General features: G+C 38.8%; 45 protein-coding genes, 2 tRNA genes and 5 pseudogenes (1 of these 52 running past the window's edge). 32 read left to right on the plus strand and 20 right to left on the minus strand.

Annotated elements, in window-relative coordinates:
- Positions 1-232, plus strand: a pseudogene (locus FTV13_RS07340) (IS982 family transposase); the annotation flags it as partial.
- 195 nt (positions 233-427) lie between these two features.
- Here FTV13_RS07340 and FTV13_RS07345 read toward each other — a convergent pair.
- From FTV13_RS07345 to FTV13_RS07355, 3 genes are read right to left on the minus strand one after another with little or no spacing between them, the layout of a single operon-like run.
- Positions 428-2,617 carry a polysaccharide biosynthesis tyrosine autokinase gene (locus FTV13_RS07345; RefSeq protein WP_180011523.1) on the minus strand — a complete coding sequence of 730 codons (2,190 nt, stop codon included), beginning with the start codon at positions 2,615-2,617 and terminating at the stop codon, positions 428-430.
- A gap of 35 nt (positions 2,618-2,652) precedes the next feature.
- Entirely contained in the window at positions 2,653-3,081 is a 429-nt protein-coding gene (locus FTV13_RS07350) for a low molecular weight protein-tyrosine-phosphatase (RefSeq protein WP_034706709.1), read from the minus strand.
- Positions 3,081-4,181 (minus strand): polysaccharide biosynthesis/export family protein, encoded by a 1,101-nt coding sequence (locus FTV13_RS07355; RefSeq protein ID WP_180011525.1) that lies wholly within the window; start codon positions 4,179-4,181, stop codon positions 3,081-3,083. The genes FTV13_RS07350 and FTV13_RS07355 overlap by 1 nt, the downstream gene beginning before the upstream one ends.
- A 297-nt stretch (positions 4,182-4,478) precedes the next feature.
- Between FTV13_RS07355 and tviB the strand changes: the two genes are divergently transcribed.
- The 20 genes from tviB (at position 4,479) to FTV13_RS07455 (ending at position 28,993) form a co-directional block, all read left to right on the plus strand.
- Positions 4,479-5,756, plus strand: a complete 1,278-nt coding sequence (gene tviB, locus FTV13_RS07360) for a Vi polysaccharide biosynthesis UDP-N-acetylglucosamine C-6 dehydrogenase TviB (RefSeq protein WP_180011527.1) — start codon at positions 4,479-4,481, stop codon at positions 5,754-5,756.
- Positions 5,757-5,777: 21 nt separating this feature from the next.
- A complete protein-coding gene (locus tag FTV13_RS07365) occupies positions 5,778-6,803 on the plus strand; it encodes an NAD-dependent epimerase/dehydratase family protein (protein WP_180011529.1) in 1,026 nt (341 codons plus the stop codon).
- A gap of 56 nt (positions 6,804-6,859) precedes the next feature.
- Positions 6,860-8,356, plus strand: coding sequence for an oligosaccharide flippase family protein (locus FTV13_RS07370; protein ID WP_180011531.1), 1,497 nt, complete (start codon positions 6,860-6,862; stop codon positions 8,354-8,356).
- Positions 8,357-8,371: 15 nt separating this feature from the next.
- On the plus strand, positions 8,372-9,604 hold the full coding sequence (locus tag FTV13_RS07375) for an EpsG family protein (RefSeq protein WP_180011533.1): 1,233 nt from the start codon (positions 8,372-8,374) through the stop codon (positions 9,602-9,604).
- Between the two features lie 15 nt (positions 9,605-9,619).
- Positions 9,620-10,726 (plus strand): glycosyltransferase, encoded by a 1,107-nt coding sequence (locus FTV13_RS07380; protein ID WP_180011535.1) that lies wholly within the window; start codon positions 9,620-9,622, stop codon positions 10,724-10,726.
- 19 nt (positions 10,727-10,745) lie between these two features.
- Positions 10,746-11,924 carry a glycosyltransferase family 4 protein gene (locus FTV13_RS07385; protein ID WP_180011537.1) on the plus strand — a complete coding sequence of 393 codons (1,179 nt, stop codon included), beginning with the start codon at positions 10,746-10,748 and terminating at the stop codon, positions 11,922-11,924.
- Between the two features lie 18 nt (positions 11,925-11,942).
- Positions 11,943-13,148 (plus strand): UDP-N-acetyl-D-mannosamine dehydrogenase, encoded by a 1,206-nt coding sequence (gene wecC / locus FTV13_RS07390; RefSeq protein WP_180011539.1) that lies wholly within the window; start codon positions 11,943-11,945, stop codon positions 13,146-13,148.
- Positions 13,148-14,278: a non-hydrolyzing UDP-N-acetylglucosamine 2-epimerase gene (gene wecB / locus FTV13_RS07395; protein WP_180011541.1), complete on the plus strand. Its 1,131-nt coding sequence runs from the start codon at positions 13,148-13,150 to the stop codon at positions 14,276-14,278. Before wecC ends, wecB begins: the two co-directional genes overlap by 1 nt.
- A 417-nt stretch (positions 14,279-14,695) precedes the next feature.
- Positions 14,696-15,736: a hypothetical protein gene (locus tag FTV13_RS07400; protein WP_218946454.1), complete on the plus strand. Its 1,041-nt coding sequence runs from the start codon at positions 14,696-14,698 to the stop codon at positions 15,734-15,736.
- A 14-nt stretch (positions 15,737-15,750) separates the two neighbouring features.
- Positions 15,751-17,559 carry an alginate lyase family protein gene (locus FTV13_RS07405; protein WP_180011543.1) on the plus strand — a complete coding sequence of 603 codons (1,809 nt, stop codon included), beginning with the start codon at positions 15,751-15,753 and terminating at the stop codon, positions 17,557-17,559.
- Positions 17,556-18,767, plus strand: a complete 1,212-nt coding sequence (locus FTV13_RS07410) for a glycosyltransferase family 4 protein (protein ID WP_180011545.1) — start codon at positions 17,556-17,558, stop codon at positions 18,765-18,767. The genes FTV13_RS07405 and FTV13_RS07410 overlap by 4 nt, the downstream gene beginning before the upstream one ends.
- Positions 18,768-18,771: 4 nt before the next feature.
- Complete coding sequence (locus tag FTV13_RS07415; RefSeq protein WP_180011547.1) at positions 18,772-19,383, plus strand: sugar transferase; 612 nt, start codon at positions 18,772-18,774, stop codon at positions 19,381-19,383.
- The gene (locus tag FTV13_RS07420) at positions 19,376-20,032 is read left to right on the plus strand and encodes a NeuD/PglB/VioB family sugar acetyltransferase (protein ID WP_180011550.1); all 657 of its coding nucleotides are present in this window, start codon (positions 19,376-19,378) and stop codon (positions 20,030-20,032) included. The genes FTV13_RS07415 and FTV13_RS07420 overlap by 8 nt, the downstream gene beginning before the upstream one ends.
- Before the next feature lie 31 nt (positions 20,033-20,063).
- Positions 20,064-21,233, plus strand: coding sequence for a DegT/DnrJ/EryC1/StrS aminotransferase family protein (locus FTV13_RS07425; protein ID WP_180011552.1), 1,170 nt, complete (start codon positions 20,064-20,066; stop codon positions 21,231-21,233).
- Between the two features lie 135 nt (positions 21,234-21,368).
- Positions 21,369-23,243: a nucleoside-diphosphate sugar epimerase/dehydratase gene (locus tag FTV13_RS07430; RefSeq protein WP_180011554.1), complete on the plus strand. Its 1,875-nt coding sequence runs from the start codon at positions 21,369-21,371 to the stop codon at positions 23,241-23,243.
- 26 nt (positions 23,244-23,269) lie between these two features.
- On the plus strand, positions 23,270-24,145 hold the full coding sequence (gene galU, locus FTV13_RS07435) for a UTP--glucose-1-phosphate uridylyltransferase GalU (protein WP_180011556.1): 876 nt from the start codon (positions 23,270-23,272) through the stop codon (positions 24,143-24,145).
- 15 nt (positions 24,146-24,160) lie between these two features.
- Positions 24,161-25,417 carry a nucleotide sugar dehydrogenase gene (locus tag FTV13_RS07440; RefSeq protein WP_180011558.1) on the plus strand — a complete coding sequence of 419 codons (1,257 nt, stop codon included), beginning with the start codon at positions 24,161-24,163 and terminating at the stop codon, positions 25,415-25,417.
- Entirely contained in the window at positions 25,417-27,072 is a 1,656-nt protein-coding gene (gene pgi, locus FTV13_RS07445) for a glucose-6-phosphate isomerase (protein WP_180011560.1), read from the plus strand. The genes FTV13_RS07440 and pgi overlap by 1 nt, the downstream gene beginning before the upstream one ends.
- Positions 27,073-27,094: 22 nt before the next feature.
- On the plus strand, positions 27,095-28,111 hold the full coding sequence (galE, locus tag FTV13_RS07450; RefSeq protein ID WP_180011562.1) for a UDP-glucose 4-epimerase GalE: 1,017 nt from the start codon (positions 27,095-27,097) through the stop codon (positions 28,109-28,111).
- A gap of 6 nt (positions 28,112-28,117) precedes the next feature.
- On the plus strand, positions 28,118-28,993 hold the full coding sequence (locus FTV13_RS07455) for a beta-1,6-N-acetylglucosaminyltransferase (RefSeq protein ID WP_180011565.1): 876 nt from the start codon (positions 28,118-28,120) through the stop codon (positions 28,991-28,993).
- 77 nt (positions 28,994-29,070) lie between these two features.
- On the opposite strand, the gene FTV13_RS07460 is transcribed toward FTV13_RS07455, so the two are convergent.
- Positions 29,071-30,441, minus strand: a complete 1,371-nt coding sequence (locus FTV13_RS07460; protein ID WP_180011567.1) for a phosphomannomutase CpsG — start codon at positions 30,439-30,441, stop codon at positions 29,071-29,073.
- 143 nt (positions 30,442-30,584) lie between these two features.
- On the opposite strand from FTV13_RS07460, the gene FTV13_RS07465 reads away from it, so the two are divergent.
- A complete protein-coding gene (locus FTV13_RS07465) occupies positions 30,585-31,376 on the plus strand; it encodes an acyltransferase (protein WP_180011569.1) in 792 nt (263 codons plus the stop codon).
- A 328-nt stretch (positions 31,377-31,704) separates the two neighbouring features.
- On the opposite strand, the gene glmS is transcribed toward FTV13_RS07465, so the two are convergent.
- The 9 genes from glmS to FTV13_RS07510 form a co-directional block, all read right to left on the minus strand.
- Complete coding sequence (glmS, locus tag FTV13_RS07470; RefSeq protein ID WP_180011571.1) at positions 31,705-33,543, minus strand: glutamine--fructose-6-phosphate transaminase (isomerizing); 1,839 nt, start codon at positions 33,541-33,543, stop codon at positions 31,705-31,707.
- Positions 33,544-33,555: 12 nt separating this feature from the next.
- Entirely contained in the window at positions 33,556-34,920 is a 1,365-nt protein-coding gene (gene glmU, locus FTV13_RS07475) for a bifunctional UDP-N-acetylglucosamine diphosphorylase/glucosamine-1-phosphate N-acetyltransferase GlmU (protein WP_180011573.1), read from the minus strand.
- 20 nt (positions 34,921-34,940) lie between these two features.
- Positions 34,941-35,417 (minus strand): phosphatidylglycerophosphatase A, encoded by a 477-nt coding sequence (locus tag FTV13_RS07480; protein WP_180011637.1) that lies wholly within the window; start codon positions 35,415-35,417, stop codon positions 34,941-34,943.
- Positions 35,418-35,439: 22 nt separating this feature from the next.
- Positions 35,440-36,357 carry a thiamine-phosphate kinase gene (thiL, locus tag FTV13_RS07485; protein ID WP_180011575.1) on the minus strand — a complete coding sequence of 306 codons (918 nt, stop codon included), beginning with the start codon at positions 36,355-36,357 and terminating at the stop codon, positions 35,440-35,442.
- A 17-nt stretch (positions 36,358-36,374) separates the two neighbouring features.
- The gene (gene nusB, locus FTV13_RS07490) at positions 36,375-36,824 is read right to left on the minus strand and encodes a transcription antitermination factor NusB (RefSeq protein WP_005233270.1); all 450 of its coding nucleotides are present in this window, start codon (positions 36,822-36,824) and stop codon (positions 36,375-36,377) included.
- A 4-nt stretch (positions 36,825-36,828) separates the two neighbouring features.
- Positions 36,829-37,299, minus strand: coding sequence for a 6,7-dimethyl-8-ribityllumazine synthase (gene ribE / locus FTV13_RS07495; RefSeq protein WP_180011577.1), 471 nt, complete (start codon positions 37,297-37,299; stop codon positions 36,829-36,831).
- Between the two features lie 11 nt (positions 37,300-37,310).
- Complete coding sequence (ribBA, locus tag FTV13_RS07500; RefSeq protein WP_180011579.1) at positions 37,311-38,432, minus strand: bifunctional 3,4-dihydroxy-2-butanone-4-phosphate synthase/GTP cyclohydrolase II; 1,122 nt, start codon at positions 38,430-38,432, stop codon at positions 37,311-37,313.
- 412 nt (positions 38,433-38,844) lie between these two features.
- Positions 38,845-40,356 carry an aldehyde dehydrogenase family protein gene (locus FTV13_RS07505; RefSeq protein ID WP_180011581.1) on the minus strand — a complete coding sequence of 504 codons (1,512 nt, stop codon included), beginning with the start codon at positions 40,354-40,356 and terminating at the stop codon, positions 38,845-38,847.
- Between the two features lie 336 nt (positions 40,357-40,692).
- Positions 40,693-41,661, minus strand: a complete 969-nt coding sequence (locus tag FTV13_RS07510; RefSeq protein WP_166135105.1) for an alpha/beta hydrolase — start codon at positions 41,659-41,661, stop codon at positions 40,693-40,695.
- A gap of 520 nt (positions 41,662-42,181) precedes the next feature.
- Here FTV13_RS07510 and FTV13_RS07515 point away from each other — a divergent pair.
- Together FTV13_RS07515 and FTV13_RS07520 are read left to right on the plus strand one after the other, a co-directional pair.
- Positions 42,182-42,772: a TIGR00730 family Rossman fold protein gene (locus FTV13_RS07515; protein WP_159123826.1), complete on the plus strand. Its 591-nt coding sequence runs from the start codon at positions 42,182-42,184 to the stop codon at positions 42,770-42,772.
- On the plus strand, positions 42,769-43,170 hold the full coding sequence (locus tag FTV13_RS07520) for an NUDIX domain-containing protein (RefSeq protein WP_034170792.1): 402 nt from the start codon (positions 42,769-42,771) through the stop codon (positions 43,168-43,170). The genes FTV13_RS07515 and FTV13_RS07520 overlap by 4 nt, the downstream gene beginning before the upstream one ends.
- A gap of 599 nt (positions 43,171-43,769) precedes the next feature.
- Here FTV13_RS07520 and FTV13_RS07525 read toward each other — a convergent pair.
- A pseudogene (locus FTV13_RS07525) lies at positions 43,770-44,862 on the minus strand (IS4 family transposase).
- A gap of 383 nt (positions 44,863-45,245) precedes the next feature.
- Between FTV13_RS07525 and FTV13_RS07530 the strand changes: the two are divergent.
- Complete coding sequence (locus FTV13_RS07530) at positions 45,246-46,865, plus strand: oleate hydratase (protein WP_004883953.1); 1,620 nt, start codon at positions 45,246-45,248, stop codon at positions 46,863-46,865.
- 420 nt (positions 46,866-47,285) lie between these two features.
- Here FTV13_RS07530 and FTV13_RS07535 read toward each other — a convergent pair.
- Positions 47,286-47,429, minus strand: a pseudogene (locus FTV13_RS07535) (IS4 family transposase); the annotation flags it as partial.
- A 12-nt stretch (positions 47,430-47,441) separates the two neighbouring features.
- Here FTV13_RS07535 and FTV13_RS07540 point away from each other — a divergent pair.
- Positions 47,442-48,791: pseudogene (locus tag FTV13_RS07540) on the plus strand (fructose-specific PTS transporter subunit EIIC); the annotation flags it as partial.
- 29 nt (positions 48,792-48,820) lie between these two features.
- Here the strand turns inward: FTV13_RS07540 and FTV13_RS07545 are convergent.
- Positions 48,821-49,057, minus strand: a pseudogene (locus FTV13_RS07545) (hypothetical protein); the annotation flags it as partial.
- Positions 49,058-49,304: 247 nt separating this feature from the next.
- Between FTV13_RS07545 and FTV13_RS07550 the strand changes: the two are divergent.
- Positions 49,305-52,652 (plus strand): DEAD/DEAH box helicase, encoded by a 3,348-nt coding sequence (locus FTV13_RS07550; protein ID WP_180011583.1) that lies wholly within the window; start codon positions 49,305-49,307, stop codon positions 52,650-52,652.
- Positions 52,653-52,670: 18 nt separating this feature from the next.
- Here the strand turns inward: FTV13_RS07550 and FTV13_RS07555 are convergent, their stop codons facing one another.
- From FTV13_RS07555 to FTV13_RS07570, 4 genes are all read right to left on the minus strand, one after another.
- Positions 52,671-53,960, minus strand: a complete 1,290-nt coding sequence (locus FTV13_RS07555) for a type II toxin-antitoxin system HipA family toxin (protein ID WP_180011585.1) — start codon at positions 53,958-53,960, stop codon at positions 52,671-52,673.
- Positions 53,957-54,274 (minus strand): helix-turn-helix domain-containing protein, encoded by a 318-nt coding sequence (locus FTV13_RS07560; protein ID WP_180002657.1) that lies wholly within the window; start codon positions 54,272-54,274, stop codon positions 53,957-53,959. The genes FTV13_RS07555 and FTV13_RS07560 overlap by 4 nt, the downstream gene beginning before the upstream one ends.
- Positions 54,275-54,623: 349 nt before the next feature.
- Positions 54,624-54,699: transfer RNA gene (locus FTV13_RS07565), tRNA-Gly, on the minus strand.
- Positions 54,700-54,744: 45 nt separating this feature from the next.
- Positions 54,745-54,820 (minus strand) — tRNA-Gly (locus FTV13_RS07570).
- A gap of 230 nt (positions 54,821-55,050) precedes the next feature.
- On the opposite strand from FTV13_RS07570, the gene FTV13_RS07575 reads away from it, so the two are divergent.
- The 5 genes from FTV13_RS07575 to FTV13_RS07595 all read left to right on the plus strand — a co-directional run.
- Positions 55,051-55,359: a BolA family transcriptional regulator gene (locus tag FTV13_RS07575; RefSeq protein WP_004780643.1), complete on the plus strand. Its 309-nt coding sequence runs from the start codon at positions 55,051-55,053 to the stop codon at positions 55,357-55,359.
- Positions 55,360-55,368: 9 nt separating this feature from the next.
- Positions 55,369-55,761, plus strand: coding sequence for a SirB2 family protein (locus tag FTV13_RS07580; RefSeq protein ID WP_180011587.1), 393 nt, complete (start codon positions 55,369-55,371; stop codon positions 55,759-55,761).
- 61 nt (positions 55,762-55,822) lie between these two features.
- A complete protein-coding gene (locus FTV13_RS07585; RefSeq protein ID WP_159124118.1) occupies positions 55,823-56,659 on the plus strand; it encodes a ParA family protein in 837 nt (278 codons plus the stop codon).
- Positions 56,660-56,672: 13 nt separating this feature from the next.
- On the plus strand, positions 56,673-57,065 hold the full coding sequence (locus FTV13_RS07590) for a hypothetical protein (protein WP_004780647.1): 393 nt from the start codon (positions 56,673-56,675) through the stop codon (positions 57,063-57,065).
- 194 nt (positions 57,066-57,259) lie between these two features.
- On the plus strand, positions 57,260-57,671 hold the 5' portion of the coding sequence (locus tag FTV13_RS07595; RefSeq protein WP_166134737.1) for a threonine transporter RhtB. It continues 182 nt past the right edge of the window; the window shows 412 of its 594 coding nt (coding positions 1-412); its start codon is at positions 57,260-57,262; its stop codon lies off the right edge, out of view.

Genomic DNA, 57,671 nt, shown 5'->3' on the forward strand with positions numbered 1-57,671 from the left:
TCATCGAAAAAATATGCAGGCTATACAACTTTCTGAGTCAGATAAATATCACTTAAAACAGCGCAATAAGATAGAGACTTTATTCAGTTTATTGAAAGGTCAGTACAATTTAGTGACAAGCAAAGCAGGTAGTGTTCATGGATTTCTAGGAGGGATTTACGCGTCCTTGTGTGCATATCAACTGATCCATAAAAATAAGCCAACAATTCAAATTATGAAGTCATCGGCTTAAGCAGGATTCGGGTTATATTAAATAATTATTTTTAATTTTATCAGTCATTATAAGACTATAACTAACTTCATAGTAGGATAAATATAAAAAGCTTCAAACTAATTTGATTACTCTACCTTAGTTTGAAGCTTTATGATAACAATGAGGTTATTTTTATATTTAAGACAAATTTAATTGCTATGAATTAAATTTATCTTAATCACCATCTTTTGAAGCCTTATAAGCATACGCATAGTTATATCCGTACCCATAACCATTACCTGGCCCTTTTTGTACGTCATTCAGAATAACACCATTAACTTTCACATTAGCCTGTTCAAAACGAGTGACAGTAATTTCAAGTTCTTTAATTTGTGTTTTACCATGACGTGCAATTAATAGATTTACACCAGCATATTGTGCAATGATGATACCATCGGTTACGGCTAATATTGGCGGAGTATCAATCAATACGTAATCAAAACTAGCAGAAGCTTGGTCAAGAAAAACTTTAAACTTATCTGTACTGAGTAATTCAGATGGATTTACTGGACTTTTACCTCGAGTAACAAAGAATAAATTATCAACCTGCGAGTTTTGAACAACATCTTCATAACTATTTTGATGATTTAATAGTTCAGATAAACCAGGTTGTACTTCTTTATCAAAATATTTATTTAAATAACCACGACGTAAATCACCATCAATCACTAATACCCGGCTTCCGCTTTGAGCCAAAATAGTTGCTAGGTTGGTAGTAATAAATGATTTACCAATTTCAGGGGCCGGACCCGAAAGTGCAATAATATTATTTTTGGCATTACTCAAAGCAAAATGGATTGCAGTACGCATACTGCGTAAGCTTTCAATTGCAATATCACTACTATCCTTAACCGCAAGAATAGGAATGCTCTTTTTCTTTTTCAGTAAATTGACGCGACTTTCTTGAATAGGAGACCGCGGAACTGTTGCATATACAGGCAGATCTAACTCTCTTTCAATTTGTGCTGAATCCTTGATTCCTGAACGCATCATATTACGTAACAATGCCAGCAATGTTCCTAAAAAACCGCCTAAGAAAATAGATAAAATTATAATTTGTAATTTCTTTGGTTTAATCGGTTCAATTGGTTCTACGGCAGTATCAACAATACGTACATTACCAATTTCACCTGCTTTAGCAATGCGAAGCTGCTGATACGTATTAAGCAATCCTGTATATAACTGTTGTTTAACTTCAACCTCACGATAGAGTTGTAAGTAACGACGCTGTAAATCAGGAAGCTGCTTTAAAGTATTACCCAATGCTGCAATTTTGCTATTAATTGCACCAAGTTGAGCATTCATTTGTTCCATTACTGGATGTTCTTCAGTATAACGTGCAGAAGCTTCAGCAACTTTAAGTTCAAGTTCAGCTTTTTGTGTTTCTAGAGCAATACTTTGAGTCAAATACAGTTCTGATTCTTTAGTTAAGTCCACAGTATTATATTGTTGACGGAACTGGTTAAATTCACGTTCTACCTGATCTAGCTGTTGGCTCAACTCAGGGAGTTGTTCATCTAGAAACTTCAATGTTTGGGCAGATTCAGCTGAACGACGTTCAATATTTTGCTGGCTATAGGCTGTTAAGATGGCATTCAATACTTGAGTAATATGCTGTTTGTCGTGGCCCTGATAATTTAATCCAAGTACACCCGTCATTTTACCTTTTTCAGCCACTGAATAATTATTAAGTATGCGTTGCACTGCTGCAGGTAAAGTCAGCTTTTTAATATTATAAGTAGAATCTAAGGGATCTTTGCTATAAATGGCGACTTTCCAAAGACCATATCTTGATTGAATTTGACTGGTTTGGTTTAAAGGAGCAGTAAATATAATGTCATTTGTTGCTGCATCAGTTAAATTATATTTATTATGATCGAAACTTAATAACAGATTTTTGTTTTTATAATAGTTTGGAATATTAAACTGTCTTACATCAAAACTTTGCTCATTATCTTTGAAGAGTACTGATTTTGTCGTATATTGGATATCATAATTATGATTTTTTAATAATCGATTCCAGATCGAATCTTCAGTACCAGAAATTACAAGGTCCAAGTTTAACTGGTTAATCACTGAGCCAAGCACAAGACGCGATTTTAAAATCTCAATTTCAGCTTGAGCAGGAGATTTCTGCTCAATCATATTAGAAAGGTCACCTAATAAAGCTGCTGATGCACCTTTATTATCTTCTACTTGTACCAGGGCATCTACGTTATAGGTATCTGGAGTGATCCTTAGATATAATAAAGCTGCAATTAAACTCAATAATATACAGATCGTGATCAGTTTCCATTGAGCAATTAAGGAAAAAAATAATTCCTTGAGATCAATAGTATCTTCGGTATTGGCAGTTTGGCTCATAATTTAAATATCAAAAAGTGAAAATATTAAAAAACTTAAATATATTTTTTCCAGTCAGTAATGCAGTCTTGAATCAATCTACAAGTTTCATCAAAGACTGTTTGATCATGCTGATAAGGATCGGCAATATTTTTACTTTGCCAATGTCCTAGTCTAAAGGTTTTACCTTTAGCAAAAGGCCAGGTTTGTTCTATATGTTTTTGCTGATTTTGGCTCATAACTAATATTAGGTCGGCTTTTTTAATGAGTTCTGCATTCAGTTTTTTTGCAACATGAGGACTCATATCAATTCCAAAGCGTTGCATACATAGACTCGCTTTTTCATCAGCTGCATGACCAATTAAACCAGAAATACCTGCAGATTCAATATTTAAATGAGGATATTCCTGTTTTAAAAAATATTCTGCCATTGGGCTGCGACAAATATTACCAATACAAACCACTAAAATATTGTTAATTTTCATTAGTTCCCCAAACGATCTAAATTATACAATGCATTTGAGAAAGGAATAACCTGGTTAACTACACGTTGCCAGCGTGCAAGACCTGAAGCATCTACATAAACAATATCATTGCTACGCATTTTAAACTGATTTGCTAGGCCAAAGTCCCCAATATTACTGAGATCCATATGATATATTTCTGTCATTGGAGAATTTATATTACTTCGTACTACATAGATTTTGCTGCGACTAGCAGAAAGTGGATTTAATCCCAAGCTTTCCCCAATTACATCGCTAAGACTCATGCCTTGGTCACGTATAGGTAGTGACTGGTTTTTACCTGACTCACCCATAACGTAAATTTTTTGATTTTCACGATTATTGACATATAAGGTGTCATTAGGCTGTATTAATAAATTATGTAGAGAGAATCCAGCTTTTTCTAATTCTAAGGTATTCAAACTATAGGAACGTCCCTGACGGACTAATGTAATAGATGTATTATCGCCTTGCTCAGGATTGATACCACCTGCCATTCCTAATGCTGTATAAACGCTCACAGGTTGGTCGTTGAGATAAAACTGGCCACCTTTTACAACATTGCCCTGAACCGAATATCTTTTACCTTGATATGATAATACCCGAACGATGACATCTGGAGTCTTTAAGTAACGTGATAACTGGCTACGTAATTCACGATTGACCTGAGCTACTGATTTTCCTGAAGCTTGATAGCGTCCAATAATTGGAAAATGAATATAGCCATCTGAATCGATCTGGAAGCCATTCGCTTGTGCAGACTGATCACTCGTAATATTACTTGCAGAGGTAAGTTCTGGATAAGCCCATAAATAGATAGATAAAATATCACCCGGACTCAACTGATAGCTGCGGTGTGATGTACTAAAAAGATGAGCATATTCTTGTTGAATATTATGTACAGCAGGCTGAGCAGCCATAATTGATTCTTGATCTAGCTTAATGACATTTACTGTAGTACCGAGATCAGTTTGATAAACACCCTCACTAGGTAAGTCATTTGTTTGTAGACCAGAGGTGATTGCACACCCTGTAGTGGTAATACCACATGCCAATAAAACAGCTAATCGAAAGTGTCGCACAGGCTTTCCTAAATATTAATTTTTAGATTCATTCAAATTGGAGTTATTCTACCGAAGTTACCAGTTATATACATAACAATTTGTAACTTATTACCAGTTTTTTTTAAAGGGAAAAATTAGGTTTATAACAGATAATAATTGTATTAAATAAAATACCAAATTTTCACAAAAAATATACATTACTTTATAATTTAAGTTATTTGAGCACAAATCATAATAGAAATTTTATTGTTTTCTGATACTATTCGTGCCGGAAGATTTTAATCTCCATAAGCACAGTATAAATAAGGCGTTGACATGCTATCTATTGCAGATTTAAAAATTGCGGTGATTGGTTTAGGTTATGTAGGTTTGCCACTTGCAGTAGAATTTGGGAAAAAAGTACCAGTAGTGGGTTTTGATATTTATCAAAAACGAATTGATGAACTTAGAAATGGCCAAGATCATACATTAGAAGTATCTCCAGAAGAACTCAAACAAGCTATTCATTTAAGCTATTCTGCTAATTTAGAAGATTTAAAAAATTGTAATTTTTTTATTGTCACTGTTCCCACACCAATTGATGAATTTAAACAGCCTGATTTAACACCATTAGTAAAAGCATCAACAAGTATTGGTAAAGTACTCAAAAAAGGTGATGTGGTTGTATATGAGTCCACAGTGTATCCTGGTGCAACTGAGGAAACTTGTATTCCTGTTTTAGAACAGGTATCTGATCTGAAATTTAATCAGGATTTTTTTGCAGGTTATAGTCCAGAGCGAATTAACCCAGGTGATAAGCTTCACCGTGTGACTAATATTCTAAAAATCACCTCAGGCTCAACTCCTGAAGTCGCTGAGTTCGTTGATCAAGTATATAATTTGATTATTGAAGCAGGTACGCATAAAGCAACCAGTATTAAAGTAGCTGAAGCTGCAAAAGTCATTGAAAATACCCAACGTGATGTCAATATTGCTTTAATTAATGAGTTGGCAGTAATTTTTAATAAGATGGGAATTGATACTGAAGCAGTATTACAAGCTGCAGGTACCAAGTGGAATTTCTTACCTTTCCGCCCAGGTTTAGTCGGTGGGCATTGTATTGGGGTGGATCCATACTATCTGACCCATAAAGCGCAAGCGATTGGCTATCATCCAGAAATCATTCTGGCAGGTCGTCGCCTGAATGACGGGATGGGGGCTTATGTAGTGACCCAATTGGTCAAAGCCATGATCAAGAAAAAAATCCAAGTTGAAGGCGCCAAGGTTTTAGTACTAGGTCTTAGCTTTAAAGAAAACTGTCCGGATATTCGTAATACCAAGATCATCGATATCGTGCATGAGTTACAGGAATACCATATTCAGGCAGATGTGTATGACCCTTGGGTCGATGCGGCTGAAGCAGAGCATGAATATGCGATTACTCCGGTCAAGAGTTTAGAGCAAGGTCAATATGATGCAGTGATTCTGGCAGTAGCACATGAGCAGTTTAAAGCCATGGGTGCCGCAGAGATTCGTGCCTTAGGCAAGCCAGAGCATATTTTATATGATTTAAAATATGTGCTGGATCAGTCTGAATCTGACCTGCGTCTATAATTTATTAAGGAAGCTATAAGAATGAGCCAATATCAAACTGTATGTGAGCAATTAAAGCAGCACCCAAAAACCTGGCTGGTAACGGGTGTAGCAGGCTTTATTGGCTCTAACCTTTTAGAAACCTTATTAAAGCTTGATCAGACGGTAGTTGGATTGGATAACTTTGCTACAGGGCATCAGCATAACTTGGATGAAGTGCAGAGTCTGGTGGCACCTGAACAATGGGCAAACTTTAAATTTTACGAAGGGGATATCCGTAATTTTGAAGATTGTCAAAAAGCCTGTGCGGGTGTGGACTATGTCTTGCATGAAGCAGCACTAGGTTCAGTACCACGTTCAATTGCTGACCCGATTACGACTAATGCAGCCAATATTACCGGCTTTTTAAATATGCTGACAGCTGCACGTGATGCCGAAGTAAAAAGTTTTACTTATGCCGCCAGCAGTTCAACTTATGGCGACCATCCAGCACTACCTAAAGTCGAAGAGAATATCGGTAAGCCACTTTCGCCTTATGCTGTGACCAAATATGTCAATGAGCTGTATGCTGAAGTATTTGCACGGACTTATGGTTTTAAAACCATTGGCCTGCGTTACTTCAATGTTTTCGGCAAGCGTCAAGATCCGAATGGTGCATATGCAGCAGTCATTCCAAAATGGACTGCGGCTATGATTGCCGGTGATGATGTGTTTATTAATGGTGATGGTGAAACCAGTCGTGATTTCTGTTTTATTGAAAACACGGTTCAGGCCAATATTCTGGCAGCCACTACGCAAAATGATGAAGCTAAAAATCAGGTTTATAATGTGGCAGTCGGAGATCGTACTACACTCAATGATTTGTTTAATGCTATTAAAGCTGCGTTAAATGAAAATGGTGTGATTTATACGAAAGAGCCTGTATACCGGGAATTCCGTGTGGGTGACGTCAGACACTCTCAAGCTAGCATTGCTAAAATTCAGAACTTATTGAAGTATAAACCGCAATTTTCAATTCAGCAAGGGATTCAAAAAGCAATGCTTTGGTATACGAATTTTTTAACCTAATAGAATGAGTGGGTGGAAAATTAATCATTTGGTATGAATAGTTAGGTAGGCTGTGGGTGAATAATACAAGTAATACGCATCAAGCTTTCTGGGTAGCTCTAGCCAGTTTATTATCTTTTAGCTTTGGTATTATTAGCGCTGCGGTATTGAGTCGTTATTTTGAAAAATCTGACTATGGGACATATAAGCAAGTACTGTATATTTACAGTACTTTGCTAGTTATATTCACATTAGGTCTGCCGAAAGCCTATAGCTTTTTTTTACCAAGAACTGAAAATATTCATGCTAAACATGTAATTAATAAAATTACTAAAATATTTATATTACTCGGTGCACTATTTTCTGCTGTACTTTATTTTGGTGCAGCATTAATTGCAAATATTCTAAGAAATGAAGACTTAGAGTTAGCAATTAAGATCTTTTCTTTGGTGCCTCTATTTATGTTACCAACAATGGGAATAGAAAGTATATTCTCAGTATATAGGAAAACGCATTATGCTGCTATTTATACAGTTATAACGCGTGTATTTATGCTGCTATGTATTATATTGCCAGTAATTATCTTTGATAGGACATATATAGGTGCTTTGGTAGGTTTTACAATCTCATCTTTTTTATCATTTATATTAGCTCTGTATTTAAAGCATTTACCTGTGCGTGAATACCCTTCTGAAGCTAGTCAGTTAAAGTATAGTGAAATTTTTTCTTTTTCTTTACCAGTAATGATAGCAAGCATTTGGGGTATTTTAGAATTATCAAGTAATCAATTCTTTATAAGTCGGTATTTTGGTACAGAGGTTTTTGCGGAATTTTCTAATGGTGCGATTGAATTACCATTAATGGCGACTGTAATAGGTGCAACATCTACAGTCTTAGCGCCAATATTTTCTAAATTAGCATACGAGAAAGTAGACTTAAGAAAAGAAGTATACCCATTGTGGAAAAGAGTACTTGAAAAATCAGCATTGCTGACATATCCAGTCCTAATCTTTACAATTGTATTTGCTAAGGAAATAATGATTTTATTTTATGGGCAGGCATATGAAAACTCAGCAATTTATTTTCAAGTATTTAATTTGTATTTTTTCTTTAAAATAATTGTATATGGTCCATATTTAATGAATACAGGCAGACAAAAAATGTATGCCAATGCTCATATGTATAGTGTGCTAATTCTCATTCCACTTCAATTTGTAGTTTTATATACTACGAATAGTCCTATTGGTTTGATTTTAATAGCCTTATTGGTGAAGCTGGGGAGAACCTTCTATTTTCTAAAAGTTATTTCTAATGATTTTTATTTAAAAATATCAGATTTACTTCCATTAAAATTAATGCTTAAAATTTCTTTACCTTGTTTATTTTTTTCAATATTAATTAAGTTTTCATTATTGTTTTGGATCGAAAATATTAATTATTTACTACTGTTAATGATTGGTGGGATTTTATATATTTTACTTTATGTCTTTTATGCATATATTACTAAGTTGAAGTATTATGAAATAATAGGACCTTTAATTAATCGAAGATTGAAGATTCTTTATCGTAAATAATCTAGGTGATTTTGAATGGCGGGATGGCTGAAAGAAACAAAGAAAGATGTTGAAATTAAAATTATACTTTTTTTAATTTCGCCATTTATTTCATTTTTGTATTCACTTAGGAGATTGAATACTAAATCATCTTATATTGTAATATTCTTATCATCAATATTTTTTGGTATTGCATTTAATGCAGAGAAAGTGGTAAACGGTGAATTTGATTATGATAGTTCTTTTTATCGAATGAAATTTGAAAATTATGTGTTCATAAATTTTTATGAATATAAAGAAGGTTTTATAAGCTTTTTAGCATTTGATGATGGTAAAAAAGATTATTATTTTGATACAGTAGCCTTTTATATCAGTCGATTTACAGATAATTACCATTATCTATTTATGGTTTTTTCAATTGTTTTTTCTTATTTTTTTTTAAAAAGTTTAAAATTTTTCACACAAGAAGAGAAATTTAATTTTTCACTGATATGTTTTATATTATTATTTCTTTTTACTTTTAATCAAATATTTAATATTAATGGTGCTAGATTTTGGACAGCAGCATGGGTTGCTGTTTACTGTATATTTCAAGTGCATCGAAATAATAAAATTTATTATCTATTACTTGCTTTGATAACACCTTTTATACATGGAACGTATTGGATTTTTGTTTTCATTCTTTTTAGTTCGATTTTTCTAGTAAGATATAATCGATTTTGGACAATACTTTTTTTTATTAGCTTTTTAGCATCTAGTTTGGCTATTGAATTTATTAAATTAAGTCAATCCTATTTGCCAGAATTTTTATCCAAAATGGTTGATCAATACACAAGTGAAGAAAATATGCAAAAAGGTTGGTCAGGTTTCGGTTGGCTACCCGAAGTTTTTAAGTATTTAGTGATTTTTTATACAAATTTCCTAGTGTTTCTTTTTATAAGGCATTCGGCTGAAATAAAAAGCAATATTAAGACTGAAAGGTTATATTCATTTTTATTAATGTGGGTAACCATATTTAATTTTATGATGATTATACCTTCCTTAGGTAATCGCTATATCCAGCTAAGCTATCCAATTATTGCATATATTTGGTTGGTAGTTTTTTATAGAAATAAATATGATTATGTAATCCTGTTTTTACCACTTATTTTCGTTTGGGAAATCATGAGGTATTTTAGATATTATAAAGATACTTTAGACGTCTCATTCTATTTTTCTAGTCCAGTCTATATAGTTTATAAATATCTAATCTCTTTTAATGGTATGTAACAAGGTATATCAAAAATGAGTAAAAAAATTGTTATAGTTTCTTACGCCACATATCCTGGTACCTCTCCTCGTAATTTACGAACTCATGAGTTGGCTAAGGAATTTGTAAGAAAGGGGCATGAAGTTAAACTCTATGTTTTGACTGGAGATTATGATTATTCTTCATATGAACAAGAAACTGGGATTAAGGTAGTGTCTTTAGGTAAAACTTTTTTCTTTAATTACAATCCTGAGACTGGAGCAAAGCTTAATATTTTCTCAAGAATAATAAAAAAGTTTTTTGGTAAATTTTTTGAATACCCATTTATAGAGTTAATACGTAATGTTTATTTTTCACTAATGGTGGAAAAAGAAATTGATTTGCTAATCACAATTGCCGTTCCTTATCCAATACATTGGGGTGCGGCATTATTTAAAACTATAAATAAAGATCGGCTTAAGGATGTAACTTGGGTTGCAGATTGTGGTGATCCCTATATGGGTAATGACTTTTCTAAATATCCATTTTATTTTTCTTATATCGAAAAATGGTGTTTTAGAAAAGTAGATTTTATCTCTATACCTATTGAGGCTGCAAAAAGTGGATACTACCAAGAATTTCATAAAAAAATAAAAATAATCCCTCAGGGAATAGATTTTGACCAGATTAAAATTACGAAAAATTACGGCAAAAATAGTATACCTACATTTATATATGCAGGCATTTTTTATGAAAATAAAAGGGATCCAAGGCCCTTGCTAGATTATTTAATTGAGCTTAATATTGAATTTAAGTTTATTATTTACACAAGAAATCATAATTTTTTAAAAAATTATGAGGAGCGTTTAATTGGAAAATTGGAGGTTCGCCCTTATATTCCAAGAGTTGAAGTCATTTTTGAAATGAGTAAAGCAGATTTTTTAATTAATTTTGATAATCCCTCTGAGAAGCATTCTCCAAGTAAATTAATTGATTATGCTCTTTCGAAACGACCGATATTAAGTATTAATAGTAGTGAAACCTTAAATAAGGCTATTGTTAATGAGTTTTTAAATGGTGATTATAGTAATAAATTTATTATTGATGATATTGATAAATATAATATTAGTCGTGTGGTAGATCAATTTTTAGATATTCTATAATTTCAATAGAGGCATTAGCATGAAAATAGCTAAATTATTTATCGGTGATCCAAATAGTAGAAAAGGATATTTCAATAATGTTATTGAAAGATGTAAGAAAATTAAGGAAATTGAATCTGATGTTGATTTTTTTATAATACGCTTACGCTATGATTTTTTTGCTCGTTTATTAAGGGGGGGGGAGTTAAACTTTTCTTACTTCGATGATTCTATTATTATAGAAGATATTAAATTTAAAAATATATGGTTGGATGTGAGTGTCTTTGATTATTTTTTTTCTCAAAAAGCAAATAAAAGTGTCGTCTTGGCTCCTAATAAATTAAAAAAAATGGTCCATATTTTTGAAAATTATGATTTAATTTCATGCCATGGTCTTGAGGCTATTTTTTTAGCTAACCATGTGCATGATATTTTGAGAATACCTTATATTGCAACTTGGCATGGTTCCGATATTAATGTCATTCCCTTTAAAAGCTCATATAAGCTAAATGGTATTAAAAAACTTTTGGAATCTGCACATCATAATTTCTTCGTAAGTGAAAAGCTTATGTTGGTCGCTAAAAAAATATCCTCGAATGTAAGCATGAGTGTTTTGTATACAGGTCCGTCAGATATCTTTTTTAAATATAGTGCTGAGCAAAAAAAAAGAGCAAGAACGAAGTTAAATATTAGTGAAGATTACGTTGTAGGGTATATAGGAAATCTTGTACCTATAAAAAATGTACTAATTTTGCCTGAAATTTTTGCTGAAATTCGAAAATATGTAAATGCTAATTTGAGTTTTATAGTTATAGGTGATGGTCCGCTACAAGCTCAACTTAATGAAAAATTTGCTTTGTTAGGAATAGATAATATACATATGTTGGGTAAAAAACTTCCCCATGAAATTCCTGACATCATGAATTGCTTAAATGTACTGCTACTACCGAGTTTAAATGAAGGTTTACCTCGTGTAACACTTGAAGCACATACTTGCGGTGTACATGTTGTTGGTTCAGATAGGGGGGGGATTCCGGAAGCTATAGGAATTGAAAATTGTTTTGAATTAAATAGTTTTTTTATTAAAAATGCAGCAGAAAGAGTGGTCGAGTTGTTAATTGGGTCGCAAGAACAGGCAAAACTATCTGAGAAATTTTCTTGGAAGAAGGCTTTAGGTCAAGAAAAACTTGTCCACAATATGCTAAAGAATAATGCGTAATCTTAGGAGATTAAACTAGTGAATCGTAAAGTTGTAACATTGGGGTTAGGATATATCGGTCTTCCTACTTCTGCATTAATTGCTACTCATGAAATATCAGTACATGGGGTCGATATATCTCAAAAAGTTGTAGATACAATCAATGCTGGAAAAATCCATATTGTGGAGCCGGATTTGGATTTGGCCGTAGCAAGTGCGGTTAAATCCGGTTTTTTAAAAGCAGATACAAAACCTGTTAAGGCGGATACCTATTTAGTGGTTGTACCAACACCCTTTAAAGGTAATCATGAGCCGGATATATCTTATATTCAAGTGGCTACAGAAAATATTTTACCTCTGTTAAAAGAAGGTGATTTATACATTATTGAATCGACCTCTCCGGTTGGTACCACAGAGTGTATGCGGGATTTTATTTATACACGCCGTCCAGAGTTAACTGACAAACTTTATATAGCTTACTGCCCAGAGCGTGTTTTACCTGGTAATGTTATGTATGAATTGGTTCATAATGACCGTGTTATAGGTGGTATCAATTCTGCTTCTACCGAAAAAGCAGTCGCTTTTTATAAGCAATTTGTCAAAGGTGAGTTGCATACAACCAATGCACGCACTGCAGAAATGTGTAAATTGACAGAAAACTCTTCTCGAGATGTCCAAATCGCATTTGCAAATGAATTATCTTTAATTTGTGATAAAGCTGACATTAACGTTTGGGAACTGATCCACCTTGCCAATAAGCATCCTCGCGTTAATATTCTTCAGCCTGGTAGTGGTGTGGGCGGACATTGCATTGCTGTTGACCCGTATTTTATTACTGCAGAATTTCCACGTGAAGCTCAAATTATTAGTAAAGCGCGTGAAATTAATAATTATAAAGCTTTTTGGTGTGCAGAAAAAATTGCCAACACCATTCGTGATTTTGAAGTGAAGCATAATAAGACACCATCTGTAGCTTTAATGGGCTTGGCTTTTAAACCAAATATTGATGATTTGCGCGAATCACCAGCGGTTTACATCACACAAAAAGTATTACAACAGGCTAAAGGAGAGACATATTTCATAGTTGAACCAAATGTTGAAGAGCATCCTTATTATAAAATTACCAAGCTAGAGGAAGCTATTGAGAAAGCGGATATTGTAGCTTTACTTGTCGCACATAATGAATTTAAAGATATTGCTATTAATGGCAAAGTGATTTTAGATTTCTGTGGGGTGATTAAATAATGAAGGTTCTGTCTGTATTTGGTACACGCCCTGAAGCGATTAAAATGGCCCCTTTGGTCAAAGCATTAGAAGCAGATGAGTTTTTTACTGCAAAAGTTGCAGTAACAGCTCAACATCGTGAGATGCTTGATCAAGTGTTGGAGCTTTTTGAAATAAAACCAGATTATGACCTAAACTTAATGAAGCCTGGTCAAGATTTATATGACGTAACTTCGGGTGTATTACTGGGATTACGTGATATTTTAAAAGATTTCCAACCTGATATTGTTTTAGTTCATGGGGATACAGCTACAACATTTGGTGCCTCATTAGCAGCTTTCTATCAACAAATTCCTATTGGACATGTTGAAGCAGGTTTACGTACTAACAATATGTATTCACCATGGCCAGAAGAAGCAAATCGTGTTTTAACTGGTCGCTTAGCACAATGGCATTTTGCACCTACTATACGTAATCAAAATGCATTGTTGGCAGAAAATATACCAAAATCACAGATTTTAGTTACAGGAAATACGGTGATTGATGCACTTCAAATGGTGGTAAAAAAGATTAAATCATCATCGGAGTTAACAGACCTTATTCACAATACATTAACTCAAGCTGGCCTCAGTTTAGATGTACTTGGAAAACGTTATGTGTTGGTAACAGGTCATCGTCGAGAAAATTTTGGAGGCGGTTTTGAAAATATTTGTGCAGCCCTAGCACAATTAGCGAAGCAGAACCCAGAAACACATTTTGTCTACCCTGTTCATTTAAATCCAAACGTCCAAGAACCAGTGAAACGTTTATTAGGTGGTTTAAATAATATTCATTTGATTGAGCCATTAGGCTATGAGCCTTTTGTCTATTTGATGCAGCATGCTTATCTTGTACTGACTGATAGTGGAGGGGTACAAGAAGAGGCTCCTGGTTTAGGTAAACCTGTTTTAGTAATGCGTGATACCACAGAGCGCCCTGAAGCTATAGATGCAGGTACTGTTCGATTAGTTGGAACAGATGTAAATACTATAATTACTGAAGTTCAAAATTTGATCGATGATGAGGCTGCTTATAAAATAATGTCTAAAGCCCACAATCCTTATGGTGATGGAAAGGCATGTGAAAAAATTTTAGCCTTCTTAAAACAGTAACCCTTATATCATTAATAAAGCATTAGAATTAGTTTTAATGCTTTACATTTTGAAGACGTAAATTATTTTTTCAACCAAATACATTGTTAATTTCTTACTTAAGCAAGAAGAATTATTTTATAAATTTTAATTCTTTAATAACTTGTTTTTGCTATTAGATATTATTCTACTAGCTTTTTTTCAAGATTAAAAACTAAGTTTTGGAAGACTAATTCTGTATTAAAATGCTTAGGAATTGAATTGTAAGTGTAATGGATATTTATAGGTTTAGAAAACTAAAAACAAGTGCTATTTTATCTTTAGTTCTCAGATATTTTTTTCAAGGTATAGTGTTTATGATAGTTTTATTTGTTAATTATGATTATCTTTTTGAGATTTCCTTTTTAAATAACATAAGTCTTTATTAGTTGATAAATTATGATTAAATATATATTAACTACTTCTTTATTTTTTAAGGAAGGTCCTTGTGGGCGAGTTAGTCATGCCAAAGGATTCGTTGAAGGCTTGTCCGATAATAATCATGAAGTTACTATTGTTAGTTATGGTGGTGTAGAAAATTTTGTAAAAAAAAATAAGCTTATAAGTTTTTTAACAGTTAATTGTTTTTTGGCTTTTTTTAAAGAAATTTTACTTTCTATTTTTTCTAGAGAAAAAATCATAATTCGTTGGCGCCCTATATTACCTTACCTATTTTTACCTTTTTTAATTTTTTATAAAAATATTTATTTTGAAGTGAATTCAATTACTGGGTTAGATTCTTCGAATAAGATCATTCACTATTTTGTTAAATTATCTATATTTTTGACTGCAAAGTTATCAAAAATAATTGTAGTATCTGAAAATTCAAAAAAACAAATTCTGTCTATTTCTCACGCTAAATCTATTTATGTCATGCCTAATGGCTTTTCTAGTGAATATTTAGATTTTTTTGAAGTTGACTATAAAAATAGTGAAAATGTAAACTTTGTATATTTCGGTAAGAAACAGGATTACTATGAGTGGGATGCAGTTTATAAGTTTTTTAAACATCATCCAGATTTAAAGTTCCACATATTTGGATTTAATGAAGATGTAAGTCTAGAAAATGTATTCTTTTATGGTCCTTTTAATCATGAAAATCTAATTCATTCATTAAATAATATTGTTAATCCTATATTGATAATTCATCCGGATGATTCTGAGTTGGCTAAGTCAGGTAGCCCTATGAAGTTATTTGAGTACGCTTACTTAAATATTCCTATGGTAGTTGGAGACTCATTATCTCATATAGATTCTAATTTTAATGAGTTTATTTATTATAAATCTGGTAGTTATGAAGATCTTGAAGAAAGTCTTCTAAAAGTAGCAAAAAATTATGAGTTGTTTTTTGCTAAATCCCAGACTTTAAAGAATAAAGTTAAAGAAACCTATTCATGGAGAAGTATTATCAAAAAATGGATAGATAATGATTTTAAATAAGCTTTGAGTTTAGTATGAATAAATTAACATTTATATCCACAGCACTTAGCTTAGGAGTGCATAATTTATTAAGAGTTATGTACTACCGTATTGGGGTTAAAACTGGTTTAAACCCTGTGCAGAAAATTGCTGCACAGATGCCTTCAGGCTCTTTTTTTGCACACACTCAAAAGCAAGAAACAGTGTTTGAGCCTTCATATCAGCTTACAGCTTTTGGCTGGAAGTCTTATGCCATAGGTCAGTATCCCAACTGGTTTTATAGCCCTTTAACAGGGGCTAATTTTACCAATACTTCAAAATCCTGGTTTGAAATTCCTGACTTTGATGCCAATGTCGGTGATATTAAAGGCATTTGGGAGGCATCCCGTTTTGACTGGCTCCTTCACTTTGTTTTAAAACATCATGCAAGTCATAATCAAGCTGAATTGGCTCAGCTTGATCAATGGCTGAATAATTGGTGTGAGAATAATTCTGCATACCTCGGCCCCAATTGGAAATGCGGTCAGGAAGCATCTATCCGTGTAATGCATTTGATCAGCGCGTTAATTGGTTTGGAGCAATTGGAGTCACCATCGCAAAATGTGCTGGCGCTTATAGAAATTCATTTAAAGCGGATTGCTCCTACGATTGATTATGCGATTGCGCAAGATAACAATCATGGAACTTCAGAAGCGGCCGCCTTATTTATCGGTGGATCTTTACTGAATAGCCTAAATCCATCCAAGCGATATAAAAAATGGTCAAAGATGGGGCGTAAATGGCTAGAAAATCGTGCGTCTAAGTTGATTATGGCTGATGGAGGATTCAGTCAGTATTCAGTCAATTACCACCGTATAATGCTGGATTCTTACTGTTTAAGTGAAATTATCAGAAGAAAACTTAAACTGCCTGAGTTTTCCGCTTTTACGTACAGTCAATTGCATAAAGCTGCTGATTGGCTGTTTGTCTTGACACAGGAAAATGGCGATGTGCCAAATTTGGGCGCCAATGATGGCGCAAAATTGCTGCCTGTGTCGAATACAGACTATCGTGATTTCAGGCCGAGTGTGCAGCTGGCAAGTACTTTATTTGCTGGGCAGAGCTATTACACAGAAGCGGGCAGCTATGATCAGCCCTTAATATTCTTTGGTTTAGATAAAATACATCAGCCCGCTTTTGTTTCGCCGAATAAAAATAAATTCTTTAAGTCCAGCGGTTTAATTTCCGCTGAGAATAATAAATTTTTTATTGCTTTCAAACTGCCAGTATTCAAATTCAGGCCTAGCCAATGTGATGCTTTGCATTTGGATGTGTGGTGTAATGGCCAAAATATACTTAGAGACGGCGGTACATACAGTTATAACTCTACTGCTGAAGATCTAGATTATTTTAGCGGTCCTGCTAGCCACAATACTGTTCAGTTTGACGGGCATTTGCAAATGCCAAGATTAAGCCGGTTTTTATTTGGTGCATGGCTAAAGCCTGAAAATTTAAATTATCAGAAAGACCAGTTTTCTTGTGGCTATCAAGATAATTGGGGTTGTAAACATCAAAGAAATATTGTTTTAAAAAATAAAGATATTGTGGTTACAGATCAGGTTTCAGGTTTTAAAGATCAGGCAGTTTTACGTTGGCGCTTACAGCCTGGTAAATGGGAACTCAATGATAAAAAAATTTGTAATGGTGCGATTTCAATTGAAATTAAAACAGATAACGAGGTGGAGATAGTTCTTTCTTCGGGATTTGAGTCTCGTTATTACTATCAGAAAACCGTTTTACCTGTACTAGAGGTGAAGGTAAAACAGTCCTCAACCATAATCACAGTAATTAAAGATCTTTCATGAAAATTCTATATTTCCACCAACATTTTTCTACACCCAAAGGATCAGCAGGTATCCGCTCCTATGCTATGGCGCAGTCGCTGATTCGCAATGGCCATCAAGTAACGATGGTATGCGGTTCCTTTGGCGCTGGCCAGACTGGCTTAACACAGCCCTTTGATAAAGGCGTGCGTAAAGGAAATGTAGATGGCATTGATATTATTGAATTTGAATTGCCTTACTCAAATAGTTTAAGTTTTTTAAAGCGGATTTTGATTTTCCTTAGTTTCGCTTTTAAATCGATCAAAGTAGCTTTTACTGAACAATATGATGTGCTATTTGCGACGACCACACCTCTCACTGCGGGTATTCCTGGAATTTTTGCAAAATGGCTTAGACGCAAGCCCTTTATATTTGAAGTCCGCGATTTATGGCCCGAATTGCCTAAAGCGATGGGAGTCATTAAAAATCCGATCGTTTTATGGATGATGTCTGTTCTAGAGTGGTTGTCTTATCATTCAGCAGACCGCTTGATTGGTCTATCTCCAGGGATTGTGGAAGGTATTGTAAAACGCGGTATTGATCCACAAAAAGTGGCTTCTATTCCAAATGGCTGTGATTTAGATATTTTTGCCCAAGAGCATCAGCCATGGCGTCCAGAAAATGTGAAAGAAATGGATTTGATGGCAATCTTCACTGGTACCCATGGTTTGGCAAATGGTCTGGATGCTGTCATTGATGTGGCTGTTGAGTTGCGGAAAAGAAACCGGGATGACATAAAATTAGTTCTAGTGGGTGATGGTATGCAGAAGAAGCCCTTAATGGCTCGTGCCCAACAATTAGAATTAACAAATGTTGTTTTTCATGACCCAGTGAATAAAACTAAATTAGCTGGCTTAATGGCAAGTGCAGATATTGGGTTACAAATTTTAGCGAATGTTCCAGCATTTTATTATGGCACGTCCCCGAATAAGTTCTTCGATTATATTGCAGCAGGCTTACCTGTATTAAATAACTATCCTGGCTGGTTAGCGGAATTAATTCAACAAAAACATTGTGGTTTTGCTGTACCACCTGAAAATCCTCAAGCTTTTGCCGATGCGTTGGAATATGCGGCAGATCATCGTGATGAGCTTGTGGTTATGGGTGAAAATGCACAGAATTTAGCTCGCTCTCAGTTTAACCGTCAGGAACTTTCACAAAAGTTTGCTGAGTGGGTAGCGCAAGGATAATATAATGCTAAAACGCCTCCTCGATATTATTATTGCCTCTATTGCCCTGATTCTACTGTCACCGTTGTATTTTTATGTGGCACATAAAGTGAAAAAAAATCTAGGTTCGCCGGTGTTGTTTCGTCAGGTGCGTCCCGGTTTACATGGCAAACCTTTTGAGATGATCAAGTTCCGAACCATGAAAGATGCGGTAGATGAACAAGGCAATCCATTACCGGACAGTGAACGTCTAACGGCTTTTGGTCAGATGCTGCGCTCTACTAGTCTAGATGAAATGCCAGAATTGTGGAATGTAATTAAAGGCGATATGAGTATTGTTGGTCCACGTCCATTACTGATGGAATACCTGCCACTTTATAATGCCGAACAAGCTAAACGTCACAATGTGCGTCCAGGTATGACCGGTCACGCGCAGGTCAATGGCCGCAATGCGATTAGTTGGGAAGAAAAGTTTAAGCTAGATACCTGGTATGTTGAAAATCAATCAATTTGGCTTGATTTTAAAATTATGCTGAAGACAGTAAAAAAAGTTATTGCTAAAGATGATATTAATGAAGCTGGTGAAGTGACAATGACAAAATTTACTGGCACTAAGACGGATCATCATCATGACTGAAATCTATGCAATTTATGGTGCATCTGGGTGTGGCCGTAGTTTAATGCCAGTAGCACGTGAACAGCTAGAGCGTGATAATATTCAAGCTGAAATTTATTTTATTGATGATAGTTTAACTGAAAAAATTACAATTAATGGCCATGTGGCTTTGAATTATGAAGCTTTTAAAGAATTAAAAGCTGATAAAAAATTCGCTTTAATTGCGATTGCCAATAGTCAAATTCGTGAAAAAATTGCGATAAAACTTGAACAAGATGCAATTGAGCGATGGACTGTTCAGGCAGATAATGTGGTGCTTATGGATGAGGTCGAAATTTCTCCAGGCGCTGCATTAAGCCCATTTGTTACGATTACTTCTAATATCAAAATTGGGAAGTGTTTCCACGCTAATTTATATAGCTATGTAGAACATGATTGTGTAATTGGCGACTATGTTACTTTTGCTCCTGGAGTAAAATGCAACGGCAATATTCATATTCAAGATCATGCTTATATTGGTGCAGGTGCTGTTATTAAGCAAGGCATACCAGACAAACCTTTAGTGATTGGTAAGGGCGCAGTAGTGGGAATGGGCGCAGTAGTGACTAAAAGTGTGCCACCAGGCGTGACAGTAGTTGGCAATCCGGCACGTATTTTAGAGAAAAAATAAGTTTTTAAAGTTTTGAAAATTAGGAAGTATCATGTTAAACACTGCATTTGAACCATGGCCAAGTTTTACTCAGGAAGAAGCGGATGCGGTTTCCCAGGTTTTGTTGTCTAATAAAGTCAACTACTGGACCGGACAGGAATGCCGTGAATTTGAAAAAGAATTTGCTCAATTTGCTGGCACACAATATGCAGTAGCATTGGCGAATGGTACCGTAGCTTTGGATGTAGCCTTGAAAGCCTTGGGAATCGGTGCGGGTGATGATGTGATTGTGACTTCACGTACTTTCCTTGCATCTGCTAGTTCCATTGTGACTGCTGGGGCAAATCCGATTTTCGCCGATGTGGAAATGGACTCGCAAAATATCTCACGTCGTACGATTGAAGCAGTTTTAACGCCTAATACCAAAGCGATTATTTGTGTGCATCTCGCTGGCTGGATGTGTGATATGGACCCAATCATGCAATTGGCTGAAGAAAAAGGCCTGTATGTGATTGAGGACTGTGCCCAAGCCCATGGTGCCATGTATAAAGGAAAATCTGCAGGTTCAATCGGTCACATTGGTGCCTGGTCATTTTGTCAGGATAAAATCATGACCACTGGTGGTGAAGGAGGAATGGTCACTACCAATGATGAAAACTTATGGAAAAAAATGTGGTCTTATAAAGATCATGGTAAAAACTTTGACAGTATTTATAATAAACAGCATCCACCGGGATTCCGCTGGTTACATGACTCTTTTGGTACGAACTGGCGCATGATGGAAATGCAGGCTGTGATCGGGCGTATCCAACTGAAAAAGATGTCCGAATGGACAGTACAGCGTAATGCAAATATGGAAAAAATTTTTGCTGCATTTGCAGATAGCCCATATTTTACAGTTCATCGCCCATCAGATGATTATGTACATGCTGCCTATAAATGCTATGTACAAGTCAATACTGATGCTTTACCAGAAGGCTGGTCACGTGACCGAATCATGACTGAAATTAATGCCGAAGGTGTACCATGCTTTAGTGGGTCTTGTTCAGAAGTTTACTTAGAGCATGCTTTTGATGATACGCCATGGCGTCCAAAAGAGCGTTTAAGGAATGCTCAAAAACTGGGTGAAACCAGCCTAATGTTCCTCGTGCATCCAACGTTAACAGAAAATAATATTCAAACAACTAAAGATGTTATTCAGCAGGTGATTAGTCGCATATAATTCTCTAGGATTCAATCATGTAAAGTGTATCTTTATAGGTACACTTTAAACATTTATCCAAGTTTTTACCTCAATTCTCTCTAATATTTAATATGAGGTAAAAACTTATAAATAATTATTGAGAAGACACAGCAAGTGAAATCTATCATTCTACCTTTAGTTGAATCTCCACGTGCGGCTAAACAGACATTTCTCGTTATTTTAGACTTCTGCATATTTCCCGTCCTGATCTGGCTTTGCTATGCCATTCGTCAATTCGATCTGGGTGCAGAAGTCGTTCCCAATATTCCTTTTGGTACAGTTTGGGTCAGTGCCATTGCTGTATTGGCTTTATTTGTTTGTGGTGTTTATCGTTTTATTGTTCGTACTTTTAATGAATTTTTTATTGTCAAATTAGGGCTGGCCACTGTTCTGACAGTCATTGGTTTGTATTTGCTTGCGTATGCCACCCATGCATTCATTCCTACTTCTATTCCTTTAATGTTTGGCTTCATGATGTTTGCCTGGGTCTGGTTTAGTCGAGGATTGATCCGCTTTATTGTTCGTTCATATCTATATGCCGGAGTATCGAAAAAACGAATTGCGATTTATGGGGCAGGTTATGCAGGACAGCAGGTTGCAGCAACTTTAAATCGTTCTAATGAGCATTTACCAGTCATGTTTATTGATGATAATCCTTCATTGAGCGGTCAGAATATTGGAGGGATTCAAGTTTATTCACCAGAAACTGCATTAAAATCTTTTACTAAACTTCGTATTGATGAAATTCTGATTGCCCTTCCTTCAGTAGGTCGTATCCGTAAAAGTGAAATTGTAAAATTCTTAGAACCTGCACATTTAAAAATTACTGAAATTCCAGGGCTGACTAAACTGGTCAATGGTGAAATTCGAGTTTCTGATATTCAGGAAGTTGATATTATTGACCTATTAGGGCGTGATCCAGTTCCCCCTGTAGCGGAGTTACTAGAAAAAAATATTAAAGATAAAGTCGTGATGGTTACAGGGGCAGGGGGCTCCATTGGTTCAGAGCTATGCCGTCAAATTATTAAAAATCAACCGGTAAAACTTATTATCTATGAGCTGACAGAGTTTGCTTTATATAGTATTGATAAAGAGTTACGTCTTAGTGCCAGCTGTGAAATTATTCCGATTCTAGGTTCGGTAGTGGATGAAAGTAAACTGGAACGGGTCATTGAGCAATATGGCGTTCAAACCGTCTATCATGCTGCTGCTTATAAACATGTTCCTTTAGTAGAATGTAATCCATTGGCTGGCTTAAAAAATAATGCTATAGGGACGGCCTTTAGTGTTAATGCTGCAGTGAAAAAAGGGGTCGAGACCTTTGTACTGATTTCGACTGACAAAGCGGTACGTCCGACCAATGTCATGGGTGCGACCAAACGTATGGCAGAGCTTTATTGTCAGGCCATGGCGGAAGCACAGAATCAAACCCAAATTAGTATTGTACGTTTCGGGAATGTCTTAGGTTCATCGGGTTCAGTCGTTCCATTATTTAAACAGCAGATAGCTAAAGGTGGGCCTATCACCGTCACTGATCCTGAAGTGACACGTTTCTTTATGACGATTCCTGAAGCTTCGCAGTTAGTAATCCAGGCAGGAGCTTTAGGCACAGGTGGAGATGTATTCCTGCTCGATATGGGTGAACCGGTAAGAATCCAGGACCTTGCTCGTCAAATGATTTCACTGAGTGGCTTAAAGGTGAAAGACAGTCAAAATCCCGATGGTGACATTGAAATTCAATATACAGGACTGCGTCCAGGCGAAAAACTGTATGAAGAGCTGTTAATTGACCAGGAAAATACAGAGATTACTTCACATAAGCGAATTTTAAGATCAGTAGAAAAGCATTATCCTTTAGCTGAAATTCTGGAAGTATTTAATCGTATGCATGTGCTGACAGCGACTCAGAGTGATGTGGACTGGGCGTTAATGCAGCTTGAACATTATGTCGATGGTTATCAGCGTGGTCAGGAAATTAAAGTAAATTAAAGTTGGAAATAATTAGGTTGAATAACATGATTAAAAAGGCAATTCTCCCTGTCGCAGGACTTGGCACACGTTTTTTACCAGCCAGCAAATCCATTCCCAAAGAAATGGTGACGGTAGTTGACCGTCCAGCCATTGAATATGTGGTAAAAGAAGCAATTGCAGCTGGAATTGAACAAATTATTCTGGTGACGCATTCTTCCAAAGCATCGATTGAAAATTACTTTGACCGTAATTTTGAACTTGAAACTACACTTGAGCAAAAAAATAAAACCGATTTGCTTAAAGAAATTACTGAAATTTTACCTCCTCATGTTAGTGTGATTAGCGTACGTCAGCCACAGCCTTTAGGCCTTGGCCATGCCGTGCTTTGTGCTAAGGCTGTGATTGGTGACGAAGATTTTGCTGTCCTGTTACCAGATGTTCTGGTTAAGGATCAAGATACTCAAAATGACCTGTCTCGTATGATTCAACGTTATGAACAGTCTCGTGCATCACAAATCATGGTTGAAGCAGTTCCTGATCATCTGGTTGATCAATATGGGATTGTGGATGTTTCAGCTTCGCCTGCAGAAGGTGAAAGTACGGTGATGCAAGGTATTGTGGAAAAGCCAGCGATTGGTACGGCACCGTCAAATTTATCAGTAGTAGGCCGTTATATCCTTCCGGCAAAGATTATGCATTTACTGGAGCAGACACCGAAAGGTGCAGGCAATGAAATCCAGTTGACTGATGCGATTGCGCTATTGCAGCAAACAGAGATTGTCGAAGCTTATCGGATGAAGGGTCAGACCTTTGATTGTGGTAGCAAGCTTGGTTATCTTAAGGCTGTATTACATTATGGCGTAGATCATCCTAAACTCGGTGCAGAGTTTAAAGCATTGATTCAGGAACTGGCCTTATAATAAAAAAGGGATACTATGAAAGTCGCAGTATTAGGAAAAACCTTATTCTCGGGGGTTATTTCAGCCCTTTTAGCTGAATGTGGCCATCAGGTCGTATGGTGTAATAGTTTTAATACTGATGAGCCTGCACGGACATATTTCCAAGATGAATCTTTACAGTTATTGCTACAAAAACAGCAGGAGTTAGGATTCTTAAACTGTTGTGATTTTCAGCATCTGACCTTTAATCAGGATGTCTTTTTCTTCAGTTTTAATGCGACGGAAGAGCAACTGGCATTTCAGATGTTAAATACCATTCATCATGCCTGCTTTGCGCACCCTAAACTGATGATTAATGCATCCACCTTTGGTTTGCATGGTACAGCGCGATTCCAGCAGCTTTTACCAAATGATGACTGGGTCTATCTTCCAGATATTATTCAGGAAGGGAATGCTATTCGCAGTTTCGTTCAAGCCACTCAACTGATTGTGGGTTGCGATCAGCCAGATGTACAGCTCAAAGTTAGAGAGCTGTTACGTCCCTTGTTCCCTCGTGCCCAGCAATATCTGTTTATGCCTATTCTGGATGCAGAATTTACCAAGCTGAGTATTTCCGGCATGTTGGCTACCCGGATCAGTTATATGAATGATCTGGCAAGTGTCGCTGAAAAACTGGGAATTGATATTGAGCAAGTCCGTCAGGGTATGGCGGCAGATAATCGTATTGGTTCAGCTTATTTATTTCCAGGGGTGGGCTTTGGTGGAGAAAACTTTTCTCATGATATCCGGACGCTGACTCACGCCGTGGCGGACTCTGGGGTAAAAAACCAGTTACTGGAACAGGTTTGGGATATCAATGAGCAACAGAAAGAGTTGTTATTCCGTAAGCTATGGAATTATTTCCGTGGAGACCTACATGGGAAAACAGTCGCCATCTGGGGAGCTGCATTTAAAGAAAATACCCCAAGTATCCAGCAATCTCCGGTACATGCTATGTTGGCAGCATTGTGGGCGCAAGGTGCAACAGTGAAACTGCACGATCCACAGGCTTTGACCAATATTGAACAGATTTATGGTCAACGTAGCGATTTAATTTTATGTGAAGACCAGTATCAGGCTGTAGAAGATGCAGATGCGTTGTGTTTAATCACGGCCTGGAAACAGTATGGTAGCCCAGATTATGCTTATCTCAGCAAGTTGATGCAGCATCCTTTGATTCTGGATGGACGTAATCTCTATGACCCTGCTTATATCAAGTCACGCGGTTTTAACTATATTGGGGTGGGACGTTGATGTTAGACCAGCTTAAATCAGACCAGAATAGCAATAATGCTTATAAAAAGCTAAATTCTGTAAAAGAACAATTGAAATCGATCCATTTACGCCAACTCTTTGCAGCAGATCCTGAACGGTTTAACCAATACTCGGTACAATTTGAGGAGGTAGTTTTTGACTATAGCAAACATAGAGTCAATCATGATGCTGTGCAGCATCTGATTGAGTGGGCAGAGACACAAAATCTAAGATCCTGGATCGGGTCTTTATTTTCCACTCAGACGATTAACTATACTGAACAACGTGCAGCTATGCACTGGGCCTTACGTTTGCCGAAAGAGGACCAGCAGCATGAAGAACTGGCAGCTGAAGTTCATGCTCAGCTAGATCGTATGTATGCTTTGGTCGAGCAGATTCATGCCGGACAACGCCGTGGCGCTACCGGTGAAGTCATTCAAGATGTAGTGAATATCGGGGTGGGGGGATCTGACTTAGGACCATTAATGGTTAGTCATGCGCTCTCGGATTTCAAATATCAATCTGCCAAACCTTTGAATGTGCATTTTGTTTCGACGATGGATGGTAGCCAGCTATCTGAATTGCTGCATCAGTTACGTCCGGAAACCACGCTTTTTATTATTTCTTCCAAGTCATTTGGAACGATTGATACCTTATCCAATGCTCAAACAGTGCGTTTATGGCTGGAAAAATCTTTAGGCCAGCATCCTTCTATTGTGAAGCATCATTTTATTGGGGTATCCACTAAACCTGAAAAAATGACAGCCTGGGGAATTGCACCCGAAAATCAGCTGTTGTTATGGGATTGGGTCGGTGGGCGTTATTCTCTCTGGTCGTGTATTGGTTTGCCGATTGCACTCAGTATTGGAGTGGACGGTTTTAAACAACTGCTTGCTGGTGCTTATGCCGTGGATCAGCATTTCCAGTACAAGCCTCTGGAACAGAATATTCCAGTATTAATGGGCTTACTGGGTGCCTGGAATACGAATTTTCTGGATATTCAGACCCATGCCATCTTGCCTTATGATGGACGTCTGAAATATTTTGCATCTTATTTGCAGCAGCTGGAAATGGAGTCTAATGGTAAATCCATCCAGCGCAATGGTGAAAAAGTTCAGCTCGACACTTGTCCAATTATTTGGGGCGAAGTTGGACCAAACGCCCAACATGCCTTCTACCAGCTGTTACATCAAGGTACTCAAGCAGTCAGCTGCGATTTTATCGCCCCAGTGAAGCGTTATAACAGTCAACAATATACCTACGTCGATAATGCTGATGCTTTGATCGAACAGCATCATTTGGCTTTATCTAACTGTCTGGCACAATCACGATTATTGGCATTTGGTAATGATGCCTTGGATCAGACTGAATTGCAGGGCTTGCCAGCCTATAAACAATATGAGGGTAATCAACCGAGCAGCACTATTTTATTACAGGAATTAAATCCTTATAGTCTGGGAATGCTGATTGCCTTGTATGAGCATAAAGTTTTTGTGCAGTCGGTGCTTTGGAATATTAATCCATTTGACCAATGGGGCGTAGAAAAAGGTAAGGAAATTGCCAATCAGTTATTGCCTATACTGAATGGTGAGCAAACTGATATTAGCGGTTTAGATGGTTCAACCCAGGGTTTGATTAAAATCCTGACAGCTTGATTAAAATTATAACAGGAAAGACATGGCTAAAATTTTAGTGACGGGTGGAGCAGGGTATATTGGTTCACATACCTGCTTGGAACTATTAAATACGGGGCATGACGTCGTAGTATTGGATAATTTATCTAATAGCTCGGTTGAGTCTTTAAATCGTGTCCAGCGGTTGGCTCAAAAAAGCCTGAAATTTGTAGAAGGTGATATTCGGAACAGTCAGATCCTAGACCGAATATTCCAGGAAAATACCATTGATGCGGTGATTCATTTTGCTGGCTTAAAAGCAGTTGGTGAGAGCCAGCAAATCCCTCTTAAATATTTTGAAAATAATATTTCCGGTTCAATTAGCCTGGTACAGGCCATGGAGCGTGCTGGAGTCTTCTGTCTGGTCTTCAGTTCTTCAGCCACTGTCTATGGGGAGCTCAACCCTTCACCTTATCAGGAAGATATGCCTCTAGGCATGCCAACCAATAACTATGGCTACACCAAAATGGTGGTTGAACAGTTATTGGAGAAGACCGCTCAAGCCAATTCACAGTGGTCGATTGCCTTATTGCGCTATTTTAATCCGGTAGGTGCACATAAAAGTGGCCAGATCGGAGAAGATCCACAAGGTATCCCGAATAATCTGATGCCATTTGTCACACAGGTGGCGGTAGGGCGACGTGAAAAGTTGTCAATCTTTGGTCATGATTATCCGACTGAAGATGGGACATGTGAGCGGGATTTCATTCATGTTGTCGATCTGGCCAAAGCACATGTATTGGCGATTCAGAATCGTTTGCAACAAACGGGTTGTCGTGCCTGGAATATCGGTACAGGAAAGCCTATTTCAGTACTGGCAATCAAGAATACCTTTGAGCAAGTAAATGGAATAAATATTGCATTTGAATATGCACCAAGGCGAGCTGGTGATTTGGCCAGCTTCTATGCAGATAGCCGCCGTGCGACAGAGGAACTTGGATGGACGGCAGCTTATACTCTCGAGGATATGCTAGCTGATAGTTGGAACTGGCAAAAGCAGAATCCCCATGGATATGGATAATAAAATATGAATTTTATTTATGGGATTATGTGTCATCAATTGACTAATCCACTTGTTTATCTTGTAAATGAGCTGATTAAAAGTCCTCATAGTAAAATTTTAATTCATGTAGATAAAAAATCAGATCTTGATCATATAAAAAAATCGTTACCAAGCAGCTCACAAATAGAATTTTTGAAAGAAAGAGTGGATGTAGATTGGGGTGGCTATACTCAAATTGAGGCCACTCTAAAACTTTTAAATTATGCTAACCAATTTGATTACAGGTATTTTTCTTTATTGTCTGGTGATGATATTCCTTTAATGCCTATTGAAAGTATAGAAAAATATCTTTTAAGCAGTGATCAGGAATATATCGGTTATGAACTTCAAGCAAATCCGAGAAGCCGGATTAAATATTTATACCCAGATTTCTTTTTTATTAAAGAAAAATCAATTTCAGAGAAAATTAAATGCAAACTAATTATTCTTTTACATAGACTTGGTTTCTATACTCAAAATATAGAAGGATTGCCAAAACTATATAAAGGATCTTTATGGTTTATATTAAGCTATCAGGCGGTTCAATATATTTTAGACTTTATAAAAAATAATAAAGGCTATGATTTAGCCTTTAGAAAATCACTGTGTGCCGATGAAGTTTATTTCCATACCATTATTCAGAATTCATATTTACAGGAAAGAATTTACCATCCAGAAGATGAGGAACAAGTATCTGAAGGGGGATTAAGATATATCGACTGGATGTCAGGACCAGATTATCCCAAAATTTTAGATGAGTCTGATTTTGATAAGATGAAGCAATCAGGCATGTTATTTGCCAGAAAAGTGAAGGCAAATATCGATATAGATCTGCTCAAACAATATTTTCAATATTCATAATAAAAAGCCCTCTTCAAAATGGACAGTTCATCTAATCTGAAGGGGGACTTTTCTAAAGTTTTTTCTAATACGTAGAATTATCCCTGAATTAACTGAGTGAGTTCATCTACATAAGCCTGCATTGGACGAGGGTTCTGGTCACGACGGCTTTCAATATTTAAACGTAACAAAGGTTCAGTATTGGAAGCACGAACGTTAAAGCGCCACGCGCCAAAGTTCAGACTGACACCATCTGTCTGATCGATTTCAGGTTGCTGGTCGGCATAATGATCAAAGATTTTTTGGATCGTCGCCTGAGTATCTGCGACTTTAAAGTTGATTTCACCCGAACAAGGGAATTTGGCAATCATCTCTTCAACAAGGGAAGATAGTGATTTTCCGGTTTCAGATAAAACCGCGATGGCAAGCAACCATGGAATCATGCCACTATCACAATAAGCGAAGTCACGGAAATAGTGATGAGCACTCATTTCACCACCATAGGCCGCGTTGTGCTCACGCATGACATCCTTAATAAAAGCATGCCCTGATTTCGACTGAATAGCTGTTCCTTGATATTGTTCGACAATATCGAAAGTATTCCAGACCAGACGTGGATCATGCACAATTTTTTCGCCAGCTTGTTTTAGCAAGAAAGCCTGTGCCAGTAGACCGACAATATAATAGCCTTCAATAAACTGACCTTTTTCATCAAACAGAAAACAACGGTCAAAATCCCCATCCCAAGCAATGCCCATGTCAGCTGAATGTTTAATTACAGCATCACGTGTACTGGCACGATTTTCAATCAGAATCGGGTTAGGAATGCCATTCGGGAAATTACCATCTGCCTCATGATGAATCTTAATAAATTCGACTGGAATATTGAGTTCTTTAAATTTAATCTCAATTGCATCAATCACGTGACCTGCTGCACCATTACCCGCATTCACCACCAGCTTCATTGGTCGGATTTTTGCTGGATCAATATAACTCATCAGGTGATCAACAAATTCAGGCAGGATATTATATTTTTTTGTCGTCCCCTTACTTGTAACTTCAGCGAATTCATTATTTTCAGCCAGTGCCTGAATATCTTTAAGGCCGGTATCTGCGCTAATTGGACGGGAATTTTCACGGACCAGTTTCATTCCATTATAATCCATCGGGTTATGACTGGCAGTAATTTCAATGCCACCCTGAACATCCAGATGAAATGCACCAAAGTAAACTTCTTCAGTGCCGGTCATGCCCAAATCGAGGACATCAACACCTGCATCATTTAAACCACGAATAGTCGCCTGTTTTAAGTCTTCACTGCTAAGGCGTACATCACAGCCAACTACAACGGTTTTGGGTTGATAAATCTGTCCATAGGCACGACCAATGCGGTAGGCGATATCTTCATTTAATTCGGTACCTAACTTGCCGCGAATATCATAAGCTTTGAAACAAGAAAGTTTTTTCATAATTTATTATTTAAGAGTACAATTGAAGAATATATTCTAACCCAAATAAAGATTTTTACCATTCAGCTGGTTACATAATATTAAAATAATGTTTCATTTGAAAAATAAAGTATTGTATTAGAAAAATTATAAGGACGAAAAATATGTCTAATAATAAATTATATTCAATTAATATATTGAGATTTATTGCTGCAAGTTTTGTCTTGCTCAGTCATATAGAAAATAAAGTTCATCAGTATAATATCCTGTCTTTAGAGTGGTATCGATTTAGAGGGCCAGGTGTAGATATTTTCTTTGTGATGTCCGGGTTCATTATCTGTTTAACGACAGCTAAAAAAAATATAACCCCTGTAAAATTTTTAAAAGGGCGTATGCAAAGAATATTGCCTCTGTATTGGTTTTTTACCACTGTGGCTCTTTGTATTTTTTTATATAACCCCGACCTTATTAATATGAGTGGTGGATATACCAATATTATAGCTTCTTATTTATTAATTCCAGGGGAGCATAAGTTCCTTGTTCAAAATGGCTGGACCCTAAGCTATGATGTTTATTTCTATATCATTTTTGCTTTATCTCTCTATTTTTTTAGAAATAAGATAAATTATATTGCATTAATAGCAGTATTGACTTTTTTACCTGCTGTAGGAATATTGGTATTAAATTTAGATAAAGTATTCTTTTTTAATGTGATTCTTTTAGAGTATGCCTTGGGTATTTGTGCATATCTCATTTATATAGAATGCAATTTAAACTTTGTGCTGAATATTATTCTGATTCTATTGGGAACTGCATTTATTTTCTTTCAGAATATATTTAATGTGTTTGAAACTGGATTTGGTCGTGCTTTGGACAGAGGAGTGCCAGCCTTTTTATGTGTGGTTGGTGTGATTGGTTTGGAAAGCTTTTTTAAAACCATTATCATAAATTTGTAAATATTTTAGATAGATTAGGGAACACGTCTTATTCTATTTATCTGAGTCACCCATTCATACTGGTTATAGGAACAAAGTTATATATAAGCTATTACTTTTTTCAGAATCTTAATTTTGCTTTATTTTTATATGTGATCTGTATTTTTATTGGATACTATGTAAATAAATTTATTGAAGTCCCTTTAAATAGGACAGTTAAGAATTCATTTAAATCAAATTCTATATGGATATTAAAGATTAAACTATTTATTCAGAATTTAAGAAATATATAGTTAACCTGTTATATGAGAGTAGTCAATATCCTCATATAACAGGCTAATTTTATGAATTATTCAACTGTTACTGATTTTGCCAGATTACGTGGCTGGTCAACATCAGTACCACGCAGGACTGCCACATGGTAAGACAGTAGCTGTACTGGAATACAATAAACAATTGGCGCTAAAACAGCGTTTACTTCAGGAATATGCACGACATGCTGGCGCTCTTTGGCTTTAATGCCGCTATTTTCATCAGCGAAGACAAATAATTCACCACCACGTGCCTGAACTTCTTCCATATTGGATTTCAGTTTATCCAGCATGTCATCTTGCGGTGCTAGAATTACTACTGGCATGTCATTATCCACCAGTGCCAATGGACCGTGCTTCAGCTCACCCGCCGCATAACCTTCTGCATGAATATAAGAAATTTCTTTCAACTTTAGTGCACCTTCCAGTGCGATCGGGAAGTGTGTACCACGGCCTAGGAACAGACAATGCTGTTTCTCTACAAAGAGTTCAGAGAGACGCAGAATTTCATCATCATGACTTAAAGTATCTAGCAGTACCTTAGGCATATGCCATAGTCCAGTCGTGATCTCAGTCATCTGTTCAGCTGAAATGGCATTTTTCACTGTACCGATTTTCAGTACCAGTAACATCAAAGCTGCGAGCTGGGTGGTAAAGGCTTTGGTCGAAGCCACACCAATTTCAGGACCCGCTAAAGTCAGCAGGCTGTAATCTGTTTCACGTACCATTGAAGAAGTTGCAACATTACAAATCGTCATCGTCGTAATATTTACACCTTTTGATGTAGCACGTTTTTGGGTATCACGCAGAGCAGCTAAGGTATCGGCTGTTTCACCTGACTGAGAAATACACACATAGAGTGTATTATTGACAATCACTGGCGTACGGTAGCGGAATTCACTGGCAATCTCGACCTGACAAGGCAGATCAATCAGCTGTTCAAACCAGTATTTGGCAATCATGCCGGCATGGTAACTGGTACCACAGGCAATAATCTGGATTTGCTGGATTGTTGAAAAATCCTGTTCAGCATTTACCAGAAAATCTTCACGCAAGGTATTGTCATTCAAGGCTTGTGAAATAGTCTGTTTTAGGGCTTCAGGTTGCTCATAGATTTCTTTGAGCATGTAGTGCTTATATTCACCCTTAGAAGCATTGCTCACGGTGGCATCCAGTTCTTTGACTGGGCGATCTACCAGTTGACCATCCACAAATACTTCAATGGTAGTACGGGTCAGACGTGCAATATCACCTTCTTCAAGATAGATAAAGCGATTCGTGATTGGTAATAAAGCCAATTGGTCAGAACTGATAAAGTTCTCGCCAATACCGACACCGATGACCAGTGGTGAACCTTCACGTACGGTAATCAGTTCATCTGGATGATCTGTATGTACGATCCCGAGCGCATAAGCACCTTTCAGCTGTGGTACGACCTGACGTACTGCTTCAAGCAGGCTAGGGGTAGATTTCAGTGCATCGTTGACCAGATGGGCAACCACTTCAGTATCAGTTTGTGAAGTGAATACATAGCCTAAAGCTTCAAGATCATCTTTCAGCTCCTGGTAGTTTTCAATAATCCCGTTATGAACCACAGCAACATTACCCGAAATATGGGGATGAGCATTGTTTTCAGTCGGTTTACCATGAGTTGCCCAGCGTGTATGCGCAATGCCTAATGAACCATTAATCTGTGATTCATTCACAGCTTGCTCAAGATTCGCGACTTTACCCACACGGCGCTCACGTAGCACCTGGCTATTATTGATTAAGGCCAGACCCGCAGAGTCATAGCCACGGTATTCAAGACGTTTTAGGCCTTCAATTAAGATATTGCTGATATTACGTTCCGCGATGCCACCGACGATACCACACATACTAACTTCCTCTTATTTCTTGATTTTTTGCGGACGCTGATAGTTTTCTTTGGCAAATTGCTTGGAACGTTCTACCGCTAAACTGTTCTCTGCCACATCACGGGTAATCGTTGAACCCGCTCCCACTGTCGCGCCATTACCGATCTGGACCGGTGCAACCAGAGAGCTGTTAGAACCAATAAAAGCATGATCCCCAATGATGGTCTTAAATTTGTTGGCACCGTCATAGTTGCAGGTAATTGTTCCTGCACCAATATTGGAACCGCTTCCAACTTCAGCATCACCTAAGTAAGTGAAGTGATTCGCTTTGGAGCCTAGACCAATACTAGAATTTTTCACTTCAACAAAGTTGCCAATATGGACTTCAGCTGCCAGTTTTGCCCCTGGACGCAAGCGTGCAAATGGACCAATCTGTGCTTCTTCACCCACAATTGCCTGATCAAAGATGCTATATGGCTGAACTTTAGTACCTGCAGCAATCTTGGTATTTTTAATTACGCAGCCTGTACCAATTTCAACATTATCACCGAGTTCGCACTCACCTTCGATAATGACATTGATATCGATCCGCACATCTTTACCAACAGTGAGTTGACCACGTAAGTCAAAACGGCTTGGGTCAATGAGATGGACGCCTTGCTGCATCAGCTGTTTTGCCTGATAAGCCTGGAACTGACGTTCTAAAGCTGCCAGTTGTACACGGTCATTAACGCCTTCCACTTCAAAAGCCAGCTCAGGTTCTACAGATGCAACACTCATACCATCTGCTAAGGCCATTGCCACGATATCGGTCAGGTAATATTCACCTTGTGCATTGTCATTGCTTAAACGTGGAAGCCATTCATGTAATTTGGTATTACTGACCGCATAAATACCGGTATTAATTTCTTTAATTTGGCGCTGTTCTTCAGAAGCATCTTTATGTTCAACAATGGCTTGAATCTGCCCATCTTTACGCACAATACGACCATAACCACTGGCATCAGCAAGGGTTAATGTCACCAAGCCAATGCCTTGCTCTTGAGTAGCATCAAGCAGATTCTGAAGCGTCTGCTGGCTAATACAAGGGACATCACCCGACAGGATTAGTGAAATACCATCTTTAGGCAAAACAGGTAGTGTCATTTGTACGGCATGACCGGTACCAAGCTGTTCAGCCTGCTCTACCCACCGGATATCCTGGTCTGCAAATGCGGACTGAACCTGCTCACCGCCATGACCATAAATGGTAATAATATTGTCTGCATTGAGTTTTTTTGCTGTGTCGACCACATGGCCGAGTAAAGGTCGTCCTGCAAGCGGTTGTAATACTTTCGGTAAGTTGGAACGCATACGGGTTCCTTTACCTGCAGCAAGAATAATCACAGTCGTAGACATGTTCTAATCCTAGATATGGCTTAAGCCATCGTGAAGTAAAAATAAATCCAAATACAAAGTGCTGCCCAGAGGCCAGCGATAATGTCATCCAGCATGATGCCAAAACCACCCCCAACCTGACGGTCAATGACTCGAATCGGCCAAGGTTTCCAGACATCAAATAATCGGAACAGGGCAAAGCCAATGAGTAGCCATAACCAGTTCATCTGACCTAAATAGATCAGTGGCAAAAAGGTGATGGATTGTCCTGCAAACTCATCCCAGACAATGCGTCCATCATCATGTACACCCATGACCTTGGCAGTTTGGCCACAGATATATATGCCAATCAGGGACATGATGACAATGGCAAAAAGACTGTTTAGAAAACCTAAGTAGAGCCAGATGGGTACAAATAAGAGTGCAAAAGCTGAACCAAAAGTTCCGGGCGCTTTAGGTGTCAGACCAGAACCAAATCCTACCCCACTAAAGACAATGAGCCGGTTGGTCCATGACATGCTTTTAAAATTGATCGCAGGTTTATGCAAAATGTTGATATCCGTTAAATTGAAGTGAATGATCTACGCCATCTTTTTCAAAAGTTAAACCGTGTTGCTGCTGAATGGAGCCAATTATACTAATCGAAACATCCAGCTGTTTTTGCAATAATTTTTCATAATTTTGCGGGTTTATTGTAAAGCATAACTCGTAGTCATCACCACCCGCGAGGGCGTATTGCCAACGCTGTTCATCATTTAATGCCTGCAGGGCAGGACTGATGGGTAAGTTTTCAAGCGCTAGCTTTGCACCTATACCTGATGCCTTAAGAATATGTCCTAAATCTTGTGCCAGACCGTCTGAAACATCAATCATGCTATTAGCTAGGCCTTTTAAGGCAGTACCCAACTGACAGCGTGGGGTTGGATAATCCAAACGTTGCTGTAATGGGTGACCGAGATGATTTAAAGCAAAAGCAGCATCACCCACTGTACCGGATACACAAATCAGATCACCAGGCTTGGCACCTGAACGGGGTACAGCTTTACCAATCTCTACCCAACCCAGCGCAGTCACAGATAAGGTCAAATGAGGGCTTTGTGTGGTATCACCACCAATTAAACTCACACCAAATTGATCGCAGCAATCATAGAGACCCTGACTAAAAGCTTTTAGCCAGTCATGATCAATTTGGGGTAGGCTCAAGGCAAGTAAAATGCTATGCGGGGTCGCGCCCATGGCTGCAATATCAGAAAGATTAACAGCGACAGATTTCCAGCCAATCGCATGAGGATCGGTGTCTAAAGGAAAATGACGTCCAGCAACGAGGGTGTCGGCACAGATGACCAGTTGTTGCTGTGGAGGAGGGGTGAGCAAGGCTGAGTCATCGCCAATGCCTAAATCGACAGAATTTTTATTCTGACGATTGAAATAGGTATCGATAATCGAAAACTCAGCCATATAACAATTCGACTAGATTAGTTGGCTTGCTGTTTTTCTGCTGCACGTAAAGTTGTTGCTAAACGGTCCAATACACCATTGATGTATTTATGGCTGTCTGCACCGCCAAAGTGTTTAGCTAACTCAATTGCTTCATCCAGAACCACGCGGTATGGAATCTCAAGATGTTCTTTGAGTTCATAGGCGCCTAGGCGAAGTGTAGCGAGTTCTACACCATCAAGTGCAGAAAGTTCACGATCCAGCACAGGGATAAGCAAAGCATCCAATGCTTCATGATTGGCAACCACTTGAGTCAACAATTCATGATAATAGCTGAGATCCACTTTGTGCATGGCATTGTCCACACGAGTACGTGCTTCAATCTCATGCACCGGATTGTGGCTCATCTGCCATTCATAAATTCCTTGTACAGCAAAGCGACGTGCTTTACGTTTTGCTGCATAAGTTGCTTGAAGTGTTTGCGACATAGCGTTAAATAGCCTTTAACAAGTTAACCATTTCAATAGCAGTCAAGGCAGCTTCACTACCTTTATTACCTGCTTTTGTACCCGAGCGTTCAATCGCCTGTTCGATACTATCCGTAGTCAATACACCATTAATCACTGGTAAGCCAGTGTCTAGGCCAACCACGCCCAAACCTTTGGCACATACACCAGCTACAAAATCGAAGTGAGGCGTGCTGCCACGAATCACAGCGCCCAGCGCGATGATGGCATCGAAACGATCTGAAGCTGCCAGTTTTTTCGCAACTACAGGAAGTTCCCAAGCACCAGGTGCATGAACAACAGTGATATTATCCTCTGATACGCCATGGCGTTTCAATGTATCAATGGCACCTTCTAACAGATGTTCAACAACAAAGCTATTAAAACGACCAACTAAAATCGCATAACGGTCTTCGTTCGCGAGATGCAACATACCTTCAATACGGCGAACTGCCATAGGAACCTCGATTATTTCTCTGATGTTTGTTGTGCGGTGATGTATTCCACCACTTCTAAGTTAAAGCCGGACAGGGCATTGAAACGTAATGGAGAGCTGAGCAGCTTCATTTTTTCCACGCCGAGGTCACGTAAAATTTGTGCGCCGACCCCAATGGTCTGATACTGCTGAGACAGGGCAGCATTAGATTTTACATTTTTGGGTGCTGTAAGTGCATCTAAGGCAGGGCCTAAGTCCTGTAAATGGCGCTGGCCAATCCAGACCAGAACACCGCGTTCACTCTTGGAAATTTCTTTTAAGGCACGGTCCAGGTTCCAAGCTGGTTCGCCATCCTGCTTGTTCAGTTTGAGCAAGTCGCGGGTCGGGTTAAAACCATGTACACGCACTGTGGTCACGCCCTCTTTAGGCTCACCTTTGACCAAGGCCAGATGGATATCCGGATTACCCAGTTCACGATAGCGGTACAGGTCAAAGCTGCCGTATTCAGTATCAATACTTTGCTGATCGATACGCTCAACCGTTTGTTCATTGGTCATACGGTAATGAATCAGATCGGCAATCGTACCGATTTTCAGGCCATGCTTTTCAGCAAACACTTCAAGATCCGGACGGCGCGCCATGGTGCCATCTTCATTGATGATTTCACAAATGACTGATGCTGGTTCCAGTCCTGCTAAACGAGAAAGATCGCAACCTGCCTCAGTATGTCCGGCACGGTGCAATACACCGCCTGGCTGCGCCATCAGCGGGAAGATATGTCCCGGCTGTACAATATCTGCCGGTTTGGCATGAGCAGCCACAGCAGTTTGAATTGTATGGGCACGTTCAGCTGGAGAAATACCGGTAGAAATACCTTCAGCCGCTTCAATCGACAGGGTGAAGTTGGTTCCATGCTGGGCACCGTTGGCATCTACCATCAACGGCAGATTCAACTGCTGACAACGCTCTTTACTTAAAGTCAGGCAGACCAGACCACGTGCATGGGTGATCATGAAGTTGATATCTTCAGGACGTACGTGTGTGGCAGCAATCACCAAATCGCCTTCATTTTCACGGTCTTCATCATCCATCAGGATGACCATTTTTCCTGCACGGATATCTGCTACAAGCTCTTCAACAGTATTGAGCGGCATCAACCTTCACCTTCTTTTTTGATCTATACCAGACCGAATCATGACATTATTACTGCATAGTCTAACGCTTTTTAAGCAATTTTGCCTATGCTTATTGCTTTCCCTCAGGGGTTCATTGTTATACACAGTCTTGCGTAGCATGAAAAGTCGACTTTAAATGAAAGCACAGGCTTTATGCTGGATTTTTAAACGATCAGAAAGCATAAAAAATGACAAACTTATTTAAAATCAATATAACTATAAATAATCTCTTATTTTTTATGCAGTTTTATTTATTAGTTTAATACAGCTCCTAAAAATACGTATACCTCCTCATTCTTCCCTTTATAAATTTTTTACCAATCAGTTTAAAATTCTGTTTGAAATAATGAATGAATCAGGCGGACCGAAGTCCACCCGAATTTAGATCAGTTTAGAAGAAACCTGCTGGTTTGGTTGAATAACTCACTAACAGGTTTTTGGTTTGCTGATAATGATCCAGCATCATGCGATGGTTTTCACGGCCAATCCCGGATTTTTTATATCCACCAAAGGCTGCATGAGCCGGGTAGATATGATAGCAGTTGGTCCAGACCCGACCGGCCTGAATCGCACGACCAGCGCGGTAAGAGGTATGTGCTGAACGTGACCAGACACCAGCACCGAGTCCATAAATCGTATCATTGGCAATTTTGATGGCTTCATCGAAGTCTTTAAAAGTCGTCACTGCCAATACCGGTCCAAAAATTTCTTCCTGAAAGGTGCGCATGTCATTGGAACCTTTAAAAATTGTTGGCTCGATATAAAAGCCTTGTCCCACTTCCTGACGTTCATTGCCGCCTAACAAGATTTCCGCACCTTCTTCACGGCCTGTTGCAATACAGCCGAGAATCTTGTCCTGCTGTTCCTGTGAAGCCTGAGCCCCGATCATGGTCTCGGTATCCAGGGGATGACCAGTCTTGATCTTTTTCACTCGCTCTACTGCAAGTTCCAGGAATTGGTCGGCAATACTTTCCTGAACCAGCGCACGTGAAGGGCAGGTACAGATTTCACCCTGGTTTAAAGCAAACATGGTAAAGCCTTCCAGGGCTTTTTCCAGGAAATCATCTTTCTGATCCATGATGTCAGCAAAGAACAGGTTCGGAGATTTACCTCCAAGTTCCAGCGTCACTGGAATAATATTCTCGGTGGCATATTGCATGATCAGCTGACCCACAGCGGTAGAACCGGTAAAGGCAATCTTGGCAATGCGTGGATTAGTCGCCAGTGGACGGCCGACTTCAACGCCGTAGCCATTCACGATATTTAACACCCCTTCAGGTAACAGGTCCTGAATCAGTTCAACCAGCACTAAAATACTCACCGGTGTCTGTTCAGCAGGTTTCAGCACAATACAGTTTCCGGCTGCGAGAGCTGGGGCCAGTTTCCAAGCCGCCATCAGAATCGGGAAGTTCCACGGGATAATCTGACCCACGACACCCAATGGCTCATGAAAATGATAAGCAATAGTGTCTTCATCAATTTCCGAGATGCCGCCTTCCTGGGCGCGAATACAGCCGGCAAAATAGCGGAAATGGTCAATGGCTAAAGGAATATCGGCTGCCAGGGTTTCTCGGATCGGCTTGCCATTATCCCAAGTCTCTGCAACTGCTAGTAACTCAAGATTTTCTTCAAGACGATCGGCAATTTTTAATAAAATATTGGAACGGGTAGTAGGGGAGCTGTTATTCCATTGCTGTTTGGCGGCATGAGCAGCATCCAGCGCCAGTTCAATATCTTCCACTGATGAGCGCGGAACTTTGGTAAAGGCTTTTCCATCTACGGGGGAGACATTATCAAAATATTCACCTTTGACGGGTGGGACCCATTTGCCGCCAATGAAGTTTTCGTATTGGGATTTAAATTGCACTTTTGAACCGTCAGTATTGGGATCTGCATAACGCATAATTCTATTCCTTGATATGATTATTATTGATGAATGCCGAACCACTTCTGCCCTGCAAAAGCCCTCAGATTCAACATCTCAGCTCTACTATAGAGAGGGAAAAAAATCGCAGGATAAATACTTACAAGCTTGCTACAAAAGGCAACATTTGGATAAAAATGGAATTTATTATTTTTATAAATTTCAATATTTTATTTTTATAATGACATGATTTTAATATGTAAAAAGCATTACTGATCAGCTTGATATTTTTATTTCATATCTAAGCGAAATAGATAAATAAAATTATTGAAAAATAAGACAGGCAGAGCTTGCTACCTATCTTATTCATCTGGCTTATAGGGCTTTATTTTCCAGCCATTGAAATAGCTGCTGATAGACCTGCTCACGAACCGGTTTTTCTGAAAGAACCAGATCATGTATCCCATTTTGAATCGAACAGAGTTGCACATCGCCCTGGATTTTCTGCGCATGTTCAATCATATCGCGTACCTGAAGAATCACATCACTGGTTTGAGCATTACGGTTAAAACGTAGGGGATAAGTGGTTTTGTGGGCATGCATCAGCAAAGTTGGAATATTTAAACGCACACCCTGATGAATTTCTTTTTGTGCTTCGTGAATGGCATGTACAAAACTCAGACGCACCCAGTGATAGCTAGGTTTTTTCCATTCCAGATCAAAATGCCATTCCCCCTGATAGCTGATATGCAGACTAGGCACATAATGACGATTTAAGCGGCTGGGAAATAGCATTTCCGGAAAACGTTTTCCCAGACGGCTTAATTTAGGCACCAGAAACTTTTTCTCAAAAGGCGTCATATTAAAGTCATAAAAAGGGCTATTGAGCCATAAGCCTTTAATTAAGGGATGATCCGGATGATGTGCTGCATACAGGGTAGTAATTAGCCCGCCAGTAGAATGGCCACTGAGTAAAACCGTGTCATGGCCTTCCTGTCCAATAATTTCAAGAGCCTGGCTGATTTCTGCATCATATTCTGAAAGATGATAGACATTATAAAGTTTCTGATGGGACAGATAGGATCGGCCGTATTTACGTAAATCCAGTGCATAAAAATCAAAACCTTGCTGATTAAAACGCTCTGCCATTTCAGTCTGGAAAAAATAATCAATAAAGCCGTGAATATAGAGGACAGCTTTAGAGGTCGGTTGGTCTGCCTTTTTGCGGATCAGTGTGGCAACTACTGTGCCTTCAGTATCTGGCGGGAATTCTAAAGTGGCCTGTTCATAACCTTCACCCAGAATATCAGGTTGATATTCAAGGCTGGAAAGCGGATGGGACATATTGTTCTACTCATGATTATTTTTATTCACTTATCCTTGTGGATTGGCTTGCATTTGTCAAATCCTGCTGTCTGATCCATTTGAGATCAGTAGTCCTATTCAAAAAATAGCCAAATATAAAATCTCAGGTCATTGGCAGCCTGATTGACTAAATAAAAATTAATAAAAAACCCCGGCATCCTGCCGGGGTTTTTCGTATTGGTTAGCTCGGTATAACTCCTGTCGTACCTTACAATCCTTGTGCTTATCTATTGTCATTGTTATATGGAACTTCCTGTTCCTGATGTAAGTATCATAGGAAAATTCTACTATCTGGGATAGCTGCAAAGAACTGGAATCGATGTAAGTCAATGCGTACAAATCTGACTGAAAATTATCCGTATTTTTCTGTAGAAGTGAGAATTTATTCTGAATCATGCGCTTCGATAAATTAGCCGATTATGGCTATTTTGCTTGTTTTTAAGACAATTTTTTTTATTTTAATGCAGTTAGAATATGTTGATCGATGAGGGGATAAAAAATGAAATCTATTGCAGTCTTTTGTGGTTCAGCTATGGGGAATAGCGAAAATTTTAAAGAGCAGGCCCAAGCTTTGGGTGAGTCTATTGCGAAACGGGGAATCACGCTGGTTTATGGTGGCGGCCGAGCTGGACTGATGGGTGTTGTGGCTGATAGTGCATTACATGCTGGTGGAACAGTCATTGGAGTAATTCCACAAAATCTGGTCGATGCAGAATTGGCCCATCCGCTGTTAACAGAGCTGCATGTGGTGAAAAATATGCATGAACGTAAGACAAAAATGTCTGATCTGGCGGATGCATTTATTGCTTTGCCGGGCGGGGTGGGGACTTTAGAAGAAATTTTTGAGCAGTTGACCTGGGGGCAATTGGGTCTTCATCAGAAACCTTGTGCATTTTTAAATATCCATGGATTTTATGATGAATTGCTGAATTTCTTGATGAAAACGACTGAGGCTGGATTTACCCAGTCACGTTTTACCGATGCCTTGATTTCCTCAAGTTCAATTGAGGAAGTTTTGGATGCTTTGGAGCATTATCATGCGCCTGAACCGAAATGGAATAAAAGCGTAAAGGTAGTAGAATCGGTATGAGTAATAAAGTGATTACGATTGCTGCGGCTATCATTCTGAATGAACAGAATCAGATTTTGTTGGTTCGTAAAAAAGATACCGATTTCTTTATGCATGTGGGCGGAAAGCTGGAACCCAATGAATTGCCTGAAGCTGCACTTTCTAGGGAAGTTCTGGAAGAGACAGGCTGTGAGATGGAAATACTGTCTTATATTGGCAAATATGAAACCGTGGCTGCGAACGAATTGAATCATTCGCTGGTCAGTTATTTGTATCAGGTTAAGTTAAAAAGTCAGCCACAGGTTCAGGCTGAACTTGCGGAAATGCAATGGGTTGATCTCAATCATCCAGACCTGCCTTTAGCCCCTTTAACTCGGGATATTTCAATTCCATGGTGTAAGCAACTATTGGGAATCTAATGGGATCTCAAAAAATTTTAATCTATAGATATGAAATTTAACCAGATTGTCATATTAGAGCGTTAACATTGATGTTTACAAAAGCCCATTTCCCCTCAAATGGGCTTTTTTTATGGTTTTTTATCATTAATTGCTTGGATGAATTAGAAGCCTCAACCTGTATGAAGTGCAATAATTTCGTTAAGGCTTCTTTAAAAAGGATAAATTGAACCAAGGTTCTATGGGTTCAAAATTTAAGGAAATTTTCTTAATTTGAGAAAAAAGCAGGCTTAATCAGAATATTGAATTATTGAGAATAGCAATAAAAAAAGCCCCAATCTTTCGATCAGGGCTTTTTGAATCTGGAGCGGGAAACGAGACTCGAACTCGCGACCCCAACCTTGGCAAGAGTCACCGACATAAAATACACTAAATTACATAATTGGTATGTTAATAAACTCTATATATAACAGTTATATAGAGTTTTAATTTTGTGTGACGTAATTTAAGGTGGGGTAGGGTACTTTGATTTTTGGTCACTAATTTATTGTGATAATCAACAATAATAACCAACATTCATATGCTTAATCTAAGAGTGTTTTCTCTGTACACGACAAATTTCATAGGATCCTTGTCCTATCAGGCTTTTCTTTCTTAAAATTGCTAGCACTTTCTTAAATTCTTCTTTTTTTCCAAAACCAATCAAACGTAGAATAGCCATTTGAACATAGTCCAAACCGTAGCGAAATAAACTTACTGAAAGTCGTCCATGCTTCTTTATTTTTATCGCTTTTTTCCGATCATGTTGCCATTCACCTGTTAAATAGCACCAACAGAAACCGATAGCTAGCACTGCTATCAATTTCTTGACTCGTCTAGGGTCTGTTAAACGAGTATTTTCAAGATTGAATCCACGTCCTTTGAGACAACTAAATAACGTTTCGATTTCCCAGCGTAATGCATAATCACGAATAGCAGAAGCATTAAACATAGGAGAAACAACTAGTAAAAGCTCTCCATCTTCTAATCGTAGCGCACTAATATACAGTTTCACTCGACCAACCCAAATACGTCGTTTACGACATTCAGTTTGACCAACTTGAAGATGACGAAATAAATCACTAATTTTATGATTCTTGGCTAAGTGATTGGTCACCATAAAGTTTTTTTAACACGTATACAGAAGTTAATGTCATTTTCAATTAACCATGTAAACCATTTCTCACCGATAAATTCTCTGTCTGCAAACACATTCACAATACGATCTTTACCAAAAATGGAGATAAAGCGTTGAATCAAAGCAATATGCTCTTTTGTATCTGAATTTCCACGTTTATTGAGCAATGTCCAAACAATAGGTATCACTATTCCACGATAGACGATGGCTAACATCAAGATATTAATATCTCGTTTTCCCCATTTCCAATTAGTTCTATCCAAAGTTAATTGGACTTTATCGAATGAAAATATATTGAAAATTAACTGAGAAATTTGACGATAATCGAAATACTGATCTGCAAAGAAGCGTTGTTGTATACGTCGATAAAATGATTGTGGTAAGCACTTGATGGGTAAGGCTTTAGATGCAGAAGAAAGATTACATGTCTGTTTTACAATTAATGCAAGCATAATCAGTGTAAAACATTTTGCATGTGACTTGTTCCACTTTAGATATTTGTTTAAGATGAGATGTAACTCATTGAAATGTGTCATCATATTCGTCGTCAGAAAACAAGTATTATGCCATTATTTCAATGAGTTATCTTTTTTTGTCGTGTACAAAGATATTTTTTAATGATAAATAAAAAGCCTATTTTTAAAGAAATTTAGCATACGGCATAGTGAAAACAACAATAGAGCAATTACTCAACAATAAACATTAACATCAATTATTTAGATCATATTCAATTTTAATAAAAAGACAAATGTGTATTAAAAATAGCCATCATACGTCTATTTTTGATTACAAAATATAATGAGGGGATTGCTTCCCATTTCATACATTTTTCATATATAAAAAGACATACTATTTTTAAGGTTTTTCTAAACCAATTTTTTTACTTCATAATTTTTAACATCATAATTAAAGGTGAACCATGCAAAATAAGAAGCGCACCCCATTAGACGCGCAACAGTCCCATCTTTGGATTATTGGTGGTGGTATCGCAGGTATGGCTGCTGCTGCATTTGCAATCCGTGATGCCAAAGTCCCTGCCAAAAATATCCATATTTTAGAAGAACTCGATATTTCAGGTGGTTCGATGGATGGTGGACATACACCGCATGCCGCGCAAGCTTGGGTAACACGTGGTGGGCGAATGCTGACCGATGAAACTTATTTGTGCCTATGGGACTTATTTTCCAGTATTCCATCTTTGGAAAATCCAGACATTTCGGTGCGTGAAGAATGTCGTGAGTTTAATGAAAAAGTGAAAACCCACGCCAATGCACGGTTGATTGATGCCGAACATGTCATTGCGGATGCAGCAAAGCTTGGTCTGAATACGCTACATCGTGCACAGATGCTGCGCCTATTAGCTTCAAAAGAAGAAAAAATTGGCAGTCGCCGCATTGATGAGTTTTTTGATGAAACCTTTTTTGAAACCAATTTCTGGCGCATGTGGCGCACGACTTTCGCTTTTCAAAAATGGCACAGTGCAGCAGAGTTAAGACGCTATTTCTTGCGTTTTATTCAAGAATTGCCACGCATTCATACCTTAGCGGGTGTGAAACGTACCAAGTACAACCAATATGACTCGATGATTCTGCCCCTACAGCGTTGGTTAGTCGCACAAGGCGTCGATGTGCGTTTTGGACACTATGTCACAGATGCAGACTTCATTACCAATGCTGAAACTCAAGAACGCTACGCTTCACGCCTATATGTACAATTGCCTGAAGGCTCAGAGCAAATTAATCTGAAAGCCAATGATTTAGCTATTTTCACTTTAGGCTCTATTACAGCAGACTCACGTTATGGCGGTAATCATGACGTGCCTGCCCTTATTCGTCATCGAGAAGATCATGGCTGGACGCTTTGGGAAACGCTGGCACAAAAAGCCCCAGACTTTGGCCGTCCAATGACTTTTTATGGCAATGTCGATGAACATAAGTGGGAGTCTTTCACTCTGACCATGAAAGATGACGTGCTACTTAAACGTATTATTGACTATACAGGCAATGAACCAGGCACAGGCGCACTCATGACTTGGTATGAGTCGGGTTGGCATTTATCCATCGTGGTTCCTGCACAGCCACACTTTGCCGACTTACCTGAAGGTTTATATACCTTATGGGGCTACGGTTTCCAAATTGACCATATAGGCGATTACATCAAAAAACCAATGTCCGAAGCCACGGGGCAAGAAATCCTAACAGAACTGATTAAACAGCTCGGTTTTGACGACATTTTAGATCATGTTTTGGCAACGACTGATGTTACTACCGCCATGATGCCATACGCCTCTGCCCTATTCGCCTGCCGTAAACCGGGGGATCGTCCACAGGTAATTCCACAAGGCTCACAAAACTTTGCTTTCCTTGGACAGTTTGTGGAAATTGAAGATGACGTGGTCTTTACTGTGGAATATTCAGTTCGTGGGGCGATGCTTGCCATTTATGAATTTTTTGGGGTGGAACGTGAAATCCCTGAAATTTACAACGGTCTACTTGATCCCAAAGTGGGTTTAAAAGCTTTAGAAACAGTGTTCCACTAAGTTTTTAATATATAGCGATAAGAGCACCTTTATGTCGCCACTATTACATAGTTTAATTTAAGCAACGTTTGGATACACGAGTGTGGCAGGGATGCCACACGTTATCCATCATAATAGGGATGTTATGTATGGGTAACAAAGGCTTTTGCTTTCTTTTGGCTTATCAAAAGTAAGGGTATTGCCTACACAAACACCTTTTATACTTTATTGAAAGTTGAGGCCGTGTACGCACCTAATTTTAAATTGGATAAAAAGAAAAATTAGATAAAACTTTATACCTCATTCGTAAATAAATTGACTAATCAACATAGGAAAAACATCTCCACGTTTTAAATAATACTCCGAAACTGACTAAGTGCTTTTCTATCTTTTTCTCATGATTTTAGATTTCATAAAAATTACCTCTGTACACGACAAATTTCATAGGATCCTTGCCCTATCAGGCTTTTTCTTTCTTAAAATTGCTAGCACTTTCTTAAATTCTTCTTTTTTTCCAAAACCAATCAAACGTAGAATAGCCATTTGAACATAGTCCAAACCGTAGCGAAATAAACTTACTGAAATGTAGGGGTTACACGGTTTGTCGCCATTACAGCATGTCCAACTGGTGTTGCGCATACGTTTATGGCGGCCGAAGCCTTACAACAAGGTGCAGTAAAGCACGGTTATCAGATTGATGTTGAAACCCAAGGATCGGTTGGGGCTAAAAATATTTTATCGGCAGAAAGTATTGCCAAAGCAGATGTGGTGATCTTAGCAACGGATATTGAGGTCAATACAGATCGCTTTGTAGGCAAACGTGTATATCGCTGCAGTACAGGATTTGCCCTTAAGCAAACGGATAAGACTTTTGCAAATGCAATTGCTGAGGCCAAAGTGCTTGAAACGGGTAAGCAAATAGCCACTAAGACAGGAAATGAAAACAAAGAAAAAACAGGAATTTATAAACACCTTTTAACAGGGGTGTCTTTCATGCTGCCGATGGTGGTGGCGGGCGGTTTGATCATTGCCATCTCGTTTATGTTTGGCCTCAATCCTGTTGAAGGAAGCTTTGCCGCATCCTTAAAGCAAATAGGTGCTGCAGCATTTACTCTTATGGTACCTATGCTGGCAGGTTACATTGCTTATTCTATTGCGGATCGTCCGGGTTTAACTCCAGGTTTGATTGGCGGTTTACTTGCCACACAATTAGAGGCAGGCTTTCTCGGTGGATTAGTTGCAGGTTTTATTGCAGGTTATATTGCGTTATTTTTATCGAAACAGCTTAAACTCCCGAGTAGCCTAGAAGCATTAAAACCAATATTGATTATTCCACTATTGGCCAGTTTAGCTGTTGGTTTAATCATGATTTATGTGGTTGGACAGCCTGTTGCACAATTGTTTGAATTACTCACACACTTCCTTGCCAATATGGGGACGACCAATGCCATGATCATGGGGGTTATCCTTGGGAGTATGATGTGTATTGATGTTGGGGGCCCAATAAACAAAGCGGCTTATGCCTTTACGGTGGGCTTACTTACGTCACAAACATACGGACCGATGGCGATTACCATGGCTGCGGGTATGGTACCGCCATTGGGTATGGCAATTGCAACTTTTCTAGCAAAGCATAAATTTCCCAAACCTGAGCAAGATGCAGGGAAGGCTGCTGTAGTTCTGGGCCTATGTTTCATTTCGGAAGGGGCTATTCCGTTTGCTGCCAAAGACCCGATTCGAGTGCTTCCATGTGCGATCGCAGGTGGTGCTGTAACTGGGGCTTTGGTTGCATTATTTAAATGTGAACTAGTCACTCCTCATGGCGGTGTAATGGTACTGATCATTCCGAATGCGATGAATTATCCATTAAAATATTTATTGGCGATTGCGATTGGAAGTGTGGTGACTGGTGTAGCTTATGCCGTAATAAAACAACGGTTAGAATAAGCCCTTCATAGAAGCTTTGTGAAAGCTATTTAGTGCAATAAATGAATATTATGCTCAATCCTATTTTGGATCAGTTGGAGAGTCTCTGCTTGAATTTGTCCAGGTAATAGGTCATGAGCGATATTGCTGAATCAGATTGTAACCTTACAAATCGAGCCAATAATTTCATCAACTTCTTGGACACAAAGTTCCGCTTCCTGAGTACCAAGTTTCACAAGAGCTTGTCGAGGAATATTCAGTGCCTCACCCATGATATCCATTTGATGTGGAGGAAAGTTCTAAACCTTTACTGATCGCTTCTGCACTGTATTCAAAGGCGATTAATGGCCGACCTGTGATTGCGGTTGAGGAGACCAATGTACCCCAAAGCCAATATTCACCCCATCCATTGTAGTAAACATTAAGTTTTTGAGCATGGATTTATTTCCTTTTGATACGTTGGCGAGCAGTACTGTTCTGAAATGACAGCTTTGTCCGTTATAATTGTATAAACATTTTTGGTTTCTGGTAATTATGTCCTCATTGATCAATTTTCTATCTCGCTTTAGTACAGCAACTCTTCAGCGCAGTCTGAGCTATGCTAAACACATTGATAGGGAAACGATTGAGTTCTTTGAGGAAAAAGACGGGGTTACGATGTATGCCCAAATTGAAGGGACAGATTATTACGATACCGCAATTACCTATAATCCCCAAAAAGACCGTTTAATCGATGACGACTGCACTTGTCCGGTTGGATATAACTGTAAACATGCTGCTGCTTTAGCGCGGTTATTCTTTCAGGAATATCGCCAGGAATTTCAGCAGCGTTATGCTGACTCTCAATCCCCGCAGGGAATCACAAAACGCCAACGGGGGGATGATCAGGCGCAGCGCTGGTTGAATGATTTTAAACGGTATTTACAACAGACTGAACCAGAGCAATCTGTCAAAACAAACAATTATTTAATTTACCTGTTAGATCAGTCTGTCAGCTTAAAGAAATTGACAGTTGATGTTCAGAAGGCCAGACGCAATAAAAACGGCTCAATTGCGGGGGAAAGTTATTATACCCAATATGAAAATATCACCAGAAAGCATCTGACTTTACCTGAACAAAAACGACAATTATTTAACCAGATTTATTATTATGCCAAAATAAACAGTGACGAACGTTTTTATCAAAGCAATCTTGATATCTCCGGAATTTTATTGGAGCATTTCAAATCTTTTATTCAAAGTGGCGATGTGTACTGGCAAAAAAAGAGCCATACTGCACTTCAATGGTCAGAACAAGGCTATCACATCGAACTGATCTGGCAACAAGGTGTAAACAAACAGACAGAGCATTTAAATATTGAATTGGTCAATGGTGATATTCGACTCGATTTAAAATCAAATCCACATATCCAAATTCTCGCTAGCCAGCCACCGTGTTATGTGGATATTCAACAGAACACGGTGGGCCAGTTATATGGTGAATATACGGCAAATCTTCTGTACCATTTTTTACAGATGCCTGATCTTCCATCTATGCTCTTGCCAGAGTTTGAGAAACTGACTCATCAATATTCAGACGTGAAAAATCTGCCTCAGCCCGAGTCTATTCAGCATATTGATGTCCTTGAGGGTAGTCCCCAGCCAATTTTACGCTTCGGTGTTTTAGATAAATTTGATTGGAAATGGGAAGAGTCTGTTTGTGCTGAAATTGAATTCTCCTATGCAGGCGGGCGAATTAAAGCAGGTACATCAGGTGACAGTTTCATTGGTGAGCAGCATGACAAAATGGTGCGACAGCTTCGGGACTTAGTTCAGGAACAACAGTCAATCCAGCGTTTACAGCTATTGGTCGAATCACTGAAGTGGGTGAAAGATCTTAGTTATGACCAGCAATTAAAACTGGATAAACAACGTCTTGACTCTATGGTTTTTGCGTTCTATGGAGACTGGATCAAACAGCTGATGCCCATCAATCAAATTGAATTGATGGGATGGCAGATAGAGCATCTGGAACACAGCCCATTTAAGCTGCAATATGTTGAAAATTTAAATATTTCTATCACTGAATCTGAAAGCCAACAAGACTGGTTCAATATCGGGGCGACCGTTCAGGACAGTGCAGGCAATAGCTATGATTTACTCGATGCACTTGTGGCTTTGGTGAAAGAACAGCCTGATTTACTTGATCCACGGATTTTTAGTCATCTGAATGACGGTCAAATTTTCACCCTGAAAACTGCAGTTGATCAACCTGATTTGGCTCTATCCGCTAGGGATATTAAGCCGGTATTGTTGCATCTGCAGAGCATTTTACAGCAAGAAGAGCGTAGCATAGATCGCTATGATGCGAGTCAACTATTAGAATTACAGCATCATCTGGGGATGGTGTGGCAGGTCAGTAATCGCCTGCAGCAATTTGCGCAGAAATTCAAACAAGGCTATCAGCAACAACTGCCGACACCACAAGGTTTTCAGGGGGAATTGCGTCCATACCAGCAGCAGGGCCTTGGCTGGTTACAGTTTTTAAGGGAAACCCAGCATGGCGGGATTTTGGCGGATGATATGGGCTTGGGGAAAACAGCACAAACTTTAGCCCATTTACTCATGGAAAAGCAGGCTGGTCATTTGCAGGACAGACCCGCCTTAATTGTTGCACCCACATCGCTGATGCATAACTGGTTCAAAGAAGCGGAGAAATTTACCCCTGAGCTCAAGGTACTGCTGCTACAAGGCCCCGACCGCCATCAGTATTTTGAGCAGATTTCACACTATGACATTGTGTTAACCACCTACCCGCTCTTGGCGAGAGATGAAGAGCAACTGAAGCAATATGAATATCATCAACTCATTCTGGATGAAGCGCAGAATATTAAAAATCCGCGTGCCAAAGCTGCACAGGTAGTACGGCAATTAACAGCGCGACATCGTCTATGTCTAACCGGTACACCTATGGAAAATCATTTGGGTGAGCTGTGGGCACTATTTTATTTCCTGATGCCAGGATTTTTATATTCACAAGAAATTTTTAATAAAAAGTACCGTCATCCGATTGAAAAGCGCGGTGATGAGCAGTTAAGACAAAAGTTGGTCAACCGGATTAAGCCCTTCATTTTACGTCGCTTGAAAACTGACGTAGCCAAAGAGTTGCCAGAAAAAACCACGATTGAAGTCAATATTGATATGAATGACCAGCAATCCAAGTTATATGAGGCTGTTCGTGCCACGATGCAGGCAAGCATTCAGAAAATTGTGGCAGAAAAAGGCTTTAAACGTAGTCAAATTCAAATTTTAGATGCCTTGCTGAAGCTACGTCAGGTGTGCTGCCATCCTAGCTTACTAAAGCTGGATTCAGTGAAAATTGGGCAGGCAAACTCTGCCAAACTTGAACAGTTGATGGATATGGTCGTTCCAATGGTGGAAGAGGGACGAAAAATTCTTATTTTCTCTCAGTTTACCTCAATGTTGGAACTGATTGAACAACAGCTCCATCACGCAGAAATTGGCTATGTGAAGCTGACTGGAAAGACCAAAAAGCGAGATGAAGTCATTACAGCATTTCAGTCTGGACAAGTGCCGGTATTTTTAATCAGTCTGAAAGCAGGAGGGGTTGGTCTGAATCTAACTGCCGCAGATACGGTCATTCACTATGATCCATGGTGGAACCCTGCTGCTGAAGATCAAGCTTCAGATCGTGCATGGCGGATTGGACAGGACAAGCCGGTATTTGTGTATAAGCTGATTACCAATAAAAGCATAGAAGAAAAAATTATTGCCTTGCAGCAGAATAAAGCAGAACTGGCACAGTCTATTCTAAGCACAGATCATGAAGGCGAAGCGAAACTGACGGAAAATGATGTGATGAAATTGTTTGAGAAATTTTAGCTTGGTTACAGGTTTCCTCTAATTATCTGTAAGTATCTGAAAGTCTGGATGCAATCTTTTCCAATGTTCTCTTAATTTTTCTTTATGAACAGAAATCATAGGTAAGTCTAGTAATAGCACTGGCCATACTGAACGTGCTTTGTCCATAATGGCGTGAAGTTGTTTTTCAATAACACGCCATGGAACACCGACTTTTTCAGCCCATTGTTCAAAGTGTTTCATCTCAGCTAAATACCAATCTTTATTTTTGGCAAGATTCAATGCGAAATGAAGCTCATTTTCAATATATACACTAGTCATCAATATATCGTATGCGGGAGATAATCTTGGTGTTCTTTTGTCCTGATAAATCATACTCCAGTTTTTTAAGTGTGCATCTCCATTGGCGAGCAAAATGTTGACAAGTAAGCGGCTGGCAAATTGCTGAATATCAAGAATTTTGTTATCTGAAAATTGATAAATGATCTTTCCTATCTGCTCATAATTTGTGGTGCTGTATTTCTGCTGTGGATATGCACCGAAGATCTGAGCAAAGTCTTCGATGTGAATAAGCTCTGTAGTATCAGCAGTACTCTGTCTATCAAATCTTTTGATTGCAAAAGCATATTGCTCTTGGGGTAAATTTAATGGTGGAAGGTTTTGTAAGAGTGCCATATCCACCAAGCGAATCTCAGGGACATCTATTCCGACCATTTTGGCAAGGCTCATCATAGAATATTCATTTAGCGGAACAAAAGCATGTCTGGAAGAAGGAGTTTTGATAATCCAGTCCCCGAGTAGAGACGATTCCGTTGCCTGGACTAGTGTAAAACGCCCATCTTTGGCTTTCATGGAAAACTTCATTTGGACGCCGGCCAAGGAAAACTTATTATCTGTTCGAATCTCTTGCTTTAAGATCTGATCTGGATTAGAGATCTGCAGTTTGAATTTTATTTCATCTGGAATTTCTTCTGGATCTAATGGAGTCGCAATGAGTGCTCCAGGTAAATCATGACCTAAAGCTGCCAATAACTGAAATTCATTGTCTATATGTACTTTGAGGCTTTGTGCAATCAGTTCGCGTAATGCACCTTCTGGTAGCAAGTTTGATAGCAAGGGATGTAAACGCTGATGTGTAACATAGGTCTTTTCTAAAATCTTATCCACTTGAGGATACAAGGGGGAAGTCAGCAGGCTCAAGGTCGGGCGTTGCTGATCAGAGCGGAAAGAATCTGTAAAAACCAGAATATTTTTTCCGCTCTGAAATCCTGCCAAGTATCCAACGATACCGTGATGTAATGTTAATTTCAGGACGGCAACAGTATTCATGGTTCCTCTCCTCCGAGAAGACCCTTCCATGGGTTAGTCATTAAGTCATCCTGATCTTCAATAGTGACTTTAATTTCATCATTCAATAATTGTCTAATCAAATGAACCTTATCATCAGGGATGAGCATCAGTTGAGCATTTAATCCTGCCGCTATAATTTCTAAGGTCTCTAATCGAGGGTTGCCCTGACTTTCCAGTTTTTGGTACTGCTGTCTTGAAATGCCTGTACGGGATTGCATATCAACTTGCTTTAAGCCCAATTGGGTTCGTCTTTTTTTGATTTGCTGTAGTAAAGACTTATTTAGTGTAGACATATTTATTGCTTTTTGGTGGTATAAGAAGCATATTAGTTGCTTTTTTATTAAGAAGCAATGACAGAAATTATTAACAGGCTCCGCGGCATCAATATTTAGGATCTAGGCAAGCTGATCTTGTTTAACATAAGCCACTTAGTAGTAGCTAATACTATCTTTTGTTTTGGAGTTTTTTTTATCTTGTATGATTGATACTCTGGAGCATCATCTACACGGTTTTTTGTTCACAGTTTTGAAAGAGCACTTTTGTAAACTTACTTTTTTAAGTATAAAAATTTCTTATGAAGTAAAATATTGAATAAAACAACAATAAAAAAGCCCCAGTCATTCAACTGAGGCTTTTAGAATCTGGAGCGGGAAACGAGACTCGAACTCGCGACCCCAACCTTGGCAAGGTTGTGCTCTACCAACTGAGCTATTCCCGCAGGGTCGATCAATTTTTTACTTTAAAAAATGAACAAAAAAGAATTTGGAGCGGGAAACGAGACTCGAACTCGCGACCCCAACCTTGGCAAGGTTGTGCTCTACCAACTGAGCTATTCCCGCATGCCGTGTATAATACAGCATGCAAAAACAGGGTCAATAACTTTATGAAAAATCTTGTGTCGATTGCATAAAATAAAAGCAATATTCTCTGTGCTTCCAGACAATTAGACAAAATTTATGCAAAATTTAATGAAATCTCGGCACAATCAAATAATTGCAGACATTTCTTGCACCGAAATAGCGGATAGAACAGGGTATACTGGACCCATATCTTGAATCGGAGTCAGGCCATGAGCTTAGAACAACAACTGAAAGACCGTTTGGCACAATTGTCACCTACCTATCTGGAAGTCGTGAATGAATCTTCAGGTCATGGTGGATATTTCCCGGGTAAGGAATCGCATTTTAAGGCGGTGATTGTCAGCGAAGCTTTTGCTGGCCTGCGTGCGGTACAACGCCATCAAAAGGTCTATGCTGCGGCAGGTGATTTGCTGTCTAAAGATAAAATTCATGCCTTGGCAATTCATGCTTTCTTGCCTGAAGAGTGGACAGGACAGGACACGTCTAGTCCGGAATGTGCACATGCACCGAAAAACTAAGAGGACTTTATGGATACCCAGCTTTTAGTCAAAATTATTCATATGTCTGCGGCAGGACTGGCCATCGTGGCCATTCTTGCACGTGCTCTTACCCTGTTTGTGGGAACACAGGGCAACCAGCCTAATCCGAAAGCGCGTGTATTTCTGGTCGCTTTGCAGCACCTGGTTATTAGCGTGATTGCCTTAACTGGGATTATTGCCCTGTTTTTAAAGAATTTTGATGTACAGCCTTGGTTTTATGCCAAAATCATTTTATTCCTGGTGCTGATTTCATCCTTGGGCAAAGCCTATAAAAAAGATGATTCAATCCTGTTGGTACAACGCCGTGCTGGCTTATTTATTGCTGTGGTTTCACTTATTGCGATTATGGTATTGGTCATGATCAAGCCGAATTTTGGCTAAATTATTCATCAGTCAATGAAGTAAAACATACTGATCATTAGAAAAATAAAGAGGGGTGTTTATGCATACTCGTGTGGTATTTAATCAGAAAGGTGGGGTAGGGAAATCGAGTATTGCAGTCAATCTGGCTGCAATCAGTGCGCATCAGGGGCTTAAAACCCTGTTGATCGATCTTGATCCGCAGGCAAACTCCAGCCAGTATTTACTAGGAGATGATGCAACCTATTCGAGTGACAAGCCGGCGTTGGAGCCGAATATTGAAAACTATTTTGAAGATGTATTGGGGAACCAGCAGAGCAAAAGTTTAATTGGTAATGCGATTGGCTCCATTCTCAAGACCCGGGCTAAAGGGCTGGAAAGTTATCTGCATCAATCACCTTTTAAAAATCTGGATGTCATTCCGGCGAGTCCGAGTTTGGGCACGCTGGCCCATGCACTGGAATCCAAACATAAGATTTATAAGCTGCGCGATGCCTTGCAACCACTTGCTGAGCATTATGACCGGGTATTTATCGATACTCCGCCGGCATTTAATTTCTTTACGCTTTCAGCACTGATTGCTGCAGACCGTGTTCTGATTCCATTTGACTGTGATGTGTTTTCTAAACGGGCCTTACAAACCTTGATTGAGAATGTCATCGAAACTCAGGATGATCATAATGAACGTCTGGAAATTGAAGGCATCGTGGTCAACCAGTTTCAGGCTCAGGCAAAACTGCCACGCGAAGTGGTACAGCAACTGATAGATGAAGGTCTTCCGGTGCTGAACAGCATGTTGCCGCCGTCGGTGCTGATGAAAGAGTCGCATCAAAAAAATCAGCCATTAATTCACTTGGCAACTGATCATAAATTGACTCAGGCCTATCAATCATTGTTCAATGAGATAGAGCAGCATTAAGATCGAGTTAACTATGAAACTTGTGAAAATAAGCCTGGCGATCAGCATACTTAGCTTGCTGAGTGCCTGTGCAACGACGGTCAAACCGACCTATGTTTCACCGACCCATTATCAGACCCTCAACTGTCAGCAGCTTCAGGGTGAATACAACCGTATTCAGCAGTATCTTGATAATGGTGTTGAGCCGCCTAAACGTACAGGTGTCGGCGTAGGGGTAGGCGTCGGTGGTGGCTGGGGCAGCCGCGGCGGCTGGGGCATTGGTCCGAGTGTATCAGTGAATATGGGGCAGTCTTCCAATACCAAACGCACTGAAACGGCACGTCTACTGGGTGAACAGGAAGCTATTGTACAAGCTGCAAAATTTAAAGCTTGCCCAATTGTTGTCCGTCAAAACACCAATAAATAGCCCTCTAAACATCAAAAAAATGCTGACTTTAGGTCGGCATTTTTTCTATCTTAAAAGTGATTGGTCAGGTGACAGAGTTCACAGTATTTGCCAGAAAAAATGACCGATGCGCATAAAATTTTGAAAGATCTCGTCTTGTGATCAGAACACGAGATTGGTTAAGGTAATCACCTTGTCTGATATGTTTAACCACCATGATTGAAAACTGGCTCTTTGTTTTTGCAACAATAGCAGTGCTGATGATCCCTGGACCTGCCAATGCATTGGTGGCCAGTTCTGCCTATCAGCAGGGAACAGCCAAAACCAGTCTGTATATTCCCGTCATTCTGGTGGGGTATTTATATGCGATCAATGGGTGGGCTCTGCTGGTTCATCTGTTTTCACCAATCTGGCCGAGTTTTCAGGAACTGGTGCATGTGCTGAGTGCAATCGGTGTGGGCTGGATGACCTTCCATTTATTCAAGGCTCGGCAACTGGAACAATATAATCAGAGTCATCCTCAAATCCGTCCCTGGCAGATGTTTAAGGGAACCCTAAAAAATCCCAAAGCAGCGCTTCTGGCAACCGGAATCTTACCGCTCTCTACTTGGGAAAGTCCGAGTAACT

The sequence above is a fragment of the Acinetobacter sp. YH12235 genome (assembly GCF_013417705.1).
Classification (GTDB): domain Bacteria; phylum Pseudomonadota; class Gammaproteobacteria; order Pseudomonadales; family Moraxellaceae; genus Acinetobacter.

What these genes read in the sequence shown, in the direction of transcription:
- FTV13_RS07345 (WP_180011523.1), bottom strand. Translation starts at nt 2,617, where the DNA reads ATGAGCCAAACTGCCAATACCGAAGATACTATTGATCTCAAGGAATTA.
- FTV13_RS07350 (WP_034706709.1), bottom strand. Translation starts at nt 3,081, where the DNA reads ATGAAAATTAACAATATTTTAGTGGTTTGTATTGGTAATATTTGTCGC.
- tviB (WP_180011527.1), top strand. Translation starts at nt 4,479, where the DNA reads ATGCTATCTATTGCAGATTTAAAAATTGCGGTGATTGGTTTAGGTTAT.
- FTV13_RS07365 (WP_180011529.1), top strand. Translation starts at nt 5,778, where the DNA reads ATGAGCCAATATCAAACTGTATGTGAGCAATTAAAGCAGCACCCAAAA.
- FTV13_RS07375 (WP_180011533.1), top strand. Translation starts at nt 8,372, where the DNA reads ATGGCGGGATGGCTGAAAGAAACAAAGAAAGATGTTGAAATTAAAATT.
- FTV13_RS07380 (WP_180011535.1), top strand. Translation starts at nt 9,620, where the DNA reads ATGAGTAAAAAAATTGTTATAGTTTCTTACGCCACATATCCTGGTACC.
- FTV13_RS07385 (WP_180011537.1), top strand. Translation starts at nt 10,746, where the DNA reads ATGAAAATAGCTAAATTATTTATCGGTGATCCAAATAGTAGAAAAGGA.
- wecB (WP_180011541.1), top strand. Translation starts at nt 13,148, where the DNA reads ATGAAGGTTCTGTCTGTATTTGGTACACGCCCTGAAGCGATTAAAATG.
- FTV13_RS07400 (WP_218946454.1), top strand. Translation starts at nt 14,696, where the DNA reads ATGATTAAATATATATTAACTACTTCTTTATTTTTTAAGGAAGGTCCT.
- FTV13_RS07405 (WP_180011543.1), top strand. Translation starts at nt 15,751, where the DNA reads ATGAATAAATTAACATTTATATCCACAGCACTTAGCTTAGGAGTGCAT.
- FTV13_RS07410 (WP_180011545.1), top strand. Translation starts at nt 17,556, where the DNA reads ATGAAAATTCTATATTTCCACCAACATTTTTCTACACCCAAAGGATCA.
- FTV13_RS07415 (WP_180011547.1), top strand. Translation starts at nt 18,772, where the DNA reads ATGCTAAAACGCCTCCTCGATATTATTATTGCCTCTATTGCCCTGATT.
- FTV13_RS07420 (WP_180011550.1), top strand. Translation starts at nt 19,376, where the DNA reads ATGACTGAAATCTATGCAATTTATGGTGCATCTGGGTGTGGCCGTAGT.
- FTV13_RS07425 (WP_180011552.1), top strand. Translation starts at nt 20,064, where the DNA reads ATGTTAAACACTGCATTTGAACCATGGCCAAGTTTTACTCAGGAAGAA.
- galU (WP_180011556.1), top strand. Translation starts at nt 23,270, where the DNA reads ATGATTAAAAAGGCAATTCTCCCTGTCGCAGGACTTGGCACACGTTTT.
- FTV13_RS07440 (WP_180011558.1), top strand. Translation starts at nt 24,161, where the DNA reads ATGAAAGTCGCAGTATTAGGAAAAACCTTATTCTCGGGGGTTATTTCA.
- pgi (WP_180011560.1), top strand. Translation starts at nt 25,417, where the DNA reads ATGTTAGACCAGCTTAAATCAGACCAGAATAGCAATAATGCTTATAAA.
- galE (WP_180011562.1), top strand. Translation starts at nt 27,095, where the DNA reads ATGGCTAAAATTTTAGTGACGGGTGGAGCAGGGTATATTGGTTCACAT.
- FTV13_RS07455 (WP_180011565.1), top strand. Translation starts at nt 28,118, where the DNA reads ATGAATTTTATTTATGGGATTATGTGTCATCAATTGACTAATCCACTT.
- FTV13_RS07460 (WP_180011567.1), bottom strand. Translation starts at nt 30,441, where the DNA reads ATGAAAAAACTTTCTTGTTTCAAAGCTTATGATATTCGCGGCAAGTTA.
- FTV13_RS07465 (WP_180011569.1), top strand. Translation starts at nt 30,585, where the DNA reads ATGTCTAATAATAAATTATATTCAATTAATATATTGAGATTTATTGCT.
- glmS (WP_180011571.1), bottom strand. Translation starts at nt 33,543, where the DNA reads ATGTGTGGTATCGTCGGTGGCATCGCGGAACGTAATATCAGCAATATC.
- glmU (WP_180011573.1), bottom strand. Translation starts at nt 34,920, where the DNA reads ATGTCTACGACTGTGATTATTCTTGCTGCAGGTAAAGGAACCCGTATG.
- FTV13_RS07480 (WP_180011637.1), bottom strand. Translation starts at nt 35,417, where the DNA reads ATGTCATGGACCAACCGGCTCATTGTCTTTAGTGGGGTAGGATTTGGT.
- thiL (WP_180011575.1), bottom strand. Translation starts at nt 36,357, where the DNA reads ATGGCTGAGTTTTCGATTATCGATACCTATTTCAATCGTCAGAATAAA.
- nusB (WP_005233270.1), bottom strand. Translation starts at nt 36,824, where the DNA reads ATGTCGCAAACACTTCAAGCAACTTATGCAGCAAAACGTAAAGCACGT.
- ribE (WP_180011577.1), bottom strand. Translation starts at nt 37,299, where the DNA reads ATGGCAGTTCGCCGTATTGAAGGTATGTTGCATCTCGCGAACGAAGAC.
- ribBA (WP_180011579.1), bottom strand. Translation starts at nt 38,432, where the DNA reads ATGCCGCTCAATACTGTTGAAGAGCTTGTAGCAGATATCCGTGCAGGA.
- FTV13_RS07505 (WP_180011581.1), bottom strand. Translation starts at nt 40,356, where the DNA reads ATGCGTTATGCAGATCCCAATACTGACGGTTCAAAAGTGCAATTTAAA.
- FTV13_RS07510 (WP_166135105.1), bottom strand. Translation starts at nt 41,661, where the DNA reads ATGTCCCATCCGCTTTCCAGCCTTGAATATCAACCTGATATTCTGGGT.
- FTV13_RS07515 (WP_159123826.1), top strand. Translation starts at nt 42,182, where the DNA reads ATGAAATCTATTGCAGTCTTTTGTGGTTCAGCTATGGGGAATAGCGAA.
- FTV13_RS07520 (WP_034170792.1), top strand. Translation starts at nt 42,769, where the DNA reads ATGAGTAATAAAGTGATTACGATTGCTGCGGCTATCATTCTGAATGAA.
- FTV13_RS07530 (WP_004883953.1), top strand. Translation starts at nt 45,246, where the DNA reads ATGCAAAATAAGAAGCGCACCCCATTAGACGCGCAACAGTCCCATCTT.
- FTV13_RS07550 (WP_180011583.1), top strand. Translation starts at nt 49,305, where the DNA reads ATGTCCTCATTGATCAATTTTCTATCTCGCTTTAGTACAGCAACTCTT.
- FTV13_RS07555 (WP_180011585.1), bottom strand. Translation starts at nt 53,960, where the DNA reads ATGAATACTGTTGCCGTCCTGAAATTAACATTACATCACGGTATCGTT.
- FTV13_RS07560 (WP_180002657.1), bottom strand. Translation starts at nt 54,274, where the DNA reads ATGTCTACACTAAATAAGTCTTTACTACAGCAAATCAAAAAAAGACGA.
- FTV13_RS07575 (WP_004780643.1), top strand. Translation starts at nt 55,051, where the DNA reads ATGAGCTTAGAACAACAACTGAAAGACCGTTTGGCACAATTGTCACCT.
- FTV13_RS07580 (WP_180011587.1), top strand. Translation starts at nt 55,369, where the DNA reads ATGGATACCCAGCTTTTAGTCAAAATTATTCATATGTCTGCGGCAGGA.
- FTV13_RS07585 (WP_159124118.1), top strand. Translation starts at nt 55,823, where the DNA reads ATGCATACTCGTGTGGTATTTAATCAGAAAGGTGGGGTAGGGAAATCG.
- FTV13_RS07590 (WP_004780647.1), top strand. Translation starts at nt 56,673, where the DNA reads ATGAAACTTGTGAAAATAAGCCTGGCGATCAGCATACTTAGCTTGCTG.